Here is a 57671-nt window from a genome sequence, read left to right on the forward strand (position 1 = left end):
GATAGAGGTATCACAGAACTTCAAACAGACCCCAATTATGCAACGCTACCATCATTTGTGAATAATACTACAAGGGATGGAGATGTGTTCAACGATTATGCAAGAGCCTTGTTCGCCAGTGGCAAACACTATTTGCCCTCTGTTCAGATTACCGCTGGTAGAAATGATTATGGTGGAGGTAAAAACTTTATCGTTATCCGTTATGCCGAAGTTTTGTTGATGTATGCAGAAGCGTTGACCCGTGGAGCAACTGGTTCTGGAATGACGGCGGATCAAGCTGTGAACCTTATCAGGGCAAGGGCAGATATGCCTTCCGTTTCAGGGGTTTCTTCAGACGATGTAATGGACGAAAAATATGCCGAATTGGGCATGGAATGGGGTATTCGTTACTTCGACATGATCCGTTTGGATAATTTCTCCGAGTTGAGCTACGATGGTAGGTCGTTTACTGCGGACAAGCAGTTGCTGCCTTACCCACAAGCACAGGTGGATGCACTTCCAACTTTATCCGGAAGTTCCGATTAACATAAACTAAATAAACCGCACAAGATGAAATACATAGTTAAATCCATATGGTTCCTTTTGGCACTTCTAGTGGTGTCCTGTAATGAAGGAATCGATCCAATAACGGCCGTTGATGCCGGAGTGGACGCAACGGCTCCCCAGGTTACCATCACCTATCCTACCGAAGGAGTGGAATTGATGCCATTCGAGGAAGAGACATCCATTACCATAAAATTTGAGGTTGAAGATGATATTGAGGTGACCAATGTAAAAGTCTCCATGGATGGAACCCAAATTGCCTCCTATAGCTCATTTACTGACTATCGAATTGTTTTGGAAGAAGTGACCTATAATGGATTGGGTAATGGCGACCACGTAGTGGCCGTTACGGCGACCGATTTGGAAGGAAAGACCACTACACAAGAGGTCAATTTTGCCAAACTTGCTCCGTATAGCGCCCAATTTGATGGTGAGGTATTCTACATGCCGTTCAATGGCGATTATATGGATTTTATCAGCTTTGAGGAAGCTGGGGAAGTGGGCAATCCTGGTTTTGCAGGAGGCGGTTTCCTAGGGGCAGATGCCTATATGGGGGCTACAGATGCCTACCTTACTTTCCCAATGGATAACCTAAAGAGCACCGAATTCAGTGCCGCATTCTGGTACAAAGTCAATGCTACTCCGGATAGGGCAGGTATTTTGGTAGTTGGTGATGATGAAACCGACAGGAACCAAGGTTTCCGTTTGTTCCGCGAAGGAAGTGCAACAGAACAACGCCTTAAGTTGAATGTTGGTACCGGATCTGGTGAAAGCTGGAATGACGGTGGTGTGATCGATGTTACCGCTGGTGAATGGGTACACGTGGCCATTTCAATCTCTCAAACACAGAGTACCATCTATTTTAATGGTATTGAAATGTTGAGTGCAAACCTTTCCGCTCCAATAGATTGGACAGGTTGTGAAGAATTGGTGATCGGTGCAGGTGGACCTACCTTCTCCTACTGGAACCACCTATCTGATAATAGTGAAATGGATGAATTGCGCATTTTCAACAAAGCATTGACGCAGAGCGATGTACAGATCATGATCAATGCAGCAAATCCATATGTACCACAATACGATGGGGAGTCTTTGTACATGCCATTTGATGGGGATTATATCGATTTGATCGGAAGCAAGGCCGCTTCCCAAATTGGTTCACCAGGTTTTACTGATGAAAGCTACATTGGTGATCAAGCCTATATGGGTGCATTGGATTCTTACATCAACTATCCTGCTGCGGGATTGATGACAACTGAATTCAGTGGATCGTTCTGGTACAAAGTAGATGCTAGTCCGGATAGGGCAGGTATTATCACTATTGGTGATGATGAAGTGGATAGATTCCAAGGATTCCGATTGTTCCGTGAAGGAAGTGCGACAGAACAACGTATCAAGTTGAACGTTGGTACCGGTGGAGGCGAAAGCTGGAACGATGGAGGTGTGATCGATGTAACCGCCGGAGAGTGGGTACATGTGGCCTTTACCATTGCAAGTGATAAGAGTACCATTTATTTCAACGGTGCCGAAGTGTTAAGTTCAGCCATGTCTGCTCCAATTGATTGGACAGGTTGTGATACCTTCACCATAGGTGCTGGTGGGCCAACTTTCTCATACTGGAACCACTTATCCGATTACAGTACCATTGATGACCTTCGCTTCTTCAGTAAGGCTTTGACTTCAGGAGAAGTTGCAGAAATTTACGGAGGAGAAGTAGTTCCTAAAAACTTTGGATCTACTCTGTATTTGCCATTTGATGGAAGTAATATAGATGCAAACAACAATTTGGCTCCTACCGTTGAAGGTGCTCCAGGATTTGCTGGTGAAAGCCAAGTAGGAACAAATGCCTATGCAGGTGCCACGGATTCCTATTTGACCTTCCCTATTGACGGACTGTTTGCCAATCAGTTCAGTGGTGCTTTCTGGTACAAGGTAGATGCTGACCCAGATAGGGCTGGTATCCTAACTGTCAGCCCTCCAATGAATGGTGCAGATAATGATCTTTCAGCTGGTTTCCGTCTTTTCCGTGAAGGTAGTGCCACAGAGCAACGCATTAAACTTCACGTAGGAAGTGATGGAGGTGATGTTTGGAATGATGGTGATGTAATCGATGTAACCGCTGGTGAGTGGGTACACATTGCCTTTACCGTGACCGATACGGCTACCCAAATTTATTTCAACGGGGAACCTGTGGCCAATATGGGCGATATGACCGGTAAGACCATCAGTTGGGCAAATTGTTCCATCCTATCCGTAGGATCGGGAGCACCCAACTTTATTGGTTGGAACCACCTATCGGACTTGAGCTACATCGATGATCTATATCTATTCGATAGAGCTTTGACACAAGAAGAGATTCAAGAAATCATGAATAAATAAGCTTCGCATAGCAAGCACAAACTTTTCGAGTTAGTTAGTTTTATGAGGTTAGTTTTAATTCCAATGGCCGTTGCATCCATGCTGATAGGGTGCAATGGCCATAAAACTGAAAAAGCAGAAGAAGCAACACCAACAAGTAACGATACCATTGCCTATTCAGACGAAGCACTGCTGGATTCCGTTCAGCATCAGACATTTGAATATTTTTGGGATGGGGCGGAACCCGTGTCAGGTTTGGCAAGGGAACGGCTTCATATGGACAATGATTATCCTTATCACGACAAGGATATCATCACCACTGGAGGTTCTGGATTTGGTCTAATGGCCATTTTAGTGGGTGTGGAACGCAAGTTCATCACTCGTGAACAGGCCTTGGAACGTTACGAGAAAATTGTTGATTTCTTGGAAAAGGCAGACCGCTTTCATGGGGCATGGCCGCATTGGATGTTGTCTACAGGAAAGGTAACTCCGTTCAGTAAAAAGGATAACGGAGGGGATTTGGTGGAAACCGCATTTTTGGTTCAAGGACTTTTGGCCGTCAAGGAATATTTTAAGGATGGCAACGAAAGGGAACAGGCACTTGCCCAAAAAATCCAAAAACTTTGGGAAGGCGTAGAGTGGGATTGGTATACCAAAGGCGGTCAAGATGTATTGTATTGGCATTGGAGTCCTGAATATCAATGGGAAATGAATTTTCCTGTTGGAGGGTACAATGAATGTTTGATCATGTATGTTTTGGCAGCTGCATCGCCGACCCATCCTATTAAAAAATCGGTGTACGAAAAAGGGTGGGCACTTAATGGTGAAATTGCAAAGGATACCGTCTACTACGGTCTGGAAACTGAATTGAACCATTATGAGCATGACAATACTCCAGTTGGACCTCTATTCTGGGCCCATTATTCCTATTTGGGCTTAGATCCAAAAGGATTGACCGATCAATTTGCCGATTACTGGAAATTGAACGTGAACCATGCCATGATCCATTACAAATATGCACTTGAAAATCCAATGGGATTTAAAGGGTATGGCAAGGATAATTGGGGGTTGACTTCCAGTTACTCTATTAACGGCTATGCTGGTCACAGACCAGGGGAAGATCTTGGGGTCATTTCGCCAACAGCAGCTTTGTCATCCATGCCATATACTCCGGAGGAAAGCAAACAATTTTTAAGACATTTGTATACCCAGCAAGATACTTTGATAGGGAAATACGGGCCTTATGATGCGTTTAGCGAACAGCACAATTGGTATTTGCCAAGATATTTGGCCATAGATCAAGGGCCTATTCCTGTGATGATCGAAAACTACCGAACCGGTTTACTTTGGAACCTGTTCATGGAAAATGAAGATGTCCAAAACGGACTTAAAAAGTTAGGGTTTCAATCACCCTTTTTAAAACAAGATGATTAAAAAAACTTTATACCTGTCAACCTTGCTCATGCTATTTATAGCATGCGGTGGGGGAGACGATTATACCTATATTCCCACAACACCGACAATTCCAGATGATGGGTCCAATGAGGAGCCTACCATTAGTGATAGCGATTTGATGGACTTGGTCCAGGAGGAAACCTTTAAATACTTCTGGGATTTTGCCGAAACCAATTCGAGAGGTGCAAAGGAAAGATACCATCCTAATGATCCTGGGCTGAATGCCGAGGTGGTAACATCCGGCGGAACAGGTTTTGGTCTCATGGCCATTTTGGTGGGTATTGAACGTGGATTCATTACCCGAAGTCAAGCTGTGGAAAGATTGACCACGCTTCTGGATTTTTTGGAAAATGCTGATCGCTTTCATGGAGCATGGTCCCATTGGATCAATGGCTCAACCGGGGCGGTTATCCCATTTAGTGGTATGGATAACGGTGGGGACCTAGTGGAAACTGCATTTCTGACTCAAGGATTGATCTGTGTAAAGGAATATTTCAAAAATGGTTCCGATGCAGAAAAAGCATTGGCCCAACAGGCCGATGATCTTTGGAAAGGGGTAGAGTGGAACTGGTACACTCAAAACCAAAACGTATTGTATTGGCATTGGAGCCCAAATTTTGGGTTCGACATCAACCTACAACTAAAAGGCTATAACGAGGTGTTGATAACCTATATTTTGGCAGCAGCATCACCCGATTTCAGTATTGAAAAGCCAGTATACACCAATGGTTGGGCATCTGGTGGAGGGATTAAATCTGCCAATACTCAATATGGTTTTCCCCTTTTGGTGAAACATAACGGAAATGAACAATTTGGAGGACCTCTATTCTGGGCCCATTACTCTTATTTAGGCCTTAATCCCAAGACTCTTTCAGATGATTATGTGGATTATTGGGATGTGAATGTGAACCATTCAAAGATCAACTACACCTATTGCGTAACCAATCCAAAAGGATTTGAAGATTATGGGGAAGATTGCTGGGGATTGACAGCCAGCTACACACGGAACAATGATGGAGGAATTGGGTATAACGCCCATAGTCCGGCCAATGACACTGGGGTGATTTCTCCAACAGCCGCTATTAGTTCCATTCCGTATACACCTCAGGAATCTTTGAAGGCAATGCATTATTTTTATAAGAACAAGGATAAGCTCTTAGGTCCGGCCGGATTTTACGATGCCTTCAGTCCGGAATATAATTATTGGGTTGCCGAAGCCTATTTGGCTATCGACCAAGGACCACAGATCATTATGATCGAAAATTACCGATCTGGTTTACTTTGGAGCTTGTTCATGGGCAACGAAGATGTAAAAGCAGGACTAACAAAACTCGGATTTTGATATGAAGAACAACCTATTATTTTCACTGGTAGTATTGGTTTATGCCTTTGGAAATGCCCAATGGCAATCCAAGTATGAAGAAAAAATGTTGATACAAGGGAATGATACTTTAAGGTATCGCATCATGTATCCCAAAAATTTCCAGGAAACGGAAAAATACCCGGTCATTTTGTTTTTGCATGGTGCTGGGGAAAGAGGTAATGACAACCAAAGTCAACTGGTTCACGGAGGGAAATTGTTCGCAACGGATTACCTTCAAGAAAGATATCCGGCCATTGTCATTTTTCCACAATGTCCTAAAGAAAGTTATTGGTCCAATGTGGATGTAGATCGCAGCACCTATCCTATCCATCTAAAATTCAAATACGACCAAGGACCGACTACACCTTTAAAAATGGTAATGGATTTGTTGGACAGTACCATTCAACAACCCTATTCCGATGACAATCAAATTTATTTGATGGGACTTTCCATGGGTGGTATGGGTACTTTTGAATTGTTGAGCAGAAAGCCGGATACATTTGCTGCCGCCATCCCCATATGTGGGGGAGGTGACCCCAATTCAGTTTCGGTTTATGCCAAGAATACGCCATTGTGGGTATTTCATGGGGCACAGGACAATGTGGTAAACCCATTGCAGTCCATGGAGATGGTTTCTGCCTTGTTGAAGGCCGGGGTTTATCCAAAATTCACGGTTTACGATTTTGCCAATCACAATAGTTGGGATCCAGCGTTCGCAGAACCCGACTTTTTACCTTGGCTATTTTCACATAAAAAACAAAATCAATAAGCCATGGGGTCAAGAACACTTTTGATTTTAATTTTTGCTGTGTTTTTGACCATGTCGCCATCACTGGTTGAAGCACAACAGCAAACCTATTGTAATCCCATCAACATAGATTATGGGTACACGCCAATTCCTAATTTGGCCACTCATGGGAAGCACCGGGCCACCGCAGATCCTGTCATTGTAACCTTCAAGGGGAAGTACTACTTATTCTCTACCAACCAATGGGGGTATTGGTATAGTGATGATATGTACGATTGGAACTTTGTTCCACGAAAATTTTTGAGGGAACGCAACGTAACCTATGATGAACTTTGTGCCCCTGCAGCTTTTGTAATGAAAGATGAGCTGTACTTGATCGGGTCAACCCACGGACCTGCTTTTTCCATGTGGAAAAGCAAAGATCCTACCACGGATAATTGGGAAATCGCTGTGGATTCACTTAAGGCTGGCGCATGGGACCCTGGATTTTTATATGAAGATGATACTGACAAACTTTACATGTATTGGGGGTCCAGTAACGTATTCCCCATTTTGGGAACCGAAATCAATACCAAGACCATGCAATCTGAAGGGTATGTAAAGCCCTTGATTTCCTTAGTGCCTGAAGATCATGGCTGGGAACGTTTTGGGGAGTATAACGACAATACTTTTTTGCAACCTTTTATGGAAGGGGCTTGGGTGACCAAACACAACGGCAAGTACTATTTGCAATACGGAGGTCCGGGAACGGAATTCAGCGGCTATGCCGATGGGGTTTATGTCAGTGATATGCCCTTGGATCGGTTCGAATATCAATCCCATAACCCTTTTGCCTACAAACCTGGCGGTTTTGCAAGGGGGGCAGGTCATGGGGCAACCTATCAGGATACCTATGGAAACTGGTGGCATGTGTCTACCATCATTTTGAACCAAAAGAACAATTTTGAACGCCGCATTGGTATCTGGCCAGCCGGCTTTGATCAAGATGATGTCATGTACTGCAATACCGCTTATGGCGATTACCCAACCTATCTTCCTCAGGAAAATGCAGATCACATTCAAGGACTCTTCACGGGTTGGATGGTGCTGAACTATAACAAACCCGTCCAAACTTCTTCAACTTTGGGAGGTTATACATCCAATTATGCAGTGGATGAGGACATGAAGACCTACTGGAGTGCCAAAACGGGAAACAAAGGGGAATGGTTCCAAACCGATCTGGGTGATGTTTCCAGTATCAATGCCATCCAGATCAATTATGCGGACCAAGATGTGGATTTCATGGGAAAATCATCCGGCGTTTCGCATCAATATAAGATTTACAGTTCCCTCGACGGTAAAAAATGGACCGTATTGCTCGATAAAAGCAAGAACCAAACCGATGTCCCCCACGACTACATCGAACTAAAAAATCCTGCCAAGGCACGGTTCCTGAAAATGGAAAACATCAAAATGCCAACAGGAAAGTTTGCTTTGAGTGGCTTTAGGGTCTTTGGTAAGGGAGCTGGTGAAAAACCAAACCCTGTTGAAGATTTCATCGTGCTGCGAACCGATCCCAAAAAATTTGGCGAACGCAGAAATTCATGGCTGCGCTGGAAACAAAACGATTTGGCCGATGGGTACGTCATTTATTTCGGAAAGTCTCCGGATAAGCTGTACGGCAATATCATGGTCTATGGGAAAAACGAATATTACTTTTCCGGTATGGACCGAACGGATGCCTATTATTTTCAGATAGAAGCATTTAATAACAATGGAATTTCAGAACGGACGCCCATTCTGAAATCAGAATAATCACGACTACAAAACAACCTGATCATGTACTATAAAAAATTACTTTTCGCCCTCTTGGCGGTCACTTTGGGTACCGCCAAGGCCCAACAAAGGATACCCGAGGTTGAGGCTCTCTTGCAAAAAATGACCTTGGAAGAAAAAATAGGTCAGTTGAACCTCCTAACCCCTGGCGGAGGAGTGGCCACCGGTGAGGTGGTGAGCAAAAATGTGGAAGCCAAGATAAAGGCTGGTGAAGTAGGTGGACTTTTTGGGGTAACCGGCCCGGACAAGGTAAGGGTGGCCCAAGAATTGGCGGTTAAAAATAGCCGATTGGGGATTCCATTGCTTATCGGTTCCGATGTCATCCACGGCTACAAGACCACGTATCCGATACCTTTGGGATTGGCATCTAGCTGGGATATGGATTTGGTACGACAAGCGGCTCAAATGGCAGCAAAGGAGGCCACTGCAGATGGTATCAATTGGAACTTTTCGCCCATGGTGGATATTGCACGTGACCCGCGTTGGGGAAGGATTGCCGAAGGTGCCGGAGAGGACCCTTATTTGGGTTCCAGGATTGCCGAAGCATCCATAAAAGGATATCAAGGCGATGATTTGGCCGCGGCCCATACCGTGTTGGCCTGTGTGAAGCATTTCGCCCTATATGGTGCAGCGGAAGCAGGAAGGGATTATCATTCCGTAGACATGAGCAAGATCAAGATGTTCAATCAATACTTGCCCCCTTACAAAGCGGCTGTGGATGCAGGTGTGGCCAGCGTGATGAGCTCTTTTAACGATGTGGATGGAATTCCTGCCACGGGAAATAAATGGTTGTTGACCGATTTACTTCGAGATAAATGGGGTTTCAATGGATTTGTGGTGTCCGACTACACCTCGCTCAACGAAATGATTCCTCATGGTTTAGGTGATTTGCAAGCGGTTTCTGCATTGGCTCTGAATGCAGGTTTGGATATGGATATGGTTGGCGAAGGTTTCCTCACCACCTTGAAAAAATCCTTGGAAGAAGGCAAGGTAACTGAAGAAGCGATCACCACCGCCTGCCGAAGAATTTTGGAGGCCAAATACGTTTCTGGGCTTTTCGATGACCCTTATCGTTATTTGGATAGCAAACGTCCGGCAAAGGATATTTTGACCAAGGAAAACAGGGCATTGGCTCGTACTTTGGCGGCCCATTCCTTTGTGCTGTTGAAAAATGAAAATCAAATTTTACCCCTTCAAAAGAATACCAAGATTGCCTTGGTAGGTCCATTGGCCGATAGCCGAAATAATATGCTCGGAACCTGGGCTCCAACAGGTGATGTGAGTTTAGCCGTAACCATATTGGAAGGGTTCAAAAATGTGGCTCCAAATGCAACCATTCAATATGCTAAAGGGGCCAATATTTCTGACGACCCTGTATTTGCTGAACATGTGAACGTATTCGGTCCAAGGATAGAAATTGATAAGCGTTCTCCAGAAATGATGGTGGCCGAAGCAGTGGCATTGGCCAAAAACTCCGATGTGGTTGTGGCCGTTGTGGGAGAGGCTACGGAAATGACAGGGGAAGCGGCAAGCCGAACCGATATTTCCATTCCTGAAAGCCAGAAAATATTGATCCGTGCCTTGGTTGCGACCGGAAAACCTGTTGCCTTGGTGTTGATGAGCGGTCGCCCTTTGACAATTCCCGATGAATTGGGATTGCCAGTGGCCATTCTGCAAGTTTGGCACCCAGGAGTAGAGGCTGGTAATGCCATCGCCGATGTGGTTTTTGGGGATTACAATCCATCCGGGAAATTAACGGTGACCTGGCCAAGAAATGTGGGGCAAATCCCCATCTATTACAGCGCCAAGAATACAGGTAGACCAGCTCCTGAAAGCGATGAGTTTCAAAAGTTCAGGTCCAATTATTTGGATTCCCCCAACTCCCCTTTATTGCCTTTTGGATATGGATTGAGCTATACAAACTTTGAATATTCCAATCTAAAATTAGACAAAACAACTATCGGGCAGGGAGAATCGATTTCTGCAACAGTTACGGTGATCAATACAGGGAATTTTGAAGGGGAAGAAGTGGTGCAACTCTATTTGAAGGATGAGGTACGAAGCATTACCCCTCCAAAACGTGAACTGAAAGGTTTCCAAAAGGTATTGTTGAAAAAAGGGGAGAGCAAGGAAGTGACCATCACTTTGTCTCCGGACGATTTGAAATTTTACAACAGTCAATTGGATTTTGTGTCTGAGCCAGGAGCGTTTCAAATTTTTGTGGGAACCAACTCCGATGCCCAACTTTCACAATCCTTCGAATTAAAATAATGAAGAAAAAGTTCCTTTTGGAACTTTTTTCATATCAACCAAATCCTAGAAAAATGAATTGGATAAGAACCATACTGCTGCTAGTGTTGATTTCAGCCTGTAAGCAACGGGAAAAACCAAAGGAAGAGGTGGTAGCTGGTCCACCAAACATCATTTTCATCATGTCCGATGACCATGCCTTTCAGGCTATCAGTGCGTATGGACATGAATTGGGAAAATTGGCCCCTACGCCCAACATAGATCGCATTGCAAAAAATGGTACCCTTTTCAGGAATAATTTCTGTACCAATTCTTTATGCGGGCCCAGCAGGGCGGTGATCCTAACGGGAAAATTGAGCCACGTCAACGGTTTTCGCATGAACGGGGAACGGTTTGATGGCAACCAACCAACCTTGCCCAAATATTTGAAAGAACTGGGCTATCAAACAGGGATTATAGGGAAATGGCATTTGCATGGTGCACCCACAGGATTTGACTATTGGGATATTCTGAACGATCAGGGAAATTATTACAATCCCGAATTCATTTCCGGAGGAGATACCACAATTGTTGAAGGCTATGCCACGGATTTGATCACCGATAAAAGTCTGGATTGGTTGCGACACAGAGACAGTACCCAACCTTTTTATTTGATGGTGCATCATAAGGCACCACATAGGAATTGGATGCCGGCTTTGCGTCATTTGAACGCCTATGATACGGTTACCTTTCCATTGCCGGAAACATATTTCCCAGAGTTTGTGAACCAACAGGCGGCTTCGGAACAATTGCAAACCATTTATACGGACATGTACGAAGGGCACGATTTAAGAATGAGCAAAGGCCCAGGAAGTACTGAATTGGCCCAAAATCCGTGGACTATTGATTTTGATCGAATGACACCCGAGCAGCGTAAAATTTGGGACGAAGCTTATTTGTCCAAAAACAATGCCTTTTGGGAAGCCAACCTGCATGGCAAGGAACTGGCCGAATGGAAAGGACAAAGGTTCCTTCAAGAATATTTGGCTACCATAAAGGCTGTGGATGAGGGAGTTGGTAGGATTTTGGACTATTTGGAAAAAACAGGGTTGGATAAGAACACCTTGGTGGTGTACACTTCGGACCAAGGATTTTATCTGGGAGAACACGGCTGGTTCGACAAGAGGTTTATGTATGAGGAATCCATGAAAATGCCCTTGTTGATGCAGTTGCCGGGGGTTATCAAACCGGGAACGGAGATCGATGCTATGGTACAGAATTTGGATTTTGCCCCTACTTTCTTGGATTTGGCAGGCGGGACCCAATATGCATCGGAAATGCAAGGTCAATCCTTTATACATGTATTGGATGGAACCCAACACGATTTCAAGAATGCCGTGTATTACCACTATTATGATTTTCCGGCATTCCACATGGTGAAAAAGCAATATGGGGTACGAACAGATCGCTATAAACTCATTCATTTTTATGATGACATTGATGCATGGGAGTTCTATGACCTTCAAAAGGATCCCCACGAGGTACACAATGCCATAAATGATGAAGAATATAAAGATATCATAACCTCCATGCACCAAAAATTGGATAGCTTGCAAGCTGTTTACAAAGTGACCGAAAAGGAATTTGAGACCACTCCAAAGGAAAAAGTCGATAAATCCTATGAGGTTTTTAAAAAATTGAGAGGAACACCTATCCAATGAAAAAATATTTAATTGCCCTATTTCTTTTTGTGTTGATGGTCGACACTTATGCCCAGACCATTGATGTGATCACCTATAATATCCGTTATGACAATCCCAATGATAAACCGAACAACTGGGATAACCGAAAGGAATTTCTGATTTCCCAACTGCAATTTTATGCCCCAGATGTTTTTGGGACCCAAGAGGGGTTGGTGCATCAACTAAAGGATATTGATCAAGGGCTTGAAGACTACTCCTATGTTGGTATTGGGCGTGATCACGGTGATGACCGTGGCGAGTTTTCGGCTCTTTTCTACAACACTAAGAAAATCAACCTGTTGGAGCAAGCCACTTTTTGGCTGTCCGAAACCCCGGATGTGCCATCCAAAGGATGGGATGCGGCCTTGCCTCGAATCTGCACGTACGGACTTTTTGAAAACAAAGCTGATGGAAGCAAGTTCATGGTCTTTAACACACATTTTGACCATGTGGGGGTAATGGCAAGGGCAGAAAGCTCTAAACTCATCCTGAAGAAAATGAACGAGTTGAACCCTGATGGTTTGCCTGTGATTTTAACCGGGGATTTCAATTTGGAAAGCGACAGTTCTGGGGTGCAAGTGATTTTGGGAGAAATGACGGATACCCATGTGGCTGCCGGTAAAAATGCCTTTGGCCCCGATGGCACTTTCAATGGATTTGAGTTCAATAAACCTGTGGAACGAAGGATCGACTACATTTTTGTTTCTCCTAACACTATTGAGGTGCTAAAAAGTGCCATTTTAAGCGATTCGAAGGACTGTAGATACCCATCTGATCATCTACCTGTATTTGCTAAGGTGAAGTTTGTAAATCCCTAAGCACTTTCAGAAGAAACCTTAAAATTATAGTTGTTTGAATTTTGTAGGTTTCGATTTGATATTCGTTATTTTCTGCCTGATTGGGAGTTTACATTTGCCGTGTAAATCCTAAATGCCAGTCAGTTATGAAGAATTTATGGCTTGCCAATTGTTTCTGGGCAATTTTTTTTCTTGTGGCCCTTCAAGGGGTCAACGCGCAACAAGTAAATGAAGCCAAACCTTTTTTGGATGATTTTCGTGGAACGGTCAGTGTGACCCATAACGGTATTTCCCTGATACCATCCTTTTCATTGGGCGATCCTGCAGCGCTATTCGATTTAAAATTCACAAAAGGACGGTTTAGCTTTGAGCCCGATATGCGTTTTGCTCTTGAGGGAAAACCCTGGTCCTTTTTATTCTGGTTCCGGTATAAGGCGGTTCAGCATGAAAAATTTTCCTTGCGATTGGGCGTGCATCCTGCTCTAAATTTCAGGACGATTTCCATTAATAGAAATGGAGCGGATGAGGATATCCTGGAATCCCGACGTTTTTTGGCGAGTGAAATTGCGCCTAGCTATCAGATTGGGAAAAATGTAGGTGTGGGGCTTTACTACTTGTATTCATATGGTCTGGACAATAGCGCAAAGAACAACCATTTTATAGTGGCCAGTATTTCCTTTTCCAAAATCAATTTAACGGAACAATTCCACCTTTCGTTTTCACCACAAGCCTATTATCTAAAACAGGATGATATTGATGGCTTTTACGCGGTGGCCTTTTTTACCTTGTCCAAGGAAGGATTTCCCCTCTCGGTTTCATCTATCCTCAATAAGGCAATAGATACCAGGATCCAGCCCGAAAAGGATTTTACCTGGAATGTGTCCTTGAACTATAGGATACGGTAGACGATTTAATTTTTGTACCTTTTAATCATGCAAGCAGTGGAAAGTTTAGAAGATTTTTATAAGCGCAAATTTGATTGGATTCCCGACAATCTCAAAAATGAGATCGGTCACTTTAACATATTCAAATTGGAACCTTTTACAGGCAAAAATGCAAGGCCAGTTCCCTATAAAAGGAGGGATTTTTACAAAGTAATGTTAGTGTTGGGAGGCGGGCGTGTGCATTATGCGGACCGAATCATTGAGGTGAAAAAACAAGCGCTTTCTTTCTCAAATCCGCAAATTCCCTACAAATGGGAACATACAGAGGATATTTCGGGAGGGGTATACTGTATTTTCGACAGACACTTTTTCAAAGACTTCGGCTCGGTGAACGATTATTCCGTTTTCCAACCGCAAGGTGAACACATTTTTGAATTGTCGGATGACCAGGTCAAGGTGGTGGAAGGAGTGTATTCCAAAATGTTGAAGGAAATCCAATCGGACTATACCCATAAATACGACGTGCTTCGGAATTTAGTGTTCGAGTTGGTTCATTTTGCGATGAAGATGCAGCCGGCCACTTATTTTGAAAAGCAGGAAATGAACGCTTCGCAGCGCATTTCTACCATGTTCATGGAGTTGTTGGAGCGGCAGTTTCCAATTGATGAGGACCATCGACAAATTGAGTTACGATCTGCTTCGGATTTTGCGGACCAACTCAATGTGCATGTCAACCACTTGAACCGGGCCGTGAAGGAAAACATGCAAAAAACCACTACGGAGATTATCACAGAGCGATTATTGAAAGAGTCAAAGATATTGCTTCGACATAGCGATTGGGACATTGCAGAGATCGCCTATTCTTTAGACTTCAAGGAAGCTACCCATTTCAGCAATTTCTTTAAAAAACACGCAAAGCTGAGTCCGACCCAATTTAGAAGAGCATGATTCCACTTATTGTTTGAATTTCATAAGCATCGGTTTGAAAAGGGTATGTTATTGAGGTAAGAATGTTTGAATTTTACTTCAATAAAAAGAACACAGTTATTTTCAAAATAAAATAGGAGCATTATGAAAAAAAGAATTTTGGGCAATCAGTTGGAGGTTTCGGCCTTGGGATTGGGGTGTATGGGGATGAGCTTTGGATACGGTCCGGCCAAAGATACCACGGAGATGATTACATTGATTCATCATGCAGTTGAGCTTGGGGTGACCTTTTTTGACACCGCTGAGGTATACGGGCCCTTCACCAATGAATTATTGGTCGGTGAAGCGTTGGAACCCTATAAAAATGACGTGGTGATCGCTACCAAATTTGGTTTCAATATTCAGGATGGGAAAATGATCGGGGTCAACAGTCGTCCGGAAAACATCCGTAAAGTGGCCCAAGAATCCTTGAAAAGATTGCGGGTAGAGGTTTTGGATTTGTTTTATCAGCATCGTGTGGACCCAAACGTGCCTATTGAAGAGGTGGCAGGCACCGTTAAAGACCTGATCAGAGAAGGAAAAGTGAAGCATTTTGGCCTATCGGAAGCAGGGGCAACGACCATAAGGAAAGCCCATGCTGAACAACCTATAACCGCCTTGCAAAGCGAATATTCCCTATGGACACGAAAGCATGAAGCTGAAATAATTCCAACCATTGAAGAACTGGGCATCGGTCTGGTAGCCTATAGTCCATTGGGTAAAGGATATTTAACCGGAAAAATTGATGAGAAGACCCAGTTTGCCGAAGGCGATATTAGAAATGTATTGCCCCGCTACACAGAAGAGGCAAGGGTGGCCAACAAGGAACTTTTGGATATGATCAATGGATTTGCCATGCAAAAAGAAGCGACTCCTGCGCAAATTGCCTTGGCTTGGGTTATGGCCCAAAAACCATGGATCGTTCCCATTCCGGGTACCACCAAAACCCATCGATTAGACGAGAATCTTGGTGCGGTAAAGATTGAGTTTTCCAAATCTGAACTTCAGGCCATGGAACAGGCATCGGCCAAAATCCAAATATTGGGTGACCGGTACACGGAACAAATGGAGCGTTCAACAGGGCTTTGAGAATCCTTAAAAAAATGTTAATTATTTTTAGGATGCCGACTTGAAATAAAAGCTTTTTAAAATAAATCCATAACTTCAAGGGAATTTTTGATATCATGGCACTATTTACACTAAACATCAACGGAAAGAAACAAGAGGTGGATGTGGATCCAACCACGCCAATGCTCTGGGTTTTAAGGGACCATTTGAATTTGGTCGGAACAAAATATGGTTGTGGGATCGCGCAATGCGGTGCATGTACCATCCATTTGGAAGGCACTGCAACACGCGCCTGTATGCTTCCTGTTTCGGCAGTGGGCAACCAGGCCATAACCACCATTGAAGGCTTGTCTGAAAATGGAGATCATCCTGTTCAAAAAGCATGGTTGGAAGTGGATGTTCCCCAATGTGGATACTGTCAGGCCGGTCAGATTATGACCGCAGCGGCATTCTTGGAAAAAAATCCAAATCCAACGGAGGAAGAAATCGAGATGGCCATGAACGGCAACATCTGCAGATGTGGAACCTATCTACGTATTAGGAAAGCCGTAAAAATGGCAGCCAATTCATAATCCAACTCACCTGAAAACCTAGAAAACATGACACTCGTTAAAACAAAAATAGGAAGACGTGCCTTTATCAGAAACACCGGGCTTGCCGGTGGAGGACTGGTATTGGGTTTCAATTGGCTGGCCTCTTGTAAAATGACACCTGAACAGGTGAGCAGTTTGCCCAAGGAATGGTTTAACCTGAACGGTTTCCTCAAAGTAGGGGATAACGGGTTGGTAACCATCATGTCGCCTAATCCAGAGATTGGACAAAACGTAAAAACGGCAATGCCCATGATCATTGCTGAAGAGTTGGACGTGGCCTGGAAAGATGTCATCGTGGAACAGGCACCGTTGAACACCGATATATTTACCCGCCAGTTGGCCGGTGGTAGCCAGTCCATCCGTCAAGGGTGGGAGAGCCTTCGCATGGCGGGGGCCACGGCAAGGCATATGTTGAAGGAAGCTGCGGCCAAAGCTTGGGAGGTTCCTGCTGGTGAGATTACCACCAAGGAAGGCCAGTTGATGCATGAGGCCAGTGGTAAATCTGCAGGTTATGGTGAAATGGCATCGGCCGCCACTGCCATTGAAGTACCGGAAGAAGTGGAACTAAAGGATATCAATACCTTCAGTATCATCGGGACCGATAAGAAAAATGTGGACGGACCTAAAATTGTTACAGGTCAACCCTTATACGGTTTGGATATTCAAAGGGAAGGGATGCTCACCGCCATGATCGTGCATCCCCCCGCATTTGGGATGAAGTATAAAAGCATGAACGCCGAATCGGTGAAATCCATGCCTGGTATCAAAGATGTGTTCCATTTTGAAGTGTATCCTGAAACAGTAGAAAAACAGTGGTCCGATGGTGGGGGAATCCCTGAATTGGTGGCCATTGTAGGTAATAGTACTTGGGAGTGCATGCAGGCCAAGAAAGCCCTTCAAATAGAATGGGAGGAGGTCTTAAAATTGGAGAGTACTGCTTACCATGATGAAGCATTGGCCGCCCTTATGGATAAGCCCACAGAGCAACCCGCCAGAAAGGATGGGGATGTGGAAGCTGCTTTTAAAAAAGCGGCCAAAATTGTGGAAAGTACCTATTCCGCGCCATATCTGGCACACAATACCATGGAACCCATGAACTTTTTCGCGCATGTTACGTCTGAAAAAGCGGAACTGCTGGGCCCTATCCAAACTCCTGAATTTTTGGAAAGAACCTTGGTGTCCCGATTGGGAATGCCAGCGGAGAAAATTGATATCATGATGACCCGTATGGGAGGTGGCTTTGGTCGTCGTCTCTATGGAGCTTTTGCAGTAGAAGCCGCGGCCATATCCCAAAAAATGAACGCACCGATCAAATTGGTGTATTCCAGGGAAGATGACATGACCCAAGGAACGTACCGACCATCGTACAGGGTAAAATACAAAGCAGGTTTGGATGAAAACGGAAATTTGATCGCTTGGCATGTACGGGGTGCTGGTACCAATGATGATCTTGTTTTTGAACATCGATTCCCAGCAGGTGCTGTGGACAATTACCTTGCGGAAAAACACGAATTGGCCACCAATGTGACCACAGGAGCGTGGCGTGCACCTAGCTCCAACTTCATTGCTGGTGCTGAACAGGCTTTTATGGATGAGGTAGCAGAGGCTTCAGGTAAAGATCCAATCGAGTTCAGATTGGAGTTGTTCGATCGTGCCATCAACAATCCAGTTGGGGATCCTAAACAGAACGATTATGATCCCGAACGTTATGCTGGGGTATTGAAACTCGTCAAGGAAAAATCCAATTGGAACGGTACGGGCAATGGTAAAGCAAGAGGGGTATCGGCCTATTTCTGTCATGATTCCTATGTGGCCCAGGTATTGGATCTGGAAGAAGGAAGTGGAACCCCAAGAGTAGGTAAGGTATGGTGTGCTGTGGATTGCGGAATCGTTATCAACCCATTGAGTGCCAAAAACCAAGTGGAAGGCGGTATTGTGGACGGTATAGGACATGCTACTTTTAGTGCCATGACCTTTACTGATGGGAAGCCGAACCAAAGCAATTTTGATACCTACAGGTTGATTAGAAATACAGAGGCACCCAAGGAAGTGGAAACCTTCTTTGTGGATAATGGAATCGACCCAACAGGATTGGGAGAACCTTCTTTGCCACCTATTGTGGGAGCCTTGGCAAATGCCTTGTACAAAGCAACCGGGAGAAGACATTACAGCCAACCTTTCATCAACGATAGGCCACCTTTAGTGGGATAGAAAACAGGATTTCTACATAAAACTTGGGAATATTTCCGTTAGCAGTCGTATCTTTAGGGGATAAGGCTATGTTCAATAGCGACGTTCTTGGATTTTCGTGTATGTAAATTATTGAATTACAGCAATTTAATGTTGAAAATTATTTTTCGGCAAAAAAGTTGCGGTGTCTGTTTTTTGTTTATGTTTGATCCATGAATGGGTCCTTAATTTTTGGACGCATTTGCCTATTAGCGTTGAAATTTTTTTTCATGTTCGGGCTTTTGGGAAAAAGGAAGTCGATCCCCCAAGCCGTCTTAGGGATAAGACACCGAATCTTAGGGCTGACTTCCGAAAAACACTCCTTAATCCGTGATATTTCACGGACCCCTAACTTTGTTCCATACACCGTTTTTGAATTTCGTATCTGAGAACCAGTCATTGTTCTGGCTTTTAATGTTTTATTGTATCAATTAATCCTCAATACGAAATTAGAATGAAAACGAAATATATCGATTTGATCGAACAGACCTATGATTTTCCCCAAGAAGAATTTCAGTTGGAAGACAACAAACTGCAATTCCACGGCATAGATCTTTACGGTTTGATCCAACAATATGGTACCCCACTCAAGTTCACTTATTTGCCTAAAATTTCGGATAACATCCAAAGGGCCAAAAAGTGGTTCAAGAGTGCTATGAAAAAGCACAAATATGCGGGAACCTATCATTATTGCTATTGTACCAAAAGCTCCCATTTTGAGCACGTACTGAACGAAGCCCTGAAAAATGACATCCATATTGAAACCTCTTCGGCTTTCGATATCGATATTGTGCAGCATTTGATGAAAGCCGGTAAAATTGCCAAGAATACCTATGTGATCTGTAATGGTTTCAAAAGGGATCAGTACATCCAGAACATTGCTGGGTTGATCAACAATGGCCATAAGAACTGTATTCCGATTATTGATAATTATGAGGAAATAGAACTTTTGAGCGATGCGATTGAGGATAACTTTAAAGTGGGTATCAGGATCGCATCCGAAGAAGAGCCAAAATTTGAGTTCTATACATCTCGTTTAGGGATTGGGTATAAGAACATTGTGCCTTTTTACAATCAGTCCATCAAAACCAACAATAAAGTGGAGTTGAAGATGCTTCACTTCTTTATCAATACAGGTATCAGGGACACGGCCTACTATTGGAACGAACTTTTGAAATGTCTTAAGGTATACATCAGCCTAAAAAGGGTATGTCCCACTTTGGATAGTTTGAACATTGGTGGTGGATTCCCCATCAAGAATTCCTTGGCTTTCGAATATGATTATGAGTATATGGTGGATGAGATCATCCATCAGATCAAGCAAGCTTGTGATGAAGCTGGGGTAGATGTGCCCAATATCTTTACCGAATTCGGAAGTTTCACTGTTGGGGAAAGTGGTGGTACCATTTATGAGGTATTGTATCAAAAGCAACAGAACGACAGGGAAAAATGGAATATGATCAATTCATCTTTCATTACCACCATGCCTGACTCTTGGGCGATTAGCAAAAGGTTCATTACCCTTTCTATCAACCGTTGGAACGATGAGTATGAACGTGTACTACTGGGCGGATTGACTTGCGATAGTGACGATTATTACAATTCTGAACAGCACATGAACGCCATCTATCTTCCAAAATACCGGAGAGATAGGCCACTTTATATCGGATTTTTCAATACTGGGGCCTACCAAGAGACCATTGGTGGTTTCGGTGGGTTGCAGCACTGCTTGATTCCGCACCCCAAGCACGTTCTTATCGATAAGGACGAAGAAGGAAATATGCAGACATCGGTGTTCGCAGAACAACAGACGGCGCAACAATTCCTATCCATTTTAGGGTATGGAACCAAAAAAGAATCGGGTTCATTGGTGAAGTCCAAAGCCTTGCCAGTGCTAAGCAAAAATTAAAGAAATTAAATAAGAATGAACATAGGGTGGAGGATGAAAATGAATTTTGAGATGATCCAAACCCGATAAACAATTACAATGAGCAATAAAGGAGCAATATCACAATTTATTCAGAAGTATTATTTGCATTTTAATGCAGCCGCCTTGGTGGATGCCGCCAAAGGTTATGAAGATCAGTTGAACCAAGGTTCCAAAATGTTGGTATCCTTGGCCGGTGCCATGAGTACCGCGGAACTAGGAAAGATCTTTGCCGAAATTATTAGAACCGATAAGGTACACATCGTGTCCTGTACCGGTGCCAACTTGGAAGAGGATTTGATGAACCTCGTGGCGCATTCGCATTACAAAAGGGTTCCCAATTATAGGGATTTGACCCCCAAAGAAGAATGGGACCTTTTGGAGCAGGGTCTCAATCGTGTGACCGATACCTGTATCCCTGAAGAAGAGGCTTTTAGGAGACTACAAAAGCACATTTATCAGATTTGGAAAGATGCAGAGGACAAAGGAGAGCGTTATTTTCCGCATGAGTTCATGTACAAATTGTTGCTTTCCGGAGTTTTGGAGCAATATTATGAGATAGATATCAAAGATTCTTGGATGTATGCCGCAGCCCAGAAGAACCTGCCCATTGTGGTTCCAGGTTGGGAAGACAGCACCATGGGTAACATTTTTGCCAGCTATGTGATTAAAGGTGAATTGAAGGCAAGCACTATGAAATCCGGTATTGAATACATGGCCTTTTTGGCCGATTGGTACCAGAAAAACTCGGAGAAAGGAATAGGTTTCTTCCAGATTGGTGGAGGTATTGCTGGGGATTTCCCTATTTGTGTGGTGCCCATGTTGTACCAAGATTTGGAGCAGACCGAAACCCCTTTCTGGAGCTATTTCTGTCAGATCAGTGATTCAACAACCAGTTATGGATCCTATTCCGGAGCCGTACCAAATGAAAAGATCACTTGGGGTAAGTTGGATATAGACACCCCTAAATTTATTGTAGAATCAGACGCTACCATTGTGGCGCCTCTGATTTTTGCCTACCTTTTGGATATGTAATGATGAGGAATAGACAAACGGTAGCTTTAAAGCGGGTAATCGTGGATTACAAAAAGTTGGACAATCATATCCTCAACCTTTTGGTGGAGAAATATCCCGAAGGATATGACGACGCCGATATCGTGACGTACCGCAATGCCAATAATGAAGTGGTGGAATGTATTGAGGTACGTACCGAGGACACTGCTTATTTGGTTCGCGTGAGCAAGCGATTGGTAATGGCGATGGAGGATTATGACGAATCGGAAAATATTTCTGACAACGATGAAGAAACATCATTGGACACAGATGGTTTGGAGGACTCCGATGAGGAGTAAAACAAAAATCAAAAGGGCCCATTATGAAAAAAATAATCAAATCTCGGCTTATTGCCGTTCACAAGGACAAAGTCCTGGTGCTGAAAAAAGTGGCCCGACCGCTTAGGTATACTTTGCCAGGCGGGGTTAAGAAGAAAAAGGAGACGGAATCCGAAACCTTGATAAGGGAAGTTGCGGAAGAAGTAAAACTGAAGCTTACGGATAAGCAATTGCAGTTTTATCTCTCCCATATTAAAAAGGGCAAGTTCCAAACAGTGCTGAAAAACTATTATGTGGTACAGTTAAAGCCAAATCCGATAAAGGTGAAGGAAAAGCACAAATTTGAAGAGGCTTTGTGGTTGGAGTGGAAGGAAGCCTTGCCTTTTATGGACAAAATGGATCGAATGGCCGTAAGGTCATATTTCAAAAGTTTGGGTAGAAAATTAAACAAACAAAATTCAGATGGATACAAAGTTCCACCTCGCCTTGCCATGTAAGGATATTGCAGAAACAAGGACTTTTTATTTGGATGTGATCAAAGCGGGTCTGGGTAGACAGGCAGAGCACTGGCTGGACATCGACCTCTTTGGTAACCAATTGACCTTTACCCAATCGGGGAGTTTCAATTTCGATTTCAAGAACTACCGTTTGGAAGATTATATTTTACCGTCCTTCCATTTTGGGGTAATCGTATCCGTGGAGGCATGGGGCGAACTGTATTCCAGATTGTTCCAGATGGATCTTGAGATTACTACGGAAACCACCTTCATGCAGGATAAGATCGGGGAGCATCTGTCTTTCTTCGTACAGGATCCCAACGGATATATGGTGGAATTCAAAAGCTTTAAAGAGCCCAAGGATATTTTTGCAACGTAGAACATGGATTCAAAAGCCATAGCCTTACATGTAGCCGAGAGCATCGATATAGCTGGTTGCCGACGGGCCATTGATAAGGATCTTTTGTATGGCGATAGGGATGAATTGTTCTATTCGGATGGGGAGTCTGGCTACCTGTATATTTTCAAGTATGGGATTGTTTCCTACTATGGATTGCCCGATACCACCGTTTCCGAAATTTTTGCTGATATCCAACCCTTTTGTGTAGAATGGCGCCGGTCAGAACTTACAGAGGAAATCGAGATTGAATGGGTTTCCAGCGAACAGGCCTCCAGAGTGACCAACAACAAGATTTTGTTGCCTGAATCCAATGTGGAAGGGATTCGCTTTGCCTTGTTGCACCTATCACAATCGGTAGCGTTGGATTATTTTGAAGGATTGTCCGATCAGATCATGAACGAAACCCGATTGCATACCAACTATTTGGAACACAATGGGAAATTGGACTTGGGCGGGAAAAAACTGAAGAAATACATTGCAAGGGTTTTGAACATCAACAACCAGATTTCCGAAAACCTCTATATTTTTGATTCCCCTGAAGTAGCTTGGGAAGATGAGTATTTGGATAAACTGGACAAAAACCTGAAACAAATATTCGATCTAAAGGAACGATACCGAACGATAAAGGAACAGGGCTATATCATCAAAGAAAATTTAAGCCTTTTTAAAGACATCATGGATCATCGGGAAAGTAGTAGATTGGAGTGGATCATTATTATACTGATCTTGGTGGAGGTCGTAGATCTTTTCATCATGAGAATAATCAATTAACATCAATTTGTTTTGAAAGAAAATAACGTATTGGGCAGTGAGGAATGGTGCCGATTTGAGGAGTTGGGAATACCGGCCATTAAGGCAAGGGTAGATTCCGGGGCGAAAACTTCGTCCATCCAGGCCAACAAGATCAAAATTTTCACCAAAGGCTTGGAAGAATGGGTTCGTTTTGAAGTGAATCCCTTGCAAGACAACAGGAGCATTTCCATTTTATGTCAAGCTAAATTGGTAGATGTCAGGAGTGTGAAAAGCTCCCAGGGGATTTCTGAAGAAAGACCCGTCATCAAGACACCAGTGAAAATTGGCAATACCGTTTTTGAAATTGAGCTTACCCTTGCCAATCGTGATACGATGGAATATAGGATGTTGCTTGGTCGCGAAGCCTTGAATGGAAGGTATTTGGTGGATCCTTCCAAAAGTTTTAATCTAGGAGAAATTTCCGATGACGATTTGTCCCATAAATACCGTCCTTATCAATCCGATAAAACCGGACTTAGCATAGGGCTTTTGGCCAGTAATCCTGAATTGTACAGTAACAAAAGGATTATTGAAGCCGGTGAAATGCGTGGCCATAAGGTGGTTTTTTTGAACGTGGAGAACGTTTACATGAAGCTTGATGCCACATCCCCAGAGATCAGATATCGTGGTGGGAATATATTGGATAAATTCGATGCGGTTATCCCAAGGATTAAACCATCTGTTACTTTTTACGGTTGTGCGCTACTTAGGCAGTTCGATACTTTAGGGGTTTATTGCTTGAACTCGGCAGATTCCATCAGTAAGTCAAGGGACAAACTGTTTGCCTCCCAATTGTTTTCCAAGCATGATATTCACATCCCTATAACTGGTTTTGCCAAATCACCGATGGATACCAAGGATTTGATCCGTATGGTAAACGGGGCGCCTTTGATCATCAAGTTATTGGAAAGTACACAAGGCAAAGGAGTTGTATTGGCTGAAACGAACAAAGCCGCGGAGAGTGTGATCAATGCGTTTAAGAGTGTGCAGACCAACATTTTGGTGCAGGAGTTCATCAAAGAAGCCAACGGCCAGGACATTCGTTGTTTTGTGGTCAACGGCAAGGTGGTGGCCTCCATGCAACGCCAGGCGCAAAAAGGGGAGTTCAGGGCCAATATTCACCAAGGTGGAGCCGCATCCCTTATAAAAATTACTTCGGAAGAGCGCAAACTGGCCATCAAATCGGCCAAAGTACTGAATTTGGACGTGGCCGGGGTGGACATCATCCGTTCCAATCGTGGACCCCTTTTGTTGGAGGTGAACTCATCCCCAGGCCTGGAAGGGATAGAAAACACCACGGGCATGGATATTGCCAATGTCATGATCGAGACCATTGAAAGAAAGTTGAAGTACAGTCAATAGAACATGAATTTTTGACTAACTTATTTTTAGTCAGTCAATTGCATTTTTAGCAATTAATTTCCTACACAGTCTACTCTTTTTAGGCTTATAAATTCAAAAGGGGCATCCGTTAAAGCAGATGCCCCTTTTGTTAATTCATGCCTTTCCATATCTAATGGCCATAGTATGTTTGTTCCAGTTAACGCAAAGCCTCCTAAAAATAGGACGGGGTATTTGTAGGGAACATAAGTTCTTTTGCCCCCAAATCTTATCATGAACGAGGTTTACGTTGCGCCAATGGGGGTTTTTGAGGTTGAGCCCCCTTGGTTGCAACGTTTTTTAAGATCAAATGTATGTTTCCCATAAATTTGACCTACTTTATTTGAAAAGGAGCTATGGAAATGGCTCCTTTTGTTTTTCTTTCCTTTGGATTCCCATTGATGTTATTCACGGAAATTGTTCACATCTTTTAAGAAATCGTGGAACCGCCCTACTGTAAGTTTTTGCACAAAAAACCTACTTTTGTAAGATAATGATTTGAGGAATTTTTGTTATGTCAGAACAAGTTGAAAGAATAAAAACATTGATTATCGGGTCCGGACCAGCTGGGTACACGGCTGCTATATATGCTTCAAGGGCAGACTTGAAACCCGTGATGTATACCGGTTTGGAACCAGGTGGGCAATTGACTACCACTACCGAGGTGGATAACTTTCCCGGTTACCCCGAAGGAATTGATGGCCCGACCATGATGATGCAATTACAACAACAAGCGGAACGCTTCGGTACCGACGTAAGGATCGGGATGGTGACCGCAGTTGATTTTAGTGATGAAGTTGGCGGTTTGCACAAGATTACTGTAGACGATTCAAAATTGATAGAGGCTGAAACGGTCATTATTTCTACTGGTGCCTCTGCCAAATATTTGAACATTCCAAGTGAGCAGCGTTTGCGTGGCGGCGGTGTTTCTGCATGTGCCGTGTGTGATGGATTTTTTTACAGAGGTCAGGAAGTGGCCATCGTTGGGGCTGGGGATACCGCTGCCGAGGAGGCCTCCTATTTGGCGAATATCTGTAAAAAAGTGACCATGTTGGTTCGCAAAGACCATATGAGGGCTTCCAAAGCCATGCAGCATAGGGTAAATAGTATTGCCAATATTGAGGTGAAGTATAATTCGGAAGTGGACGAAGTATTGGGCGACCAAGTAGTTGAAGGACTTAGAATTGTGAACAATGAGACTGGCGAGAAAGAAGAGATCGCCATTACAGGTTTGTTCATTGCTATTGGACACAAACCCAACACCGATATATTCAAAGGTCAGTTGGACTTGGATGAAACCGGTTACATCATCACCCAGGCCAAATCCACCAAAACCAATAAACCTGGGGTATTTGCCAGTGGCGATGCACAGGATAAAATCTACAGGCAAGCTGTTACGGCAGCCGGCACGGGATGTATGGCGGCATTGGATGCCGAAAGATACTTGGCTGCAGTGGAAAGTAAGGAAATGATAGCGTCCTAAAATTTTTAGGAAAACAAATTAAAAAAGGCACTGAATTTCAGTGCCTTTTTTGTGGAATGCTAACTCAATCAATCCGTCTGTAGTTTTCTGAAAAAGTTCGGTTGCCATCGGCATCTACCGAAATCTGGCTAAAGGTATCCTCATTCAAGATCAGCTCGAATGTGAAATTCCTCATGGTGTCCAACGCTTTCATCATTTCATCATCACCATATTCAATGACCTCGATCAATTGGTCATCTGTAATGCGATAGGATCCATAACCAAATCGGCCATTGGGGTCGTCAGGAACATAACGGGTCCACATGATTTTTTCCTTGGAATACATTTTAACCTGTCTGTACCCATCAGATTTAGGCATGGTGTCCGTTACATTCTCCCCATCATAATTATAAAAACTTTGGAGTTCCCAAGTTCCCTCAATTGACGGACTGGTAACCTCGTGCCCCTTAAAGCTTCCGGCCATTAAGAACACAACAAAACATGCAATAAGTAAAATTGATTTTTTCATACCGTATGACTTAATGGTGATTAAAGATTATACAAAAGATAACAAAAAATTATGATAAAATTAAATTTAAAACCTTAAAAAATTAGCAGATACTCAATCGAGGTTTTTGGGATAATTATTGTTGAAGTTTAAGTAACATAATAATGGAAATGTCATTTTCAACAGATCGGTGAAGTGGTTGAGGAAAATGTTGAAAACTGTATAAATTTTTATGAAATAAACATTTGTGACTCAAAATGTTTGATTTCTAAATTTTTTTGAACAAATTTCAGGGTTATTAACACAAAATTAAGTAATGAGAAACATTTTTTTGACATTCGTTGCAGTGTTTTCTTGTATTACAGCCTTTGGTCAGACCATTACAGGGACCGTATCCGATGTATCGGGTACTCCTTTGCCTGGTGTGACCATTGTAGTCAGTGGTACAAACAATGGTACAACAACCGATTTTGATGGTAATTATACCATCAACGCCTCAAATGGGCAAGTGCTGAGATTTTCCTATTTAGGAATGCAGACAAAAGACATTACCGTAGGTTTTGCAACCACCATCAATGTGGTGTTGGAAGAAGATTCCACCCAACTTGATGAAGTAGTGGTAACTGCCTTTGGTGTGGAGCAGAAGCAGAAATCACTTGGATATTCTGTGACCAAGGTAAACACCGAAGACCTAAACCTTGCAGGTCAGGCTAACCCAATCGAGAGCCTTCAGGGTAGGGTGGCCGGAGTACAGATCAACCGTTCATCGGGTACCTCTGGAGGTGGTGTGGATATATTGATTCGGGGTGTAACCTCGGTTAATCCAAACCGAAGCAACCAACCCTTGATTATTGTGGATGGTCTGGCCTTGAACAACGATACCTTTGCGGGTGAGGTTAGACCAAGCTCTGGATCAAACTCTCCAAGTAGTTCGGAGCAATTTGCCTTTTCCAATAGGGCAATGGACTTGAACCCCGAGGATATTGAGAGCTTCAACGTGTTGAAAGGTGCTGCGGCCACTGCATTGTATGGTGTAAGGGCATCCAATGGCGCCATCGTCATTACTACCAAAAAAGGAAAGCAAGGGAAGGCCAAGATCAATTTAACGGCCTCCACCACCTTTAGGGATGTTAAAACTACTCCCGATCTGCAAACTAAATACCGTGAGGGATTTGCTGGAGCTCCAAGAACCTTGTACGATCCTACTTCCGAAACCGGATTCAACCGCGTTCAAAACTCTACTTCATTTTATTCTTGGGGTCCGGAGTATGCGTTGGATTCCTATGACTTGGGTGGTGGTAACATAGTGGACCTTTCAGATGATAGGTTCTACAGCCCGTATGATATCTTTAGAACTGGCTTCAACACGCAATTGAACCTGGGCCTTAGTGGAGCAAGCGATAGGTTGAATTACTATTTCTCTATGGGGAACAATAGCGAGCAAGGGGTACTGCCCAATACCGATTACAAAAAGACCAACTTTAGGTTAAAAGCCGGTTACAAGGTAACGGACAATTTCACTGTGGATGGGTCGGTAGCCTTCACCAATTCTGGAGGAAAAAGGGCCAACGGTGGTGATAAATCAGTGATGAGTGCCCTGTATTATTTCTCAGGAACTTTCCCAATAAACGATTATAAAAATGCCGATGGTAGTGAAAGGGATTATTCCTTTGGAATCATAGATAACCCTCGTTATCTGCTGGAAACCAGTAATCTTGAGGATGATGTAAACCGTTGGATCGGAAATACGACCCTAACTTGGTCGCCCAAAGACTGGGTAACGGTTACTTATGCTGCTCAAATAGACAATTATTCTGATTCTAGGAACCGATACATGGGGCCGGATTTGGACGGTGGATCACAAGTGGGTGGATTTGTTTTGGAACAGAACATCAATTTTACCGGCTTGGAGTCCAATTTCTTGGTGGCATTGAACAAGGATTGGTCAGAGGATTTTACGACAGATTTGACCTTGGGGCACCAATTGTCAGATTCCAAAAGAACTTATCTTGAAGCAAGGGGTGAAGGGTTGAACGTGCCAGGTATCAATGAAATTGGTAACACCACCAACTATTTCATCAACAAGGATATCGTGCAGTTGAGGAACGTGGGTGTTTTCGGCGAACTGAAAATGGGTTATAAGGACAAATTGTTCCTCTCCATCACGGGAAGAAACGACTGGGTGTCAACCTTGCCAAAGGAAAATAGATCGTTCTTTTACCCATCGGTGAGTTTGGCCTATGATGTATCTGATCTGTTTGGTGACAATGACATCTTTACATTTGGAAAACTTAGGGCTTCTTGGGCCGAAGTAGGAAAAGGACCTGGGTTCGGGGATGTTGGTCAATACTTTTTAGTCGATGGGGATTTTCCATTCGGTGGAGTGGGAGGATATCGCAGAAGTACGCTTTTGGGTGACATGAACATTGTGCCAGAAAAGAACCAATCCACGGAATTTGGTGCGGACCTTAGATTCTTGAACGATCGCATCCGCCTGGATTATGCCTACTACAATACCAGGGTGAAAGACCAAATTTTTACCGTAGGTACCGCTTATTCTTCAGGACTTTCCGGAATTACCAGGAATGCAGGTGATTTTGAGGTGTTCGGACATGAATTTTTGTTGAGCGCGGACATTATCAGAAACCAGGATTTTAGATGGGAAGTGATTCTAAACTGGTCCACCAGTGAAGGTAACGTCTTGGAAATTCCAGATGATATTGAGGCAGTTGTTTTTGCCGACTCAGGATTTACAGGGATAACATCCGAAGTTCGTGCTGGGGACAAGATGGGTAATCTATACGGTTACAAATGGGTATACGAAAATGGGGAACGCTATATTGATGCCAATGGTCTGCCTGTCATTAATTTGGATGAAAGAGTAGTTGTTGGAAATGCATTCCCGGATTTTATTTCATCCATCGGTAGTAACTTCCATTATAAGGGCATTGGTCTTAACTTCTTGTTGGAATGGAAAAAAGGAGGTGATCTTTATGATGCAGGTATCCGTAATGCCATACGTAACGGAACGCCTCAAAGTACTATTGAAAGGTATACGGATATAGTTTTGGATGGTGTAATGGACGATGGTAGCGGAGGTTTTGTGCCAAACACCACATCTTTCTTTATTGATGAAAACTATTATAGGAATTCCAATGTGTACAACCGTGCAGCCGAAGTTTTGGTGCAGGATGCCTCTTGGGTAAAACTTAGGAATATTTCCCTTTCCTATGATTTGCCTTCCAAGATCATCAAAGACTTGAGCTTGGAAAAAGTGAGTATCTCGGCAAGTGCCAACAATATTCTTATTTGGACCCCTTACGAAGGTTATGACCCAGAGGGTAACCAATACAGTGCGGGAAGTAACGTGTATGGGTTTACCGGATTGAACATTCCGTTGGCTAGAAGCTATTCCTTTGGATTGAACATTGCATTTTAAAAAAGAACTATGAAAAAAATAGATATAATTAAATCGTTCCTACTATGTTCCCTAACGGTATTTACCATAGGATGTAGTGAGGATTATTTTGATGTAAACACGCCTTCCAATACGGCTCCGTTAGAAGATTTGCGCATGCAGGACTTAATTGCGCCTGTAATGCACAGTACTTTGGAAGGACAGCGTTCCGCGGAACTTTCTTTCGGTAATTATGTGCAGAACTTTGTGACCACGGGAGGTGGCGCTGCGGGTCAAACATCCGCTAGCGGACTTTGGACTCAGGTATATCTGTATGTGTTGCCAAACTTGGAAGCTGTTAAAGTAAAGGCTGCCGAAACAGGTGCAACGCATATTGATGCCATTGCCGATATCCTGATTGCCGCCAATATAGGCATTGCCACGGATTCATGGGACAATATTCCTTATTCGGAAGCAGCCCAAGGCCCCGATAACAATTTTGCGGCCTTTGACACCCAAGAACAGATCTATACCGAAGTATTTGGTCTGTTGGATGATGCCATTGCCAAATTGAGCGCAGCGGATAACTCAGGGTTTAGTTTGGGTTCATCGGATCTGATCTATGGAGGTGATACCGATAAGTGGCTAAGAGCGGCCTATTCATTAAAGGCAAGATATCAATTGCACTTGGTGAATAAAGGAATCGTTACCCCCGCCGAAGTATTGGCAACCGTTGAAAATGGTTTTACTTCCAATGCTGACAACTTTGCCATGTACTATGATGAAAAGAATATCAATCCATGGTATTCCGAAGAAATCTTGGCAAGACGCACCGGTAACCTGAGTAAGGACATTGCCAGCCAAATAGTGAGTTCCATGAATGGCGATTATTATCCGTTCCTTGGAGGATTGGTTGAGATAGACCCGAGATTGCCTTTATTCGCCGAAAATAATGATGAAGCCGAGTATAAAGGTTTCGTTAGCGGTGGAGGGGGCATAGCACCGGACGGTACAGATGCCAACACCCGTTTTAGGGAAGATGGCTTCTATACCAGTGTAGATTCTCCTTTAATGCTGATAACCTATGCCGAAGTATTGTTCATTAAGGCAGAAGCTGCTTTCTTGGCAAACGGGGGTACGGAAACCAGTGTAGGTTCCAGTGCCACTGCCTATACCGCATATATGGATGGTGTTGCCGCCAGTATGGATATGTACGGTGTTGATGGAGCGGATTACTTGGCCGATGGTGCCATAGCCGTTGGCGAGGGAGCATTGAGCTTGCACCACATCATGAAGGAAAAGTATATCCATAACTTCCTGAATCCAGAAACCTTTGTGGACTACCGCAGATATGATTTTTCTGATGATGTGTTCACTGGATTGGAAATTAGAAGTGAAGTTGAAAGTGCAGATACCGAGTTTCCTGGACAATGGTTCCGAAGGGCCAATTACCCCGATACCGAACTTACCAGAAACGAAGCCAATGTATTGGCCAATCAACAAACTCCGGTAACACCAGTTTGGTGGGATGAATAAAAAGTAAAATACAATCCTTAAGTCAAGAGGGTGTTCAAGCAGTTGGTCAATTGCTGAACATCCTCTTTTTTATGATAGGCGCTCAAGACAATTCTACTGACCAAAGGGCCGTTGGCATCCGGATAGTTAAAGTTGGTGACGATAAAGCCCTGTTCTTCCAATTCTTGGGCCAACGTGGCATTTTCAAATTCGAAAGTGGGATGCCCCTTCATATGTTGGAAATATTTGGGTTTATCTAAAGAGTCCAAGAACAATTGATAGTTTTCCATCAAAGTTTGTCTACGGGCCTCATAAACGGTTGAAGCATCGATTAAAGTTCCCATGAAAGCTGGTAACGCCGGACTTGCCCCACCATAAAAAGGAGTGGCCTTCAATGATGTTATAAGTTCATTATCGCCAAAAACCGCCCCAGCTTGTATTCCTAAACCTTTGCCTAACGAACAACAGACCAACAGTTGGGCTGGGTTTAATTTCTTCAGAATGCCATAACAACCTGTTCCATGAGCGCCAACAATACCAATTCCGTGTGAATCATCGCCCACCAAAATCATTTTATCCAATGGAAGTTGCTGCAAGGCATCAAAATGGGGAAACTGTTTGGTAGTAAAATCAATGGTGTCAAAAAGGAGAACGGGTAGGGGTCCATCATCGGAAATCGCATTTCGCAATGCCAAGTCCAGCTCTTCAAAACTGTTCGTTTTGTTAACGCCATTCATGAGCATAGCGGTATGGGCATTCGGTGCTGCAAATAATTTATGTCTTTGCTCCAATAAATGCTGAATGACCAATTGTGCAGCCAGATAACCCGAGGACATGGTCAAACAAGCCTTACTACCTACCCAACCGGCCAAATGCGCTTCGGCTTGTTGATAGATGTCCAAGGCAACATTGGAGCGACGTGATGCCCCATAATGCATGCCATATCGCGCTACATTTTTTAAAAAAATATCGGTAAATGGCGCATAGGCTTGGAGTCCCAAATAGGCAGTCCCTCCAAAATAGAGATATTCCCTGCCATTGGCCTGGATTGATCGGTCCGGTATTCGTGGAAGGGAAAAGGCCATTACAGTAATGCTATGCCGCTGCCGGGTAGTTCAGGAAAGATAACTTTACCACCCTCAAGGATTTTGACTCCGGTGGCAATATCACCTTTCAAAAGCATGGCTCCATCCATGTCCACAAAGTCCAGTTGGGGTAATAATTGGGCAATGGCTGAAATGCCAACCGTGGATTCCGTCATGCATCCCACCATTATTTTTAAGCCCAGTTCCTTGCCTTTTGCGATCATCCTTCTGGCGGGGGTCAACCCACCACATTTGGTCAATTTAATGTTAATGCCATCAAAATAAGATCCGCATTTTTCCACATCACTTTCCACAATACAACTTTCATCTGCAATGACTGGTAGTACGCAGGATGCCTTTACTTTTTCCATGCCCTCCCAATAATCGGCCTTCAGGGGTTGTTCCAAAAACTCCACCCCAAGATCCTTGAGGAATGGAGCATTTTTTATGGTTTCCTCGGCCGTCCAGGCACAGTTGGCATCAATACGGAAAATGCTATCGGTATGTTTGCGAAGTTCCCTAACAATGGCCACGTCATCCTTGGTGCCCAATTTAATTTTGTATACCGGCCAAGGCTTTTCTTTCAGTTTTTCTACCATTTTTTCAATGGTATCGATACCAATGGTGTAATTGGTGGTAGGGTAGTAGTTTGTATTGGTTCCCCAAATTTCATACAATGGTTTTTCTTCCAATTTTCCATATAAATCATTGGCAGCCAAATCCAAGGCGCAAAGGGTAAAGTTGCCGAGTCCTAGGGATTGTAAATGTTTATCGAAATCTTCGGGAGTATCAAAATCATAACTTTCAATGGCTTCCCTAACCGCTTCAATTTCTGCCGTCATGCTTTCCACGGTGCTATTGTAATACGGATTGGAGGTTGCTTCACCATAACCGGTTTTTCCATTCAACGAAAGCCCAACAATCATGGTATCCTGGGTATCATGCGATTCGCGGGAAATGGTAAAAGTATGGGCTAACTGAAGGGTATATTTTTTAATTTCTATCTGCATCAAGTGGAACTTTATTAAGATGCTAAGATAATGTTTCAACCATGTTTTATAAATACAAAGGCCCATTGAAATTTCAATGGGCCCTTCATTTTTTGATTGGTTTTGGTTTCAGTATTTGTGAACACTGCCCGATACCGATTTTTTGGTCTGTACACTGGCTTCGCCGGTATAGGAAATATCGGCGCCACTGCTTGCATCGGCTACCAAGGATTCGGTTACGTTTACCGTAATATCGGCACCACTACTGGCATCTGCATTGCAACGTTTCACCAAAAGATCGCGGGCTTTGATGTCCGATCCACTACTGGCGTCGGCATACAACATATCGGCCCTGCCAGAAACCTTAATATCGGCACCGCTGCTCGCATCTGCGGTCACTTCTGTTGCAGAAAGTTCTACGGTTAGGTCGGAGCCGCTACTGGCATCCAATTCAATGCTTTCAGCCTCAACAACATTTTGAACGATCAGGTCTGCGCCACTTGAGCTTTTCAACGCGGTAATGGTTGGAAGGGATACGTAAACATTCTTTGTAGCCCTACCAATGTTTTCAATGGCATGGATCTTTAATTTGCCATCCCTTACATCGGTTCCGATCAAATCGATGATGTTTTCATCACCTTCTACCCTGATTTTGAACTCCGAGTCTTGGGTCACGAATACATCGATACCTTCCGAGGCCAAAACCTCGGTGAATTCCTCTGGAATGTTGCGGGTTTCCTCTACCACCTGTCCGTTGCCGGTCTTGCCGTGTCCGAAGTTCACATCCATCATACAGGACGATGCGAACAACGAAAGAAGTACTGCGATTGCTAATTTTGCTAGTGTTGTCATGATTGTTGTTTTTTGATGCTCAGCTTTGCTGGGCCTTTGTTTTTGATTGATTTAGGTGTTTTTTGATTGATGCTGAATTTAAATTCAGTGTAAATGTGCTTTTAAATGATTGCGTAATGAAGTTTATCTGACCCAACTGTCGAAAATGGCAGCTCAACCGTTATTTTTCTGCCCTGCCTTCATTTTGATGCCATCCTCGTCTATTTTCATTTGAAAGGAATCGCTGTTGTCCTTGATGTCGATATCAATGCCATCCTCGTTGATGATGATCTTGTTGTTTCCATTTTCATCATCATTTTCGTCTACTTCGGGACAGTCCTGACACTTTAATTCGCCATCATTGTCCATCTTCCACAGAAAGCCAACAATGCCACTTCTGTAATAATCCCTATCGTTTTCAATGCCCCGGGCTATGTGGTACTTGGTTGATGGTTCAAAACGGACCATCATGCCTTCGGGTACATGGATCGTTACTGAAACTTCTTGGTTTCTTGCCTTATTGGAAGTATCCGTGGTCAAATACTCATCCAAAATGATTTGGTTGCCAACCAGTTCGTAGCCAAATTCAATGTTTTTGGCCCTGTCGCGTGCTGCTAGAGATGAACTACCATTGGCATCTTTACGAACGGTGATGTTCACCAAACTGTCCTCTGATTTTCTTACACGGATTTCCACTTCATCCGAAATGAGTATCCTTTTATCATTTTGATCATAGGCAAACGACATGCGACGGAAGTGCACATCATCCCTAGTGTATTCATACCCTGGGTTCTTCATTTTGATGACCAAGGTGTCAGACACATTTTCCATTGCCAATTGGTTGCGTTCATGCACGCTTCCGGTATTGGAGAATTCCGCAGCTTGACGGATGCCAAGGGCGATCAACACACCAATGGATATCAACCAAAGGCCCAAAAGGGAGAATTTGGCTATGTTTCCGATGGATTTCAGGTTGGTCACCAATATCTTCAAACCTAGATACAAAAGGAAGAAGAATGGAATACCCACGGCAAAGAACAACAGGATGGATACCAACCAGACCGGTGCACCGGTGGTGTTCACGATCTCATAAAAATCCACTCCTGGAAAATGTACCGCATCGAACATGCCCACGGTGAACAGTCCGAAGAACAGGCCGATCAAAGTGGCCGCGCCAATAATGATCAACAAGATGCCGATGAACTTACCGAATACCTTGAACAGGAACAGGATAATGTCCCCGATCGTATCAAAAAAGGTCTTGGAGCTGCTTTTGACCTTGTTGCCCATTTTTTCATAGTCAACACTTTTTACCTTGTCGGCAACATCATCAAACCCCTCTTTAACTTTGCGTTCTATATTGCTGATGTTGATAGGCTCTCCCCGCATGTCCAATTTTTGCGAAGTGGTAACGGCCTCGGGAACCAAGATCCAAAGTAGGATATAGGCAATCAATCCAAATCCGCTGGTGAAAACGGCCAAAAGGATAAAAATCAAACGGATCCAAAGCGCATCTATACCTAAATAGTATTCCAATCCGGCGCATACACCGCCGATATACTTGTGGTCAATGTCGCGGTATAGTTTTTTGGACTTTGGTTCCGCTTGGGTGTGCGACTTTTTGGGTTCGTCCTCAAAGATGTCCTCATCCACCATGTAGTCCTCTGGTTGACCCATTACACTGATAACCTGATCCACTTCTTTATGGGTGATCACCTGTCTTTCGTTCTCCATTTTCTCCAAAAAGAGTTCGGCAATCCTTGCCTCAATGTCGGCTATGATCTCATCGCTCCCAGTGGTACCGGCAAAGGACCGTTTAATGGACTCCAGGTACCGCCTCAGCTTGTTATACGCATCGTCATCTATGTGGAAGAGCGTATTTGCCAAATTTATGTTTACTGTCTTGTTCATTTTTTGATTCTTATTTTGTGTTGGTTACCAGATTTACTGCATTTCTAAGTTCATCCCAGGTGCCGTTCAATTCTTTTAGGAACAACCGGCCTGTTTCGGTAAGGGCGTAATATTTGCGGGGAGGTCCCGATGTGGATTCTTCCCAACGGTAGTTGAGCAATCCAGCATTTTTTAGCCTTGTGAGCAATGGGTATATGGTACCTTCCACTACTAACATCTTAGCGTCCTTTAAGGCGTCCAGAATCTCGGAGGCATACTTGTCCTCGTCTTTTAAGATGGACAGAATGCAGTATTCTAGAACCCCTTTGCGCATCTGTGCTTTTGTGTTTTCTATGTTCATAACTTCATGGTTCTATTAAATTAACTGTTCGTTTTTGATTTACCAAACTAGGTCTGGTTCCGTTTCCACTCCATTCCCCTGTGATGAGCAGGGGAGTGGAAACACTTTTTTTGATTGATGATTTCGTTTTTTGATTGATGAATGAACTCCTTTTTTTTGATTGATGATTTTATTTATTTTTTAATGATGGTCATAACTCAGTTCCCGCTTTATTTTCCATTCCCCGTTCACCAACATCCACACATGGGTAAATTTTGCGATGTCACCTTTTTGATATTCGTTTTTATCGTTCAAGAATTCAAATCGGTGTACCCCATGCTGTATGGCTCCATAAAGCTGGCCGTCCTTGTTCAAGGGATACACTTCCAAACTTCCTTCAATCAGGATTCTTTTGGAATATTGTGGAGCGTTGGGATCCCTCTTTTCACAGTTTTCACGCGTTGGTCTAAGGAATTCCTCGCGGCCATCGGTAAAACCGCCACGATCGTGATAGAATTCAAAATCTTCAGTGAACAAAGATGCCATGGTATCGGTGTCGCATCGATTGAAAGCAGCATCGAACAACAAGCTATCCTTCGTTTTCAAGGTTTTATAAAGCTCGGTATCCTCCCCAACTTGGGCATTGGCCATAGCGGTCATTCCGATCAGGGCAAGGGCCATTATGTTTCTTGTTCGGTACATTACTTGATGAATTTAATGGTGAACGGATATTTGAATTGTTGCCCTTCATTGGTGCGTACAGTGGCCAAAATGGTGAAAACGATGTTTACAACGGCTAAACCTACCTGCAACAGACCTGTTATGCTGGCCGGCCAAAAAAGGCGACCAAATTTAAAGTCGTCACTGCTGACGTGGATGTTCAGGTTGTTCAGGTTGCTCAATCGGTGAAAACCGAAAACATCCCAGTCGAAAAGGTCCGGCATAAAGCCGATAAAGAATGGAATGGTGATCAAACCGGCTACAATGGCGTACAACAACATACTGATCTGAAAGTTCAATGCCTGTTTGCCATTATAATCTACAAAGTCGTACTGCTTTTTGTTGGACATCCAAAGGATCAAGGGCATGATAAAATTACCGAAGGGGATAAAGTACTTCGAGAACGTAGATGCGTGGATGATCGCGGATAAATTTCGTTCGTGTTTGGTTAATGTAGTTGCCATTTTTGATTGATGATTTTGATGTATAAATGGGTAAACCTATTAGCTTACGATGCAAATATATATCCAAAGGATGGTACTATGCAAAACAAAGTACCATATATTAACATATTTTTAACAGTTTGAAATAGCAGTATTTTGTCTATTTTTAAGCCAAAGAATATACCATTATGGCACTCACACCCAGTAAAATCAATACATTCACGTTCCTAAAACTCCCTTCTGCTTGGTGGTGCGGCATTCGTCTCAAATATATCGATGAGCAGAAGGCCGTTACCTCCGTAAAGCACAAATGGGTGAATCAAAATCCGTTCAAATCCATGTTTTGGGCCGTACAGGGGATGGCTGCCGAGCTGAGTACGGGTGCGTTGGTGATGAACGAGATCCAAAAAAGTGGAAAGAAAATCTCCATGCTCGTGGCCAATAACAAGGCCACCTTTACCAAAAAAGCTACGGGGCGTATTTCATTTACTTGTGAAGATGGGCCCTTGATTGCAGATGCCATCAAAAAAACCATGGAAACCGGAGAGGGACAAACTTGTTGGATGACGTCCGTGGGGGTAAATGCGGATGGGGTAGAGGTTTCTACCTTTCATTTTGAGTGGACGGTTAAGGTTAAGGGTTAAGGAAAATGGATTGGAAGACTCGCAGAATTATTTATAAAATTCGAATTAATCAATTTTTTAGAAATCTCAAACTCAAATTAAAATTCAAAATCAAGGGTTTGCCTAAATGGGAACAAGTAGATGTAATTGAGTATCCAGATTGTTTTTTAGTAATCACATTGCATACTCTAAAAAGTGGAGGAGGTATCCATACTGAATTGATAAGTAAAATTAATAAGGATAATAATGTGCAATTTCAGCTTGCACCGATTGTCTTGCAACACTTGGACAAATCAAAATGGGGAGTTGACACATATGATAGGTATAAAGCATTAAATAAAATTGCAAAGATTACTGGAAGAAAGTCAATTAAAGATCAAATGAAGGATGCGAAAATGATATCAATATCTAGAAATAAAGGACTAATTAAAATTCAGCCATCCATTAATGGTGGTTCAACTGGTCCCAATAGAGGATATAGATATGAGGGACCCCCAATCATTCTGGAACTTCCTGTTAAAGAGGAGAATTTTGAAATTGAAATAAAAAGAGCATTGGAAATGTGCTTGTAGTAATTGTAACAAAACCCAAAACAAATCAACATATAAACAAAACAACATTTAAACAATCAAAAGATGAACGCACACGAAATAGACTATCACATTTACGGAGAGGAAATGCAATATGTGGAGATCGAACTGGATCCCCAAGAGGCTGTTGTAGCCGAAGCTGGTAGTTTTATGATGATGGACACCGATATTAAAATGGATACCATCTTTGGCGATGGCTCCAATCAAGAAACCGGGGTACTTGGAAAACTGTTCTCTGCGGGCAAGCGCTTGCTTACAGGTGAGAGTCTGTTTATGACCGCATTCCTGAATGTGGGCCAGGGCAAAAAACAGGTAAGCTTTGCTTCTCCTTATCCTGGTAAGATCATTCCCATCGACCTTTCGGAAAAAGGAGGGAAGTTTATTTGCCAAAAAGATGCCTTTTTGTGTGCTGCTAAAGGCGTTTCCATCGGTATCGAGTTTTCCAAACGTTTGGGGCGTGGACTTTTTGGTGGGGAGGGCTTTATCATGCAAAAACTGGAAGGGGATGGTTTGGCGTTCGTTCATGCGGGGGGTACCATGGCCAAAAAAGTACTGGCGCCCGGAGAAGTATTAAAAGTGGATACGGGCTGTATCGTAGGCTTTTCCCAAACCGTGGATTATGATATTGAATTTGTTGGGGGTATCAAAAACACCGTTTTCGGTGGGGAAGGTTTATTCTTTGCAACCCTTCGTGGTCCTGGCACCGTTTATATTCAATCCTTGCCCTTTAGCCGATTGGCAGGTCGCGTTTGGGCGGCTGCACCACAAGCTGGTGGAAAAGATAAAGGCGAAGGCAGTATCCTAGGAGGACTCGGTAATTTGTTGGATGGGGATAATAGGTTTTAGGAGTTAGTGGTTAGAAGTTTGGCCGTTTCAACGTCATGCTGAACGTCCCGATTGCTATCGGGATGAAAAATCTCAGCTATCCTTTTTTCAATAATCAATGAGCAATTATCAATTGACAATGTTACCTATGTCCCTGATTATCCTTGAGGAAGTGAAGAATCTCTCCAAAACTCTAAAAATCTAATCATCCCTTTAGAATTTTCTGTTCATTTGTAGCCTATGGATTTCAAAGACCTATTCCGTTTTCTGGAAGAACTACAACAAAACAACAATAAAGAATGGATGGATGCGAACCGCAAATGGTACCGCTCCCTTCGACATGATTTTACGGTTTGGTTGGACGATTTGGACTTGACCATGGCCCAATTGCACGATGATTATTACCCGACTCCAGGCAAAAAGGGTATCAACCGCATCAACAATAATCTCATGTTCCATCCCAATAAACCGGTGTATAAGGACCATTTTGGTGCGGGATTGGACAAAGCTCCGCAAACAGCTGATTTTTATATTGAAATCGGCCTGAAAAACTGTTTGCTGGCTGGTGGCTTTTGGCGTCCCGACCCCAAAACCCTTCGCAGCATTCGGGAAGGCATTGATTATGATGGCGAGGTGCTACAGGAAATATTGGACAAGCCTTCGTTCCAAAAAACGTTCGGTAATCTGTATGAGGATGAAAAATTGACCAATGCCCCGAAAGGGTTTTCCAATGATCATCCCCACATCGACCTATTGAAGAACAAGACCTTCGCTGTGGTGCATGAAATGACCCAAAAGGAAGTGCTTCAACCCAATTTCAAGGAAAAAATCGTGAAAGTGTACCAAGAAATGCTTCCCTTCCGTCAATATTTGAACCGAACGGTTACCGTTTAGCCATCAATCCAGTTGGTCCGAAGCACGCAACAGGCGTGCGGACAGATCGGGGTGCTCCATATCGGCATCCAATGGAAACATGGGGCGGATGATTCGTTTATGACCCAATCGCTCTAAATCCTGATCTACACCGCCAGGGGTCAAGGCCATGATCCAATCGCCTCTCATGTTGTACAATTCAGGTACTAGATAACCAATTTTTACCACGACAATATCCGTGTTTCTTGGGTCGAGGTCCAACTCCGTAAAATCGGATTCGTTGTGGTATGGCTTTCTTTTTTTGGTCACAATAACACTAGCATTCCCCACTTTCACCACCACTTCGGTTTCTGCATGAACATCCCCTTGTTTTATGGCGGTCACCTCTCCAGTCAATAATAGCGGTGGGGCAAATCGGTCATCAATTGCGGCTCCTACCAAGGCACTGACCTTGCCACCCACACTGACTTTAAGGGCCTGTTCCACTAATTCTGGTCCAGGAATGGAGGCATAGATCAACGATTTGCCCCCAGGTTTGTGGAATTCATCTTGTTTTAAAAGTTCTGTTAAGGTCCAGGTTACATCCCCAGCGCCTCCGGCAGTAGGGTTGTCACCCATATCACTCAACATAAAGGGCTTTTTATCACTTGCCAAAGCAAGTTTCAAGGCTTCTTCATAGGATTTAGTCGGAGCCACAAACTCAAATTCCTTGCGAACATCCCAGAAACTCTCGGCCAATTTTTCGGCACCGGCAACTACCTTTTCTTTATCATCGCCCGTGACCATGACTACGGCATGGTTTCGGGGTTCATCGGCCCATGCATACCCGATCCAAATAGCAGCGTCTACCACACCTTCTTGGTTGGCCACTCCGGGCACTTGCGCATACAGGCTTTTCCCTGGTTCCACTCGGGTACTCGTCTTTTCTCCAGGTAATAGAATCGGCACGGGAATCCAAGCCTTATACTTGGGCTTGCCCTTGCCATTCTCCAAACGTTCAACTAGATTTTGCACGGCCCGTTTTCTGGATTCCGTGGCATCTTCATGAGGCGCCATCCGGTAACAAGTAATCAAGTCGCTATGTTCGGCGAGTCTTACGGAAACATTGCCGTGCAGGTCCATTGAGGTAGAGACCAACACCTCGGTGCCCACCACTTCCCGTATTCTTTTGATCAAATCGCCTTCGGGGTCATCCAGCCCAACCACGCTCATAGCGCCGTGAATATCAAAGAAAAGTCCATCATACGGTTTGTTTTCTTCTAGCATTTTCAGTGTTTGCGCCACCAAGGATTCATAGGCTTCATGGGTTACCGTACCACCAGGCAACGATTTTCCTACTAAAGTAGGAACCCAGTCTGCGCGTTTTCTCAAAGTAGAATCCATCGCCATAAACGGATAGCGTTCAAAAATGGAATCCCCAATTTTGGCATGGAATGCCTCTTCTTGGGTCAATGCAGGGGAAAAGGTACTGGATTCAATTCCCAAGCCCGCAATAGCAATTCGGGGCAGTTTTTTTTCAGGTTCCTGTTTGCAACTTAATAAAAGGGTCACTAAAAATAGAAAGGGAACTATTTTGCGCATGAGATTGGGTTTGTTGGTTTGGAATCTGAAAGATACAATAAACAAAGGGATCCAAGAATTTTCAAATTGGCTCATGATTGCAATGAAATCCGTTACCTTTAACTTCAAAATCAAACGCTTTGGAAAACAATAGAATAAGGAACATGAAGCGGGAATTGCTCTCGGACAATTGGTACACGCTTGAAAAAGTTTCATTTGAATACCTGCGTGATGATGGCGTTTGGGAAAAGCAAACACGCGAAGCATATGATCGAGGAAACGGGGCGGTTATTTTGCTGTACAATGCGAAGAAAAACACGGTTGTGCTAACGCGTCAATTTCGGATGCCCACTTTTTTGAACGGAAATGAAAACGGGATGATGGTGGAAGCCTGTGCAGGTCTGTTGGAAAAGGGCAACGCGGAGGAAACCATCAAAATGGAGGTGGAAGAGGAGACCGGTTATAAAATTGAAAAAGTGCAAAAAGTGTTGGAGGCCTATATGTCGCCCGGATCCGTGACAGAAATCCTTTATTTTTTCATTGGGCAATATGAAGAATCCATGAAAATCAGTGATGGCGGTGGTGCCGATGATGAGACGGAAAACATTGAAGTGTTGGAACTGTCGTTTCCCAAAGCATTGGAAATGGTGAAAACAGGGGAAATCAGGGATGCCAAGACCATTATACTACTGCAATACGCTCAATTACAAGGTTTGCTCCATCAATAACGCTCGTACAATTCCTTTAAGGTGGCATACATGGTTTTTCGTATTTCGATGGATGGCACCTTGAAATGATTGTTCATAAAACTGAAAATGAGCACTTTGCCAGATTTCGTCCTGACATATCCGCTCAAGTTATAGTTGTTTCCAAATGACCCCGATTTTGCAAATAAAAAGGGTTCAGTATCGGGATCTTCCCATTCCTTTACGGTGCTATCGGGTCCCCACATGGGAAAAAGGGTGAATAAACGATCTTCAGGAACTTCATTGTAGAGTTTACTGAGGATTTGAACAAAGGATTTGGGTGTAAACAAATTATATCGCGAAAGCCCTGAACCATCTACCCATCGGGGTTGTTGCTCCAAATCCTTCAAATCGTTTTCCAACATATAGGCAATGGCCCTTTTCGTGCCGATGGTATCCGAAATCATGGAAGAAGCCGTCATCAACAATTGCTCCGCTAAAAAATTATCGCTTTTAAACAGCATCTGCTTATAAATGGAATCCGTTTCCATGCCGTAAAGGGTTCCAACGGGTCCCTCTGGAAAATGATTTACCATACTGATTTTCTTCTCCAATCCCGATTCCAAAAGTTGTTTGGTGAGACTGTCACCGGCCATAAAAGGAATTTCCAAAGTATCCTGCTCGGAAGGTGCAATATAGAAATGGTTGGCAAGTTCATCCCGTTTAAAAGGATGTTCGGCCACCTGAGTTTCATTATAAAAATAGGAAGGGGAAACCTCCAACCCTTGATTGTTGGAAACGGCCACCACATTGCCATAAAGGGGAATGGTTGTACGTTCCGGAGAAAAATAGGTGTCAAAATCTTCCCATGCCCAACCGGGACCAAACCGAAGTTCGTCGGTATTTTGGGTGTAGAGTACAATATTGCCTTGTTTTTTGAGCCAATTTATGGCCGTACTATCATGCAGATGGGGGTGTAACCAAGAAGGGTCACCAGTTCCCTTAACAAAAACGGTATCGTTGGCAATAGTATAAGTTAGGGTAGGAATGTTTTTTGGAAGCAGTTTGATACCCGTATAAAAGGTCACGATCTTCGTATTACTTGCAGGGGTAAAATAGCGGTCACCGTTCGTGTTGAAGAGTATCTTTTGGGTCTTCGCATCCATGACCACCAATCCATGAAAAGAGTTCTGAAGAGCCGTGTTTTTAAGGTTGGATCGGGCAATTTTACGGGTAGGGGAGCACCCTCCGAGCAAAATTGACAAAATGAACAAATTGATTATCAGATATTTGCTAATCCTGCAACAAATTAAGGGCATTTTGGTCATTTATCGAATTTAACACGAAGTTATTCAATTTTTAACTGGGTTTTAAGTTATGTGTTTGGGTTTTTACCTAATTTAGATGGACAACCAATTATTCAATCTAATCAAATTTCTATGGCCGGAGCTATGTTAGATTACACCAAAATCATCCTTCAGAAGGTTAGTTTTGATGTAAAACTCTTCACTCGGGAATTGAGAAAGGCAATTTCGACCTTATTGCCCAGTGAAATTGAAGAACTTAAAATCTGGTTACACTTTTTTATTGTGGATAAACCGGAGTTGGAACCGACATTAGTATTGTTAAAAACTTAAAATAACCACAAGGGCCGCAAACGCGGCCCTTTAATTTTTTGCCAACGGACTGATAATCTTCACGTCCTGAAAGGCTATTGCTCCTCTAACAATGCTGGAAATCACATCGCGAAGGGCTTCAGTGATCTGTATTTTCAATTCGCTTTTATGGTAGATCAAACTAATTTCCCTAGCCGGTGACGGACTTTTAAAGGGTTTTAGATTTTCAACCTTTTTAGATTCTAGATGGAGGGTGTTCAGGTAAGGCAATAACGTCATTCCCATTCCCTCATCTGCCAAACTCACCAACGTCTCAAAACTACCGCTCTCAATTTTAAACTGCTCCCCGTTCATGTTTTTGGATGCTTTGCAAAGATTGATGACCCCATCCCTAAAACAATGCCCATCCTGTAACAATAATATATCGCTTACATCCAAGTGGTCCGTGGTCAACTGTGTCTCGGAAGATAACCGATGGCTTTTGGGGACGTAGCCTACAAAAGGTTCATAATATAAAGGTCTTTCCTTAATAAACTCGATTTCCAATGGGGTGGCGGCGATACCGGCATCCAAATGGCCATCCAAAATGTTTTTGATTAGACTGTCAGTGGACTGTTCCTTAATGATCAGGTTTACTTTCGGGTATTTTTTAATGAAGGTATTCAGGAACATCGGTAACAAAGTCGGCATTACGGTAGGAATGATCCCCAAAGTATAATCGCCACCAATAAATCCCTTGTCCTGATCCACAATATCCTTAATGCGTTCTGCTTCGGCTACAATATTTTTGGCCTGGGCCACAATTTTCTTCCCCACTTCGGTAATGGAAATGGGCTTTTTGCTCCGATCAAAAATGAGCACGCCCAGCTCATCCTCCAGTTTTTGCACCTGCATACTCAGGGTAGGTTGGGTAACAAAGCTCTTTTCGGCGGCAAGGGTAAAGTTCTTGTGTTCGGCAACGGCCAGCACATATTGAAGTTGGGTAATGGTCATCCTTATGATAAATATGGGATATAAAAGTATAAAAAACCATCAGGATAATCTATAATGAAACAATTTTCCAAAATAAAAAAAAGCCTGCTCCGAGCAGGCTTAACGTTGTTGATTGATGATGTTTTCTGTTTTAAAATCGGATAGTCAGTTCCAAATCCTCACTGCCTACTTCAAATTTGGAAGCTGAAAAACTGGGTGGGCCAAACGACATGTCGTTCCCGGACATACCATAGCTTTCTTTGGGCATACCGTTGGATTCGTAGTCCATGCGGTTGTTTTCATTTGCATCGTGCAAAGCCATAATGGCATAGGCTCCTGGGGCAACACCGGTGAAGGTCAATACAACCTTTCCGTTTTCAATTTTACTTTCAAGATTCTGGATTCCGGGTCCTTTCATAAAGGTATCCACGGTGTGTAGGCCCGCCAATACTTTTCCTTGGTCGTTGTTGATGTTGTCAATGGTTACGGTGATTTTGGTGCCGGTACTTTCCTGTGCCATGGCAACAAGGCTAACGAATAAAAAACTTAATGCTAGTGTAACAGTTTTCATAGGGTTTGTTTTTGATGTTTTGTTGCCACAAATCTCGTATGTCATCCCTTCGTTAAAAATTACAATCTACCGAATTGTCAAATTTTGGGTATGAACTGTAATGGGAAAAATGACATTCCAATTCATCATTGAAAATCAACAGTTGGGTATATCCTATTGGCTTGGCAATTGGAGTCTGGTCAATTTTGTGGCAACAATCAAATAAACAGTCATGAAAAACATCATTATTCTTTTTACAATTCTTTTTACCACTGGATTTTTATCGGCCCAGACCATTGTGTCGGGTACCGTTACCGATAATAAGAAAATCCCCATTGAGGGTGCCAATGTATATTTGGAGGGCACCTATGATGGAGCTTCAACCGATAAGGATGGTAAATTTTCTTTTGAAACAGAGGAGACCGGAACCCAAACTTTGGTAATTTCCATGTTGTCCTACGAGCCTCATTACGAGATCGGTGACGTAACTTACTTTAAGGATTTAAAGATCCAACTGGTGGAAGCCATCAATTCCCTTTCCGGGGTTACTTTGACTGCTGGAACTTTTGAGGCGGGGGACAATTCCAAGGTTTCCGTTTTAAAACCACTGGATATTGTAACCACTGCAGGAGCTGCGGGCGACTTTGTGGCTGCACTACAAACCTTGCCAGGAACCACTACGGTTAATGAGGATGGACGTTTGTTCGTGCGTGGTGGATCGGCCAACGAGACCCAGGTGTTTATTGATGGCCTCCGCGTGTTCCAACCGTTCAGTGCCACCGCCAATAATACGCCCACGCGTGGAAGGTTTTCCCCATTTCTTTTTAAAGGCATCACCTTTAGCACAGGAGGGTATTCCGCGGAATATGGACAAGCGCTTTCCAGTGTGCTGTTGTTGAACACCTCCGATGTACCCGACCAGGAAAAAACCGATATTTCCATTATGTCTGTCGGTGCCGGTTTGGGCCATACCGAAATTTGGGGAGACCAATCCCTGAGTTTGAACACTTCGTACATCAACCTCGCGCCTTATGAAGCCTTGTTGCCATCTAACAACGGTGTTCATTGGAAGAGCCCTTACGAATCTTTTTCTGGGGAGGCGGTTTTCCGAAGTAAGGGTGAAAAGAGTATGTTCAAGCTGTATACAGGTTTTAACCATTCCAATTTGGTCATAGAACAGGAAGATATCAATTATACTGATTATGTTCGTTTTCAATTGACCAATAATAACCTTTACTTTAACTCTTCCTACAAGTATTTTTTTCAAAACGACTGGAGCTTGACCAGTGGTGCCAGTATCGCTTGGGATACCAATGATATCGGTATTGAAAGTGATAAAGTAGATACAAAGGAGACTGCTTCGCATATCAAAATAAAAGCTAGGAAAAACTTCAGTAACAGGTTTGATTTTAATTTTGGTGCAGAGGTATTTATGTCGAAATACGATCAAGGATATACCGATTTTGAAGGAACTAATTTTAACACCGAATACGACGAAAACCTTTGGGCCGGTTTTATGGAATCCGATATTTTCTTGAGCAACAAATTTGCCTTGAAGTTGGGGGTCAGGGCAGAACAGAGCACCCTTCTGGATGAATTCAACATTTCCCCAAGAATGGCCTTGGCCTACAAACCAGGTGAATTTGGGCAGTTTTCGTTGGCTTATGGCGATTTTTACCAAAGGCCCAATTCCGATATTGTAAAATTTGAAAACAACCTGCAATTTGAAAAAGCCTCCCACTATATTTTGAACTATCAGTATGTGGGTAAAGGGAAGACTTTTCGTGCAGAAGCGTATTTCAAGGACTATGATCAATTCGTGAAGTATAACACGGAAATGCCCGAGTTTGGTTCCCTATATTCCAATTCTGGTGACGGGTATGCTACGGGGTTGGACCTTTTCTGGAGAGATAACAAGAGTATTGAGCATTTGGATTATTGGGTTTCCTATTCTTATTTGGATACCGAAAGGGACTATGCCAGCTTTCCGACCAGTGCCACTCCCAATTTCGCATCCAAGCACAATCTTTCGGTAGTGACCAAATATTGGGTGGATAAACTGCGATCGCAGGTAGGTTTTTCCTATTCCTATGGATCGGGAAGGCCATATAACAATCCCAATACTTCCACTTTTATGGGAGAAAAGACGAAGTCGTACAATAACTTGAGCTTTAATTGGGCCTATTTGATAGACCAGCAGAAGATTCTATACTTTTCGGTCAGCAATATGTTGGGATTCAATAATGTAAGCAATTATCAATATGCCGATGCGCCCAATATGGACGGAGTTTACAATAGAAGGGCCATAACCCCTCCGGCGGACAGTTTCTTCTTTGTGGGCTTCTTTTGGACCATCAGTTCCGACAAGAAAAGCAATCAGTTGGATAACCTGTAGTTATTGCTGCATTTTAAGGTAGTAGTCAACAGAATGTTTTCCCGATCCGTAAACAATGAAAAAGACGCACGCTGCGAACATGAGGATTGCCAATGTAAGATTGGCCGTATTCATGGTCCCAAAGAAATTCGTCAAAATGGCACCTACAAGTATGGGTAGTTGGGCAATGGATGCCCAACGGGTAAGCAATCCAACAACGATCAACACACCCCCTACAAAATGGGCTGGCGCAATATAATGAAGGATGATCATACCGCCCGGAAGGTCTTGAAAGGGTCTGGCTATTTCTGCCATTTCCTCATAATTGGTGATAAATTCGACGCCTTTGATGAAAAGAAATACTCCGAGAAAGATTCGTAATAAATCCAGTGGATAATAGGTGTGGGCATTGGCCCACTTGTTCAGGTTTTTTACTGTGCCCATGTTTCTCGGATTTTAGATTGATGCTTTTAAATTACTCATTTTTAATTGGATATAAAAATTAAAGTGGTGGTGGAATTCCAGATTTATTTTGATTTGCACATATCTCTCTAGGTCAACTGAAAACATGCATTCGTGAATTGTGGACTAAAGTTGTGAATCAGATGTTCCATTTTAGCGTTCTGGTTTTTGAATGCAACTAAAGGGAGCGATGATGAAAAGTACACCCATGCTCAAGGTCAAGATCATTTGGGGTATTGTTTTTATGATGATGGCCTCCGTGTTCTATTATTTTTTTATTGGAGGTCATCTAGAAGGAAAGTCGGTTTTGATCGGATTGAAAAAAAATGACAAAGTGTATCTGATGCCCTTTCCTGCAAACAGGAACATTTTGGAAGAAGCCTTAAGACAAAACACAAAGCCTATCTTTCACAAGTCCTTCAATTTGATAGAAGAGGATGGGACCTATTATATGGATCCTAACCAATTGGAAAGTTTGGTGCACTTGATTGCTGATGATTATATCCTATACGATCAAAAAGAACCCAGTTTTGATGGATATGTGCTCCAAGGAATGCGGAACCTATACTCCTTTGGCAGTCAAATTGAAAACACCAAGGTGAAAGGGGAACAGGTACAGCACTATGAAGTCACTTTACACCATAACATTACAAACCAAACCATGGAGATAGGCTGGTTAGGATATACCAAAGTGAAACCACTTCAAAACTGTGTTGTAAAAAAAATAAAGGATGTCACCAATCCTTTCCCGGGTACTTCCATAGGTTCTGTAAAAGAGACTATTGTGGTCGACCTACAGGATATTCTGGACTTTTATAACAATGGTAACACGTTGGAGTACAATGAAGAAGAAAACGTTCTTTATGTGATAAGTAAAGATTAGTAGGTTTGCCCGTCAATCAGTTAGAATCAGCTCCATCTGAATGTCGCTGCGTTCATAAGGCGATGTGGCCCCGACCATTTCCACAAATCCCAGTTTCTCATAAAGGGAAAGGGCAGGCGTTAGTATTCGGTTGCTTTCAAGGAATAATTTTTTGGCCCCGAGCGCTTTGGCTTTTTGAATGATGTGTTGTCCTAATAGTTTTCCTATACCCTTTCCTTGGGCAACAGGTGAAACTCCCATTTTGGCCAATTCAAATTCGTACCCGTCCTTTTTACTAGGGATAAGGGCACAAACCCCAACTGGTAAATCACCCATCAAGGCCACGGCAATGTAACCACCCTTGTCCAAGATGTATTCTTTCGGATGATGGAGTGAAATACGGTCCATTTCTTCCATTTTGAAGAATTTGGTGATCCATTCTTCATTCAATCGCCTAAAATCATCTTGGTATTTATCCGAATATGGGATGACGGTAACGGTTTCTGACATAACAGTTCAATCGGGTTTAGCATATCAAAATTAATCCTATTTTGGAAGGTTTGACCCAAATATCACATGATGAATGTGTTAAATTGGGAAAATAGGTGACCGTTCAACGAAAAAATTGGCTCATGGCCGATATTTTAATTAATATTGTATTACATTTAGTAATAAAACTCTTACAAGTCCCAAATCTTGCTAATGAGAACGAACAACCAATATCCGCCTATCCCAAAAAGGCAAATTAACCTACTTAATCCAATCGGCTATGGAGATAAGACTACTACATTTTTTCAAAAAGTTACCCTGCCAATGTGCTAAAAAAGCATTGTTCCCGATGCTGCTCTTCGTGTTTCTGGCCCATACCATGACGGCCCAGGAAAGCAATCCGTATGTGAGCTATGATGTCCCTTTCCAAAATTTGTTGAAATTCAACCGATTTTTGATCAACCCCACATTTTCTGCCGTTCGCGAAGATAAGTCCTATGTGAACCTGTTCCATCGCAGCCAAAGTGCCGCATTCGACAACAATCGTCAAAACTACTTCCTAAGTTACAGTGGAAAATTGAACGATATGGTGGGATTGGGTTTCAGTCTGTATAACCAGCAAGAAGGGGTTATTTCCAACTTGGGCGTTATGGCCAACTATTCACACGGCATCAAATTGGGAGAGGAAAGTAGCCTTACCTTTGGGGTGAATATACCGTATTATGTGAGCAGTTATGATCCTAGCAGGGCGGTTACTTTAGAAGAAGATCCACTGTTGGACGACGCAACGGAAAGTTCCATCATTTCTTTCCAGCCTGGTCTAAACCTTTCTTTGGGGAAATTTGATATTGGGGTATTTGCCCAAAACTTGGTGGATTACAACATTAAATCAGGAAAATCGTTAACGGCTTTGGACAATAAGACCTTTTCAGGTCACCTACAATACACTTATGAGTTTGAAAATGGCTATGGTATTTTTGAGGATGCTCGTCTATTGCCTTTGGCAAGGGCCCGATTTGAAGGCAATAACGACCCTGTTTTTGGTGGAGGTTTGATCATGGATCTGCCCAAATTGGGCTGGATCCAAGGAGGATATGATCAGTATTACGGTGCTTCGGCAGGAGCTGGTTTTAATTTGAACCGCAGACTTTCCTTTGGATATAATTTTGAGAAAAATCTAGGCAACAATATTGCCAATTTGGGTGTTACCCATGAAATTTCCATTGCCTACACCTTCATTCCCAATTTATCCAAAAACACGTTCATTGTGGATAATGATAATGAAGAATTGAGGAAGGATGCCAAGCAAGTCGCAGCAGCCGAGGTTGCGGACACCCAGGACAAAGAATCCACCTCAAAAAAGAGCAAGTTGGATGTGGAGACGACTTTGAGGCCCAACAACAAGGAGGATTTGGCATTTTGGGAGGCCCAGTTGGAGGCATTGAAGGCCCAACAAGAAGATAACTACGCTGTGATCAATGAGTTGGTATATCGCATGGATTCCTTGGAGAAGAACAGGGAGCGTGATATGGAGAAACGATTTGAAATGGTCATGCGCATCGTGAAACGGCATACGGGCAATAAGATTCCTGAAATTGAGGATAAGGCGCAAAAACTCTATTTGGCGGACAGCGAAGACTTGGATTCTATATACAGTTCCATTGAAAAATCTGCATTGGCAGATAATACTCCCAAGAACAAACCACTAAAAGTGGCGGACAAAAAAGCGGAAGGGAAATTTCATGGAGGCGCCTACAAGCCAATTGAAAAATATATCAATTTGGATGGGGTAGGGCAAGGACATTATATTGTGGCCAACGTTTTCAAGAATGAGACCAACCTGAAGAACTTCATGGCCAAATTGAAGGCCCAAGGTTTGGAAGCACAATACTTCAAAAACCCGGACAATGGGTTAAACTATGTGTATTTGGCCAAGTATCAGGAAAACGAGGAGGCTTATGCGGCCTATCAATCCAATTTAAAAGGATCGTATACCGATGAATTGTGGATCATGCACGTGGAAAACCCCAGGTATTCCAATTGGGCAGATGCCATTTTCCAAGATATTGAATAAAAGTTATTGTTGGTTTCCCTGCATGTTTTGTGCAATGGCCTTACTGCCGGAATCTTCCCTTTCCTCAAGTTCCGAAATGATCATGGCATGGTCTTCGGGCCGGGTCTGGGATAGTTTGTAAGTGGCTTGGATGTCGGATATCAAAATTTGAAACCCCACAACCCCTTTAACCTGACGTAAGGTTTTGGGCGACATGTTGTGAAGAGAAATGGGATTTTTGGAACCCTTCTCGTATTTTTCCACCAAACGGTACATGGAAGCCATGGTCTCTTCTTCGGTAAGAAGGTTCAATTTTCCATAGACATGAACGGCAATATAGTTCCATGTGGGCACTTCTTCCTCTTTGTACCAAGATGAAGAAACATAAGCATGCGGACCGTTAAAGATGCACAAGACTTCGCCTGTCTGTCCCAAAACCTTTGATTGTGGATTGGCTCTCGCGATATGACCTACCAAAATGTCCCGACCATCCTTGTCCTTTTCCAATTCCAGGGGAATGTGTGTGCCCCAAGGTTTGTTATCCACCACATTGACCAAAATGCCAAAACTGTTTTCCACTAGAAATTTCTTGATTTCCGGAAGGTCTTTGTTCTCGTAATAGGGTGGAATGTACATAAATGTAGAACTTGATTGAAAAGAGCACTAAAGTATTAAATATTGCGGATTGAAAGAATGGTAATACAGTTCATCCTCTCATTTCAACAATTCGGTCATTCTTTGTTTCTATTCTACTGTGACATGTTCAATTTTGGACCATTGAAAATCAATTAAAAACAAAGTCATGAAAAAACTGATAACACTTTTATTACTTATTGGAGCCTCGGTTGCCCAAGTACAGGCGCAGGCCAAGGACCAATACACCAAAGGGATGGAAAAAGCCTTTGAGTTGTGGGAAAATCAAAAAATTGTGGAGGCTTCCAATCTATTTGAACGGATTGCCACGGCCGAACCTGATAATTGGTTGCCCTACTATTATGTTTCACAGGTGAATACCGTGGTATCTTTCGGTGAAAAAGACGAGGAGAAACTGAGCAAACAATTGGAAAAAGCCAAGGAATTTTTGGATGTGGCAAAAGCCATTTCCCCCGACAATGCAGAAATTTTGATACAGGAGGCCCTGATGAATACGGCCTGGATCGCTTTCGATGGGGCGACCTATGGCATGACCATGTCCCAAAAGAACGTACAGTTGTACCAAAAGGCCTTGGAGCTTGACCCCAACAATCCGAGGGTGGTGCTTTCCAAAGCGGAATGGGATATGGGAGCTGCACGCTATTTTGGAAAAGATACAGCATCGTATTGCAAGGATGTGGAAAGGGCGTTGGAACTTTTTGCTACCTTTAAAACCGATACGCCATTTTATCCGTCATGGGGCAAGGAAAGGGCAGAGCAGGTATTGGCGGCATGTAAATAAGACAGAATGAAGCTTATCATAAGGGAAATATTCAAATCATTTTTAGTGGGGGTCGCCATTTTTCTGGTGGTCCTCATTATTTTATTCCTGAATGGCTGGCAATTTACCATGCAGGAACTGTGGACAGAGTTTTGGGAAAGCATGATCTTTTCCATGACCATTTACCTCTGCAATGCGGCATCTTTTATTTTGTTGATGCGCAAGTACAACAAAGAACTGTTTACCCGTAAGTATATCGGTTATGGTATCTTGGGAAATATTGTTGCCTCCATCATCGGTATTTTCCTTTCGCGGGTTTTGTTGAAGGTAATCGTGCACAACATGTCGTTCTCCGCATTTATGATGTCGGAAAAGCCACAGTATTATGTCAATTCCTTTTTCATATCGATGGTGGTTGCGCTGCTGTTTTATGCTGCGTATTTCTACAAGTATTACAAAGAGAGACAGGTAAAGGAGCAAAAGATCATTGCAGGGTCTGCATCGGCCCGTTTTGATGCCCTGAAGAACCAATTGGACCCCCATTTTTTGTTCAACAGCTTGAATGTGCTCACCAGTTTGATCGAGGAAGATCCAGAACAGGCCCAAAAATTCACCACATCGCTTTCCAAAGTATACCGCTATGTTCTGGAGCAAAAGAACAAGGATTTGGTAACAGTGGACGAAGAACTCAATTTTGCACGTACCTATGTTCGATTGTTAAAGATGCGTTTTGAGGATAGCATCATTTTCGATATTCCTGAGAAATGTACCCAGCCCGATGCCAAGATCGTTCCACTTTCCTTGCAATTGTTATTGGAAAATGCGGTGAAGCATAATGTGGTCACCAGTTCCAAACCCCTTCATATAAAAGTTTTTGAACAGGGTGGAATGTTGGTGGTCACGAACAACCTTCAAGAAAAGCAGGTGGTGAAAAAGAGTAGTGGAGTAGGTCTGCAGAATATTCGACAGCGGTACCAGATCTTGACCGACCGTGGTGTTATCATCAATAAGACGAATACCGATTTCAGTGTTGCCCTGCCCATGCTTACCCAAAAATATTCCATTGTGGCCTCTCAGCAGAGCTATATTGAGGAAAAGCGGTATGCCAAGGCCAAGGAGCGTGTGAAGGCCATAAAAGACTTCTACGGTAACCTGATTGCCTATTGCATCGTGATTCCTTTTTTGTGGTGGCTCAATTTGCGTACCACGGATTTTCTATGGGCTTTCTTTCCAACTATCGGTTGGGGATTTGGCGTTGCCGTACATGGCATGGAAGCTTTCGGGTATAATCCACTTTGGGGCAAACGTTGGCAAGAACGCAAGATCCGTGAGCTTATGGAGAAGGATGATTTTTAGTTCAATTTACAATTGGCAATAACCAATAACCAATTATCAATTATCAATTATCAATTAACAGAAGTCAGAAGTCGGATGTCAGAAGTCGGATGTCAGAAATCATAAACCTCAACCCTTCACCCTCAACCCATGACCCCTCAACCCTTCACCCTTCACCCTCATCCCTCCCTAAACCCTAAACCTCTCATCCCTTAACCTTCCCAGCTTACAGTTCATCCCTCAAATTCAACAACTCAAGAATCTAGTTTTTTAAACCTTTTTTTAGCTTGCGACATTTGGTGTATCAATAACTTAAAAATCAAAAGTCATGGAAAATGTATCACAAAGCAGTTATGAGAGGGCCAAAAGAAGAGTGTGTCACCTTAAGGCTTTCTATAATAGTTTGTTCGCGTATTGTATCATAATCCCAATATTGGTCTATATCAACTACCGCACTACCAGTTTCCCCTGGGCCATTTTTCCGGCAGTAGGATGGGGAATGGGCCTTATCGGAATGTGGTTGTCCGCTTCAGGAAGAAACCCTTTGTTCGGTAAGGATTGGGAAGAGCGCAAGATCAAGGAATTCATGAACAGCGATAATTTTTAACAATCAGTATCTTTAACTGTTACATCACATCAACAACCAAAGTCATGGAAAATTCAAACAGAGAAAACAAATACCTCCGCGCCAAGGAACGGGTGGACGAACTTAAAAAGTTTTACGGGAATCTTACATCCTATGTCCTTGTTATATCCGGATTGGCCTTTATCAATTATTACAGCAACGGTTTCGGTTACATGTGGTTCCTGTGGGCCGCTTTTGGATGGGGTATCGGATTGGTGTTTCATGCCATTAAAGTATTCGACCTTAATCCCTTTTTTGGAAGAAACTGGGAAAAGCGTAAAATTGAGGAGTTTATGAAAGAAGAAGAAAATACCGATAAATGGAAATAGTCATGGAAAATTTAGAAAACGACAAATATGCAAGGGCCAAGAAACGGGTGGACGAATTGAAAGGATTCTACATTCACTTGAGTATTTACGTGGTGATCAACACCTTTGTCCTGGTGAATATTTATGTACAGACCGATAATTTTTGGCAATGGCCCCATTTTCTGACATTGTTCGGATGGGGGATAGGATTGGCCTTTCACGCAGCAAAAGTATTTGGGGTAAATCCGTTTTTGGGCAAGGATTGGGAAGAGAAACAGATTCAAAAGTATATCGATAAGGATAAGGAAGACATCAACAAATTCTTATAAACCAAAGTTTTGGAAAATTTAAATCGGAAATACGAAAGAGCCTCCAAGCGGGTGAAAGAGTACATGAGTTTTTACAGGCATGTAAAAATCTTTATAGTGATCAACGGATTGTTGTATTTGCTAAAAACCGGCGCATTGAATCGTTTAATGCCAGAAGGGTTCCCAACGGAACCGTATTATTTTGACTGGGTTATCAGTAATATTTTGATATGGGGTATCATATTGGTCGTGCATGGCCTGTATACCTTTCGATATAAGATCCCTTTTCTAAAGCATTGGGAAGAACGCCAGATCCAAAAATATATGGAGCAGGAAGAGGAGGATAGTAGTAAATTTAAATGATCGGTATGAGTGCCTTGAGTTCTTATGAATTGGCCAAGAAAAGGGTAGGAGCCATTAAAGGGTTTTATGCACACTTGACATTGTTCCTCCTCATCAGTGTTTTGATGTTGACGGCTAAAGGAACTATCTTGGAAGTGATGGCGGAAAAGAACCAAGAGGCGGATCCCAATTTCTTGGAATGGATGGATTGGAACTTTATCTCCGTCATTCTCATTTGGGGGGCGTTGATCTTGATCCAGGGATTCGTGGTCTTTGGGCGACCTATTATCAAAAAGTGGGAAAAAAGGAAAATTGAAGCATATTTGGAAAGGGACAAAAATGAGTCCGCTTTTTAGAAAAATATAAAACAGAAGGTATGAATGTGATCATCATCGAAGATGAAAAACCGGCAGCAAGAAGGTTGGCGAGGTTGTTGTCCGAACAGGAAATTGAGGTGTCTACCATGCTCCATTCGGTGGACGAATCCATCGAGTGGTTCCAGAACAA

The 57671-nt window shown here is 43.1% G+C and carries 55 protein-coding genes (2 of these 55 running past the window's edge); 40 read left to right on the forward strand and 15 right to left on the reverse strand.

Going from position 1 to position 57671, the window contains the following annotated elements; all coding sequences use genetic code 11:
- The 22 genes from LKX84_RS02690 to trxB form a co-directional block, all read left to right on the forward strand.
- Positions 1–525: the end of a RagB/SusD family nutrient uptake outer membrane protein gene (locus tag LKX84_RS02690; RefSeq protein ID WP_228235574.1), read on the forward strand. The gene continues 1020 nt to the left of window position 1, outside the view; 525 of the gene's 1545 nt are visible here — the last part of the coding sequence; its start codon lies beyond the left edge, outside the window; it ends in the stop codon at positions 523–525.
- Positions 526–549: 24 nt separating this feature from the next.
- Complete coding sequence (locus LKX84_RS02695) at positions 550–2922, forward strand: LamG-like jellyroll fold domain-containing protein (RefSeq protein WP_228235575.1); 2373 nt, start codon at positions 550–552, stop codon at positions 2920–2922.
- 42 nt (positions 2923–2964) lie between these two features.
- Positions 2965–4335 (forward strand): glucoamylase family protein, encoded by a 1371-nt coding sequence (locus tag LKX84_RS02700; RefSeq protein ID WP_228235576.1) that lies wholly within the window; start codon positions 2965–2967, stop codon positions 4333–4335.
- 28 nt (positions 4336–4363) lie between these two features.
- Positions 4364–5698 (forward strand): glucoamylase family protein, encoded by a 1335-nt coding sequence (locus LKX84_RS02705; RefSeq protein ID WP_228235577.1) that lies wholly within the window; start codon positions 4364–4366, stop codon positions 5696–5698.
- Position 5699: 1 nt separating this feature from the next.
- A complete protein-coding gene (locus LKX84_RS02710; protein ID WP_228235578.1) occupies positions 5700–6488 on the forward strand; it encodes a prolyl oligopeptidase family serine peptidase in 789 nt (262 codons plus the stop codon).
- A gap of 3 nt (positions 6489–6491) precedes the next feature.
- Positions 6492–8261 (forward strand): discoidin domain-containing protein, encoded by a 1770-nt coding sequence (locus tag LKX84_RS02715; RefSeq protein ID WP_228235579.1) that lies wholly within the window; start codon positions 6492–6494, stop codon positions 8259–8261.
- A gap of 24 nt (positions 8262–8285) precedes the next feature.
- A complete protein-coding gene (bglX, locus tag LKX84_RS02720; protein WP_228235580.1) occupies positions 8286–10553 on the forward strand; it encodes a beta-glucosidase BglX in 2268 nt (755 codons plus the stop codon).
- Positions 10554–10606: 53 nt separating this feature from the next.
- Positions 10607–12232, forward strand: a complete 1626-nt coding sequence (locus LKX84_RS02725; RefSeq protein ID WP_228235581.1) for a sulfatase — start codon at positions 10607–10609, stop codon at positions 12230–12232.
- Complete coding sequence (locus LKX84_RS02730; protein ID WP_228235582.1) at positions 12229–13071, forward strand: endonuclease/exonuclease/phosphatase family protein; 843 nt, start codon at positions 12229–12231, stop codon at positions 13069–13071. The genes LKX84_RS02725 and LKX84_RS02730 overlap by 4 nt, the downstream gene beginning before the upstream one ends.
- A 125-nt stretch (positions 13072–13196) precedes the next feature.
- A complete protein-coding gene (locus LKX84_RS02735) occupies positions 13197–13955 on the forward strand; it encodes a hypothetical protein (RefSeq protein WP_228235583.1) in 759 nt (252 codons plus the stop codon).
- Positions 13956–13982: 27 nt separating this feature from the next.
- Entirely contained in the window at positions 13983–14882 is a 900-nt protein-coding gene (locus LKX84_RS02740) for a helix-turn-helix domain-containing protein (RefSeq protein ID WP_228235584.1), read from the forward strand.
- Between the two features lie 123 nt (positions 14883–15005).
- Positions 15006–15989 (forward strand): aldo/keto reductase, encoded by a 984-nt coding sequence (locus tag LKX84_RS02745; RefSeq protein WP_228235585.1) that lies wholly within the window; start codon positions 15006–15008, stop codon positions 15987–15989.
- Positions 15990–16084: 95 nt separating this feature from the next.
- Entirely contained in the window at positions 16085–16540 is a 456-nt protein-coding gene (locus LKX84_RS02750; protein WP_163635286.1) for a (2Fe-2S)-binding protein, read from the forward strand.
- 27 nt (positions 16541–16567) lie between these two features.
- The gene (locus tag LKX84_RS02755; RefSeq protein WP_228235586.1) at positions 16568–18772 is read left to right on the forward strand and encodes a xanthine dehydrogenase family protein molybdopterin-binding subunit; all 2205 of its coding nucleotides are present in this window, start codon (positions 16568–16570) and stop codon (positions 18770–18772) included.
- 472 nt (positions 18773–19244) lie between these two features.
- The gene (locus tag LKX84_RS02760) at positions 19245–20699 is read left to right on the forward strand and encodes an arginine decarboxylase (protein ID WP_228235587.1); all 1455 of its coding nucleotides are present in this window, start codon (positions 19245–19247) and stop codon (positions 20697–20699) included.
- A 78-nt stretch (positions 20700–20777) separates the two neighbouring features.
- Positions 20778–21752, forward strand: a complete 975-nt coding sequence (locus LKX84_RS02765) for a deoxyhypusine synthase family protein (protein ID WP_228235588.1) — start codon at positions 20778–20780, stop codon at positions 21750–21752.
- The gene (locus tag LKX84_RS02770; protein WP_228235589.1) at positions 21752–22069 is read left to right on the forward strand and encodes a hypothetical protein; all 318 of its coding nucleotides are present in this window, start codon (positions 21752–21754) and stop codon (positions 22067–22069) included. Before LKX84_RS02765 ends, LKX84_RS02770 begins: the two co-directional genes overlap by 1 nt.
- 23 nt (positions 22070–22092) lie before the next feature.
- Positions 22093–22545 (forward strand): NUDIX hydrolase, encoded by a 453-nt coding sequence (locus tag LKX84_RS02775; protein WP_228235590.1) that lies wholly within the window; start codon positions 22093–22095, stop codon positions 22543–22545.
- A complete protein-coding gene (locus tag LKX84_RS02780) occupies positions 22511–22924 on the forward strand; it encodes a VOC family protein (RefSeq protein WP_228235591.1) in 414 nt (137 codons plus the stop codon). Before LKX84_RS02775 ends, LKX84_RS02780 begins: the two co-directional genes overlap by 35 nt.
- 3 nt (positions 22925–22927) lie before the next feature.
- A complete protein-coding gene (locus LKX84_RS02785) occupies positions 22928–23716 on the forward strand; it encodes an RMD1 family protein (protein ID WP_228235592.1) in 789 nt (262 codons plus the stop codon).
- Between the two features lie 12 nt (positions 23717–23728).
- Entirely contained in the window at positions 23729–25099 is a 1371-nt protein-coding gene (gene rimK / locus LKX84_RS02790) for a 30S ribosomal protein S6--L-glutamate ligase (RefSeq protein WP_228235593.1), read from the forward strand.
- 532 nt (positions 25100–25631) lie between these two features.
- Entirely contained in the window at positions 25632–26600 is a 969-nt protein-coding gene (trxB, locus tag LKX84_RS02795; RefSeq protein ID WP_228235594.1) for a thioredoxin-disulfide reductase, read from the forward strand.
- Positions 26601–26664: 64 nt separating this feature from the next.
- On the opposite strand, the gene LKX84_RS02800 is transcribed toward trxB, so the two are convergent.
- Positions 26665–27108: a hypothetical protein gene (locus LKX84_RS02800; protein ID WP_228235595.1), complete on the reverse strand. Its 444-nt coding sequence runs from the start codon at positions 27106–27108 to the stop codon at positions 26665–26667.
- A gap of 295 nt (positions 27109–27403) precedes the next feature.
- On the opposite strand from LKX84_RS02800, the gene LKX84_RS02805 reads away from it, so the two are divergent.
- Positions 27404–30526 (forward strand): SusC/RagA family TonB-linked outer membrane protein, encoded by a 3123-nt coding sequence (locus LKX84_RS02805; RefSeq protein ID WP_228235596.1) that lies wholly within the window; start codon positions 27404–27406, stop codon positions 30524–30526.
- Between the two features lie 9 nt (positions 30527–30535).
- Positions 30536–32020 carry a SusD/RagB family nutrient-binding outer membrane lipoprotein gene (locus LKX84_RS02810; RefSeq protein ID WP_228235597.1) on the forward strand — a complete coding sequence of 495 codons (1485 nt, stop codon included), beginning with the start codon at positions 30536–30538 and terminating at the stop codon, positions 32018–32020.
- A 17-nt stretch (positions 32021–32037) separates the two neighbouring features.
- Here LKX84_RS02810 and LKX84_RS02815 read toward each other — a convergent pair whose 3' ends face one another.
- From LKX84_RS02815 to LKX84_RS02845, 7 genes are all read right to left on the reverse strand, one after another.
- The gene (locus LKX84_RS02815) at positions 32038–33084 is read right to left on the reverse strand and encodes a pyridoxal phosphate-dependent aminotransferase family protein (protein WP_228235598.1); all 1047 of its coding nucleotides are present in this window, start codon (positions 33082–33084) and stop codon (positions 32038–32040) included.
- Entirely contained in the window at positions 33084–34094 is a 1011-nt protein-coding gene (locus LKX84_RS02820) for a dipeptide epimerase (RefSeq protein ID WP_228235599.1), read from the reverse strand. Before LKX84_RS02820 ends, LKX84_RS02815 begins: the two co-directional genes overlap by 1 nt.
- 108 nt (positions 34095–34202) lie before the next feature.
- Positions 34203–34925 carry a head GIN domain-containing protein gene (locus LKX84_RS02825; protein WP_228235600.1) on the reverse strand — a complete coding sequence of 241 codons (723 nt, stop codon included), beginning with the start codon at positions 34923–34925 and terminating at the stop codon, positions 34203–34205.
- Positions 34926–35078: 153 nt separating this feature from the next.
- Complete coding sequence (locus LKX84_RS02830) at positions 35079–36815, reverse strand: PspC domain-containing protein (protein ID WP_228235601.1); 1737 nt, start codon at positions 36813–36815, stop codon at positions 35079–35081.
- A gap of 10 nt (positions 36816–36825) precedes the next feature.
- Complete coding sequence (locus LKX84_RS02835; RefSeq protein WP_163635302.1) at positions 36826–37155, reverse strand: PadR family transcriptional regulator; 330 nt, start codon at positions 37153–37155, stop codon at positions 36826–36828.
- 180 nt (positions 37156–37335) lie between these two features.
- Positions 37336–37836: a nuclear transport factor 2 family protein gene (locus LKX84_RS02840; protein ID WP_228235602.1), complete on the reverse strand. Its 501-nt coding sequence runs from the start codon at positions 37834–37836 to the stop codon at positions 37336–37338.
- Positions 37836–38318: a DUF4870 domain-containing protein gene (locus LKX84_RS02845; RefSeq protein ID WP_228235603.1), complete on the reverse strand. Its 483-nt coding sequence runs from the start codon at positions 38316–38318 to the stop codon at positions 37836–37838. The genes LKX84_RS02840 and LKX84_RS02845 overlap by 1 nt, the downstream gene beginning before the upstream one ends.
- A 167-nt stretch (positions 38319–38485) precedes the next feature.
- On the opposite strand from LKX84_RS02845, the gene LKX84_RS02850 reads away from it, so the two are divergent.
- From LKX84_RS02850 to LKX84_RS02865, 4 genes are all read left to right on the forward strand, one after another.
- Complete coding sequence (locus tag LKX84_RS02850) at positions 38486–38941, forward strand: DUF4442 domain-containing protein (RefSeq protein WP_228235604.1); 456 nt, start codon at positions 38486–38488, stop codon at positions 38939–38941.
- A gap of 5 nt (positions 38942–38946) precedes the next feature.
- Positions 38947–39492, forward strand: a complete 546-nt coding sequence (locus LKX84_RS02855; protein ID WP_228235605.1) for a hypothetical protein — start codon at positions 38947–38949, stop codon at positions 39490–39492.
- 63 nt (positions 39493–39555) lie between these two features.
- Positions 39556–40356, forward strand: coding sequence for a TIGR00266 family protein (locus LKX84_RS02860; protein ID WP_228235606.1), 801 nt, complete (start codon positions 39556–39558; stop codon positions 40354–40356).
- Between the two features lie 219 nt (positions 40357–40575).
- Positions 40576–41229, forward strand: a complete 654-nt coding sequence (locus LKX84_RS02865; protein WP_228235607.1) for a DUF2461 domain-containing protein — start codon at positions 40576–40578, stop codon at positions 41227–41229.
- A 3-nt stretch (positions 41230–41232) separates the two neighbouring features.
- Here the strand turns inward: LKX84_RS02865 and LKX84_RS02870 are convergent, their stop codons facing one another.
- On the reverse strand, positions 41233–42789 hold the full coding sequence (locus LKX84_RS02870; protein ID WP_228235608.1) for a M81 family metallopeptidase: 1557 nt from the start codon (positions 42787–42789) through the stop codon (positions 41233–41235).
- Between the two features lie 143 nt (positions 42790–42932).
- Here LKX84_RS02870 and LKX84_RS02875 point away from each other — a divergent pair, with 143 nt between their 5' ends.
- Positions 42933–43496 carry an NUDIX domain-containing protein gene (locus LKX84_RS02875; RefSeq protein ID WP_410548866.1) on the forward strand — a complete coding sequence of 188 codons (564 nt, stop codon included), beginning with the start codon at positions 42933–42935 and terminating at the stop codon, positions 43494–43496.
- On the opposite strand, the gene LKX84_RS02880 is transcribed toward LKX84_RS02875, so the two are convergent.
- The 3 genes from LKX84_RS02880 to LKX84_RS02895 all read right to left on the reverse strand — a co-directional run bounded on the left by LKX84_RS02880 (position 43490) and on the right by LKX84_RS02895 (position 46613).
- Complete coding sequence (locus LKX84_RS02880; RefSeq protein ID WP_228235610.1) at positions 43490–44719, reverse strand: D-alanyl-D-alanine carboxypeptidase; 1230 nt, start codon at positions 44717–44719, stop codon at positions 43490–43492. The genes LKX84_RS02875 and LKX84_RS02880 overlap by 7 nt on opposite strands.
- 402 nt (positions 44720–45121) lie before the next feature.
- A complete protein-coding gene (locus tag LKX84_RS02890) occupies positions 45122–46063 on the reverse strand; it encodes a LysR substrate-binding domain-containing protein (protein WP_228235612.1) in 942 nt (313 codons plus the stop codon).
- A gap of 130 nt (positions 46064–46193) precedes the next feature.
- Complete coding sequence (locus LKX84_RS02895; RefSeq protein ID WP_228235613.1) at positions 46194–46613, reverse strand: DUF2141 domain-containing protein; 420 nt, start codon at positions 46611–46613, stop codon at positions 46194–46196.
- Between the two features lie 211 nt (positions 46614–46824).
- Between LKX84_RS02895 and LKX84_RS02900 the strand changes: the two genes are divergently transcribed.
- Entirely contained in the window at positions 46825–48987 is a 2163-nt protein-coding gene (locus tag LKX84_RS02900) for a TonB-dependent receptor (RefSeq protein ID WP_228235614.1), read from the forward strand.
- Here LKX84_RS02900 and LKX84_RS02905 read toward each other — a convergent pair whose 3' ends face one another.
- Positions 48988–49410, reverse strand: coding sequence for a DoxX family protein (locus LKX84_RS02905; RefSeq protein WP_228235615.1), 423 nt, complete (start codon positions 49408–49410; stop codon positions 48988–48990).
- 208 nt (positions 49411–49618) lie between these two features.
- Here LKX84_RS02905 and LKX84_RS02910 point away from each other — a divergent pair, with 208 nt between their 5' ends.
- Positions 49619–50311 carry a hypothetical protein gene (locus LKX84_RS02910; protein WP_228235616.1) on the forward strand — a complete coding sequence of 231 codons (693 nt, stop codon included), beginning with the start codon at positions 49619–49621 and terminating at the stop codon, positions 50309–50311.
- Positions 50312–50323: 12 nt separating this feature from the next.
- On the opposite strand, the gene LKX84_RS02915 is transcribed toward LKX84_RS02910, so the two are convergent.
- Positions 50324–50800, reverse strand: coding sequence for a GNAT family N-acetyltransferase (locus LKX84_RS02915; protein ID WP_228235617.1), 477 nt, complete (start codon positions 50798–50800; stop codon positions 50324–50326).
- Between the two features lie 259 nt (positions 50801–51059).
- Here LKX84_RS02915 and LKX84_RS02920 point away from each other — a divergent pair, with 259 nt between their 5' ends.
- Positions 51060–52853 carry a type IX secretion system membrane protein PorP/SprF gene (locus LKX84_RS02920; protein WP_228235618.1) on the forward strand — a complete coding sequence of 598 codons (1794 nt, stop codon included), beginning with the start codon at positions 51060–51062 and terminating at the stop codon, positions 52851–52853.
- Between the two features lie 3 nt (positions 52854–52856).
- Here LKX84_RS02920 and LKX84_RS02925 read toward each other — a convergent pair whose 3' ends face one another.
- Complete coding sequence (locus LKX84_RS02925; protein WP_228235619.1) at positions 52857–53468, reverse strand: FMN-binding negative transcriptional regulator; 612 nt, start codon at positions 53466–53468, stop codon at positions 52857–52859.
- 166 nt (positions 53469–53634) lie between these two features.
- Here LKX84_RS02925 and LKX84_RS02930 point away from each other — a divergent pair, with 166 nt between their 5' ends.
- The 8 genes from LKX84_RS02930 to LKX84_RS02965 form a co-directional block, all read left to right on the forward strand.
- Entirely contained in the window at positions 53635–54267 is a 633-nt protein-coding gene (locus LKX84_RS02930; RefSeq protein WP_228235620.1) for a hypothetical protein, read from the forward strand.
- Between the two features lie 6 nt (positions 54268–54273).
- On the forward strand, positions 54274–55602 hold the full coding sequence (locus tag LKX84_RS02935) for a 2TM domain-containing protein (protein ID WP_228235621.1): 1329 nt from the start codon (positions 54274–54276) through the stop codon (positions 55600–55602).
- 307 nt (positions 55603–55909) lie between these two features.
- Entirely contained in the window at positions 55910–56188 is a 279-nt protein-coding gene (locus LKX84_RS02940; RefSeq protein WP_228235622.1) for a 2TM domain-containing protein, read from the forward strand.
- A gap of 44 nt (positions 56189–56232) precedes the next feature.
- Positions 56233–56535 (forward strand): 2TM domain-containing protein, encoded by a 303-nt coding sequence (locus LKX84_RS02945; RefSeq protein ID WP_228235623.1) that lies wholly within the window; start codon positions 56233–56235, stop codon positions 56533–56535.
- Positions 56536–56537: 2 nt separating this feature from the next.
- The gene (locus tag LKX84_RS02950) at positions 56538–56843 is read left to right on the forward strand and encodes a 2TM domain-containing protein (protein WP_228235624.1); all 306 of its coding nucleotides are present in this window, start codon (positions 56538–56540) and stop codon (positions 56841–56843) included.
- 9 nt (positions 56844–56852) lie between these two features.
- Complete coding sequence (locus LKX84_RS02955; RefSeq protein ID WP_228235625.1) at positions 56853–57185, forward strand: 2TM domain-containing protein; 333 nt, start codon at positions 56853–56855, stop codon at positions 57183–57185.
- 5 nt (positions 57186–57190) lie between these two features.
- Entirely contained in the window at positions 57191–57520 is a 330-nt protein-coding gene (locus LKX84_RS02960) for a 2TM domain-containing protein (RefSeq protein WP_228235626.1), read from the forward strand.
- Between the two features lie 20 nt (positions 57521–57540).
- On the forward strand, positions 57541–57671 hold the start of the coding sequence (locus LKX84_RS02965) for a LytR/AlgR family response regulator transcription factor (RefSeq protein ID WP_228235627.1). 625 nt of this gene lie beyond the right edge of the window; only the first 131 of its 756 coding nucleotides appear in the window; it begins with the start codon at positions 57541–57543; the stop codon falls past the right edge of the window.

This window comes from Allomuricauda sp. M10 (assembly GCF_020782875.1).
Lineage (GTDB): Bacteria > Bacteroidota > Bacteroidia > Flavobacteriales > Flavobacteriaceae > Flagellimonas.

Excerpts from the sequence above, each read along its gene's own strand:
- LKX84_RS02895 (WP_228235613.1), bottom strand. The coding sequence starts at position 46,613 with ATGAAAACTGTTACACTAGCATTAAGTTTTTTATTCGTTAGCCTTGTT.
- LKX84_RS02750 (WP_163635286.1), top strand. The coding sequence starts at position 16,085 with ATGGCACTATTTACACTAAACATCAACGGAAAGAAACAAGAGGTGGAT.
- LKX84_RS02745 (WP_228235585.1), top strand. The coding sequence starts at position 15,006 with ATGAAAAAAAGAATTTTGGGCAATCAGTTGGAGGTTTCGGCCTTGGGA.
- trxB (WP_228235594.1), top strand. The coding sequence starts at position 25,632 with ATGTCAGAACAAGTTGAAAGAATAAAAACATTGATTATCGGGTCCGGA.
- LKX84_RS02800 (WP_228235595.1), bottom strand. The coding sequence starts at position 27,108 with ATGAAAAAATCAATTTTACTTATTGCATGTTTTGTTGTGTTCTTAATG.
- LKX84_RS02695 (WP_228235575.1), top strand. The coding sequence starts at position 550 with ATGAAATACATAGTTAAATCCATATGGTTCCTTTTGGCACTTCTAGTG.
- LKX84_RS02785 (WP_228235592.1), top strand. The coding sequence starts at position 22,928 with ATGGATTCAAAAGCCATAGCCTTACATGTAGCCGAGAGCATCGATATA.
- LKX84_RS02940 (WP_228235622.1), top strand. The coding sequence starts at position 55,910 with ATGGAAAATGTATCACAAAGCAGTTATGAGAGGGCCAAAAGAAGAGTG.
- LKX84_RS02840 (WP_228235602.1), bottom strand. The coding sequence starts at position 37,836 with ATGTACCGAACAAGAAACATAATGGCCCTTGCCCTGATCGGAATGACC.
- LKX84_RS02850 (WP_228235604.1), top strand. The coding sequence starts at position 38,486 with ATGGCACTCACACCCAGTAAAATCAATACATTCACGTTCCTAAAACTC.
- LKX84_RS02810 (WP_228235597.1), top strand. The coding sequence starts at position 30,536 with ATGAAAAAAATAGATATAATTAAATCGTTCCTACTATGTTCCCTAACG.
- LKX84_RS02830 (WP_228235601.1), bottom strand. The coding sequence starts at position 36,815 with ATGAACAAGACAGTAAACATAAATTTGGCAAATACGCTCTTCCACATA.
- LKX84_RS02930 (WP_228235620.1), top strand. The coding sequence starts at position 53,635 with ATGAAAAAACTGATAACACTTTTATTACTTATTGGAGCCTCGGTTGCC.
- LKX84_RS02960 (WP_228235626.1), top strand. The coding sequence starts at position 57,191 with ATGAGTGCCTTGAGTTCTTATGAATTGGCCAAGAAAAGGGTAGGAGCC.
- LKX84_RS02870 (WP_228235608.1), bottom strand. The coding sequence starts at position 42,789 with ATGCGCAAAATAGTTCCCTTTCTATTTTTAGTGACCCTTTTATTAAGT.
- LKX84_RS02855 (WP_228235605.1), top strand. The coding sequence starts at position 38,947 with ATGGATTGGAAGACTCGCAGAATTATTTATAAAATTCGAATTAATCAA.
- LKX84_RS02890 (WP_228235612.1), bottom strand. The coding sequence starts at position 46,063 with ATGACCATTACCCAACTTCAATATGTGCTGGCCGTTGCCGAACACAAG.
- LKX84_RS02835 (WP_163635302.1), bottom strand. The coding sequence starts at position 37,155 with ATGAACATAGAAAACACAAAAGCACAGATGCGCAAAGGGGTTCTAGAA.
- LKX84_RS02865 (WP_228235607.1), top strand. The coding sequence starts at position 40,576 with ATGGATTTCAAAGACCTATTCCGTTTTCTGGAAGAACTACAACAAAAC.
- LKX84_RS02780 (WP_228235591.1), top strand. The coding sequence starts at position 22,511 with ATGGATACAAAGTTCCACCTCGCCTTGCCATGTAAGGATATTGCAGAA.
- LKX84_RS02760 (WP_228235587.1), top strand. The coding sequence starts at position 19,245 with ATGAAAACGAAATATATCGATTTGATCGAACAGACCTATGATTTTCCC.
- LKX84_RS02875 (WP_410548866.1), top strand. The coding sequence starts at position 42,933 with ATGAAGCGGGAATTGCTCTCGGACAATTGGTACACGCTTGAAAAAGTT.
- LKX84_RS02710 (WP_228235578.1), top strand. The coding sequence starts at position 5,700 with ATGAAGAACAACCTATTATTTTCACTGGTAGTATTGGTTTATGCCTTT.
- bglX (WP_228235580.1), top strand. The coding sequence starts at position 8,286 with ATGTACTATAAAAAATTACTTTTCGCCCTCTTGGCGGTCACTTTGGGT.
- LKX84_RS02915 (WP_228235617.1), bottom strand. The coding sequence starts at position 50,800 with ATGTCAGAAACCGTTACCGTCATCCCATATTCGGATAAATACCAAGAT.
- LKX84_RS02900 (WP_228235614.1), top strand. The coding sequence starts at position 46,825 with ATGAAAAACATCATTATTCTTTTTACAATTCTTTTTACCACTGGATTT.
- LKX84_RS02705 (WP_228235577.1), top strand. The coding sequence starts at position 4,364 with ATGCTATTTATAGCATGCGGTGGGGGAGACGATTATACCTATATTCCC.
- LKX84_RS02820 (WP_228235599.1), bottom strand. The coding sequence starts at position 34,094 with ATGCAGATAGAAATTAAAAAATATACCCTTCAGTTAGCCCATACTTTT.
- LKX84_RS02725 (WP_228235581.1), top strand. The coding sequence starts at position 10,607 with ATGAATTGGATAAGAACCATACTGCTGCTAGTGTTGATTTCAGCCTGT.
- LKX84_RS02770 (WP_228235589.1), top strand. The coding sequence starts at position 21,752 with ATGATGAGGAATAGACAAACGGTAGCTTTAAAGCGGGTAATCGTGGAT.
- LKX84_RS02910 (WP_228235616.1), top strand. The coding sequence starts at position 49,619 with ATGATGAAAAGTACACCCATGCTCAAGGTCAAGATCATTTGGGGTATT.
- LKX84_RS02805 (WP_228235596.1), top strand. The coding sequence starts at position 27,404 with ATGAGAAACATTTTTTTGACATTCGTTGCAGTGTTTTCTTGTATTACA.
- LKX84_RS02825 (WP_228235600.1), bottom strand. The coding sequence starts at position 34,925 with ATGACAACACTAGCAAAATTAGCAATCGCAGTACTTCTTTCGTTGTTC.
- LKX84_RS02905 (WP_228235615.1), bottom strand. The coding sequence starts at position 49,410 with ATGGGCACAGTAAAAAACCTGAACAAGTGGGCCAATGCCCACACCTAT.
- LKX84_RS02755 (WP_228235586.1), top strand. The coding sequence starts at position 16,568 with ATGACACTCGTTAAAACAAAAATAGGAAGACGTGCCTTTATCAGAAAC.
- LKX84_RS02860 (WP_228235606.1), top strand. The coding sequence starts at position 39,556 with ATGAACGCACACGAAATAGACTATCACATTTACGGAGAGGAAATGCAA.
- LKX84_RS02945 (WP_228235623.1), top strand. The coding sequence starts at position 56,233 with ATGGAAAATTCAAACAGAGAAAACAAATACCTCCGCGCCAAGGAACGG.
- LKX84_RS02920 (WP_228235618.1), top strand. The coding sequence starts at position 51,060 with ATGGAGATAAGACTACTACATTTTTTCAAAAAGTTACCCTGCCAATGT.
- LKX84_RS02775 (WP_228235590.1), top strand. The coding sequence starts at position 22,093 with ATGAAAAAAATAATCAAATCTCGGCTTATTGCCGTTCACAAGGACAAA.
- LKX84_RS02700 (WP_228235576.1), top strand. The coding sequence starts at position 2,965 with ATGAGGTTAGTTTTAATTCCAATGGCCGTTGCATCCATGCTGATAGGG.
- LKX84_RS02925 (WP_228235619.1), bottom strand. The coding sequence starts at position 53,468 with ATGTACATTCCACCCTATTACGAGAACAAAGACCTTCCGGAAATCAAG.
- LKX84_RS02765 (WP_228235588.1), top strand. The coding sequence starts at position 20,778 with ATGAGCAATAAAGGAGCAATATCACAATTTATTCAGAAGTATTATTTG.
- LKX84_RS02815 (WP_228235598.1), bottom strand. The coding sequence starts at position 33,084 with ATGGCCTTTTCCCTTCCACGAATACCGGACCGATCAATCCAGGCCAAT.
- LKX84_RS02950 (WP_228235624.1), top strand. The coding sequence starts at position 56,538 with ATGGAAAATTTAGAAAACGACAAATATGCAAGGGCCAAGAAACGGGTG.
- LKX84_RS02715 (WP_228235579.1), top strand. The coding sequence starts at position 6,492 with ATGGGGTCAAGAACACTTTTGATTTTAATTTTTGCTGTGTTTTTGACC.
- LKX84_RS02845 (WP_228235603.1), bottom strand. The coding sequence starts at position 38,318 with ATGGCAACTACATTAACCAAACACGAACGAAATTTATCCGCGATCATC.
- LKX84_RS02735 (WP_228235583.1), top strand. The coding sequence starts at position 13,197 with ATGAAGAATTTATGGCTTGCCAATTGTTTCTGGGCAATTTTTTTTCTT.
- LKX84_RS02935 (WP_228235621.1), top strand. The coding sequence starts at position 54,274 with ATGAAGCTTATCATAAGGGAAATATTCAAATCATTTTTAGTGGGGGTC.
- LKX84_RS02740 (WP_228235584.1), top strand. The coding sequence starts at position 13,983 with ATGCAAGCAGTGGAAAGTTTAGAAGATTTTTATAAGCGCAAATTTGAT.
- LKX84_RS02730 (WP_228235582.1), top strand. The coding sequence starts at position 12,229 with ATGAAAAAATATTTAATTGCCCTATTTCTTTTTGTGTTGATGGTCGAC.